The sequence below is a fragment of the Mesorhizobium sp. M7A.F.Ce.TU.012.03.2.1 genome, assembly GCF_004006095.1.
GTDB lineage: Bacteria > Pseudomonadota > Alphaproteobacteria > Rhizobiales > Rhizobiaceae > Mesorhizobium.
The window spans coordinates 717315-774052 of record NZ_CP034779.1; the positions used below are offsets into that span (position 1 = coordinate 717315).

At 63.3% G+C, this 56738-nt stretch carries 52 protein-coding genes (2 of these 52 cut by a window edge); 29 read left to right on the forward strand and 23 right to left on the reverse strand.

Features of this window, described 5'->3' with window-relative positions; translation table 11 throughout:
* From EJ079_RS03465 to EJ079_RS03490, 6 genes are all read right to left on the reverse strand, one after another.
* Positions 1–458, reverse strand: the start of a protein-coding gene (locus tag EJ079_RS03465) for a gamma-aminobutyraldehyde dehydrogenase (protein ID WP_127808092.1). It extends 970 nt beyond the left edge of the window; 458 of the gene's 1428 nt are visible here — the first part of the coding sequence; the start codon lies at positions 456–458; its stop codon lies off the left edge, out of view.
* A gap of 103 nt (positions 459–561) precedes the next feature.
* A complete protein-coding gene (locus EJ079_RS03470) occupies positions 562–1377 on the reverse strand; it encodes an ABC transporter permease (RefSeq protein ID WP_127267883.1) in 816 nt (271 codons plus the stop codon).
* Entirely contained in the window at positions 1367–2317 is a 951-nt protein-coding gene (locus EJ079_RS03475; protein WP_210214668.1) for an ABC transporter permease, read from the reverse strand. Before EJ079_RS03475 ends, EJ079_RS03470 begins: the two co-directional genes overlap by 11 nt.
* 14 nt (positions 2318–2331) lie before the next feature.
* Positions 2332–3342: an ABC transporter ATP-binding protein gene (locus EJ079_RS03480; protein ID WP_127808094.1), complete on the reverse strand. Its 1011-nt coding sequence runs from the start codon at positions 3340–3342 to the stop codon at positions 2332–2334.
* Positions 3343–3544: 202 nt separating this feature from the next.
* Positions 3545–4699 (reverse strand): ABC transporter substrate-binding protein, encoded by a 1155-nt coding sequence (locus tag EJ079_RS03485; RefSeq protein ID WP_127808095.1) that lies wholly within the window; start codon positions 4697–4699, stop codon positions 3545–3547.
* Positions 4700–4917: 218 nt separating this feature from the next.
* Positions 4918–5829 carry a LysR substrate-binding domain-containing protein gene (locus EJ079_RS03490; protein ID WP_127808096.1) on the reverse strand — a complete coding sequence of 304 codons (912 nt, stop codon included), beginning with the start codon at positions 5827–5829 and terminating at the stop codon, positions 4918–4920.
* 88 nt (positions 5830–5917) lie between these two features.
* Here EJ079_RS03490 and EJ079_RS03495 point away from each other — a divergent pair, with 88 nt between their 5' ends.
* Positions 5918–6367 carry an Rrf2 family transcriptional regulator gene (locus EJ079_RS03495; RefSeq protein WP_127330683.1) on the forward strand — a complete coding sequence of 150 codons (450 nt, stop codon included), beginning with the start codon at positions 5918–5920 and terminating at the stop codon, positions 6365–6367.
* Complete coding sequence (locus tag EJ079_RS03500; RefSeq protein ID WP_127808097.1) at positions 6357–7256, forward strand: NAD(P)/FAD-dependent oxidoreductase; 900 nt, start codon at positions 6357–6359, stop codon at positions 7254–7256. The genes EJ079_RS03495 and EJ079_RS03500 overlap by 11 nt, the downstream gene beginning before the upstream one ends.
* On the opposite strand, the gene EJ079_RS03505 is transcribed toward EJ079_RS03500, so the two are convergent.
* The gene (locus tag EJ079_RS03505; protein WP_027039687.1) at positions 7253–8029 is read right to left on the reverse strand and encodes a DeoR/GlpR family DNA-binding transcription regulator; all 777 of its coding nucleotides are present in this window, start codon (positions 8027–8029) and stop codon (positions 7253–7255) included. The genes EJ079_RS03500 and EJ079_RS03505 overlap by 4 nt on opposite strands.
* A 400-nt stretch (positions 8030–8429) precedes the next feature.
* Between EJ079_RS03505 and EJ079_RS03510 the strand changes: the two genes are divergently transcribed.
* Both EJ079_RS03510 and EJ079_RS03515 read left to right on the forward strand, forming a co-directional pair.
* Entirely contained in the window at positions 8430–9317 is an 888-nt protein-coding gene (locus EJ079_RS03510; protein WP_127382604.1) for a phosphotransferase family protein, read from the forward strand.
* A complete protein-coding gene (locus EJ079_RS03515; protein WP_127808098.1) occupies positions 9314–11767 on the forward strand; it encodes an FAD-dependent oxidoreductase in 2454 nt (817 codons plus the stop codon). Before EJ079_RS03510 ends, EJ079_RS03515 begins: the two co-directional genes overlap by 4 nt.
* Before the next feature lies 1 nt (position 11768).
* Here the strand turns inward: EJ079_RS03515 and EJ079_RS03520 are convergent, their stop codons facing one another.
* Positions 11769–12401 carry a class I SAM-dependent methyltransferase gene (locus EJ079_RS03520; RefSeq protein ID WP_164873721.1) on the reverse strand — a complete coding sequence of 211 codons (633 nt, stop codon included), beginning with the start codon at positions 12399–12401 and terminating at the stop codon, positions 11769–11771.
* Between the two features lie 101 nt (positions 12402–12502).
* On the opposite strand from EJ079_RS03520, the gene EJ079_RS03525 reads away from it, so the two are divergent.
* The gene (locus EJ079_RS03525; RefSeq protein ID WP_127267471.1) at positions 12503–13405 is read left to right on the forward strand and encodes a phosphotransferase family protein; all 903 of its coding nucleotides are present in this window, start codon (positions 12503–12505) and stop codon (positions 13403–13405) included.
* A gap of 7 nt (positions 13406–13412) precedes the next feature.
* Here the strand turns inward: EJ079_RS03525 and EJ079_RS03530 are convergent, their stop codons facing one another.
* From EJ079_RS03530 to EJ079_RS03540, 3 genes are all read right to left on the reverse strand, one after another.
* Positions 13413–14336: a DMT family transporter gene (locus EJ079_RS03530; protein ID WP_127808100.1), complete on the reverse strand. Its 924-nt coding sequence runs from the start codon at positions 14334–14336 to the stop codon at positions 13413–13415.
* A gap of 115 nt (positions 14337–14451) precedes the next feature.
* Complete coding sequence (locus EJ079_RS03535; protein ID WP_127267473.1) at positions 14452–14718, reverse strand: hypothetical protein; 267 nt, start codon at positions 14716–14718, stop codon at positions 14452–14454.
* A gap of 87 nt (positions 14719–14805) precedes the next feature.
* Positions 14806–16095: an amidohydrolase family protein gene (locus EJ079_RS03540; RefSeq protein WP_127808101.1), complete on the reverse strand. Its 1290-nt coding sequence runs from the start codon at positions 16093–16095 to the stop codon at positions 14806–14808.
* 169 nt (positions 16096–16264) lie between these two features.
* Between EJ079_RS03540 and EJ079_RS03545 the strand changes: the two genes are divergently transcribed.
* The gene (locus tag EJ079_RS03545; RefSeq protein WP_127808102.1) at positions 16265–18019 is read left to right on the forward strand and encodes an ABC transporter ATP-binding protein; all 1755 of its coding nucleotides are present in this window, start codon (positions 16265–16267) and stop codon (positions 18017–18019) included.
* Between the two features lie 158 nt (positions 18020–18177).
* Here the strand turns inward: EJ079_RS03545 and ilvD are convergent, their stop codons facing one another.
* Positions 18178–20022, reverse strand: a complete 1845-nt coding sequence (ilvD, locus tag EJ079_RS03550; protein ID WP_127808103.1) for a dihydroxy-acid dehydratase — start codon at positions 20020–20022, stop codon at positions 18178–18180.
* A 250-nt stretch (positions 20023–20272) separates the two neighbouring features.
* On the opposite strand from ilvD, the gene EJ079_RS03555 reads away from it, so the two are divergent.
* The gene (locus EJ079_RS03555) at positions 20273–20743 is read left to right on the forward strand and encodes a VOC family protein (protein WP_127808104.1); all 471 of its coding nucleotides are present in this window, start codon (positions 20273–20275) and stop codon (positions 20741–20743) included.
* A 76-nt stretch (positions 20744–20819) separates the two neighbouring features.
* Here the strand turns inward: EJ079_RS03555 and EJ079_RS03560 are convergent, their stop codons facing one another.
* A complete protein-coding gene (locus EJ079_RS03560) occupies positions 20820–22412 on the reverse strand; it encodes a peptide chain release factor 3 (RefSeq protein WP_127808105.1) in 1593 nt (530 codons plus the stop codon).
* Between the two features lie 236 nt (positions 22413–22648).
* Here EJ079_RS03560 and EJ079_RS03565 point away from each other — a divergent pair, with 236 nt between their 5' ends.
* A complete protein-coding gene (locus EJ079_RS03565) occupies positions 22649–23722 on the forward strand; it encodes an FAD-binding oxidoreductase (RefSeq protein ID WP_127808106.1) in 1074 nt (357 codons plus the stop codon).
* On the opposite strand, the gene EJ079_RS03570 is transcribed toward EJ079_RS03565, so the two are convergent.
* The 3 genes from EJ079_RS03570 to EJ079_RS03585 form a co-directional block, all read right to left on the reverse strand.
* A complete protein-coding gene (locus EJ079_RS03570) occupies positions 23716–25089 on the reverse strand; it encodes an amidase (protein ID WP_127396465.1) in 1374 nt (457 codons plus the stop codon). The two genes, EJ079_RS03565 and EJ079_RS03570, sit on opposite strands and share 7 nt — an antisense overlap.
* A gap of 329 nt (positions 25090–25418) precedes the next feature.
* The gene (locus EJ079_RS03580; RefSeq protein ID WP_127266625.1) at positions 25419–26219 is read right to left on the reverse strand and encodes a class II glutamine amidotransferase; all 801 of its coding nucleotides are present in this window, start codon (positions 26217–26219) and stop codon (positions 25419–25421) included.
* Positions 26220–26234: 15 nt separating this feature from the next.
* Positions 26235–26483, reverse strand: coding sequence for a DUF6356 family protein (locus EJ079_RS03585; protein ID WP_127808107.1), 249 nt, complete (start codon positions 26481–26483; stop codon positions 26235–26237).
* A gap of 115 nt (positions 26484–26598) precedes the next feature.
* Here EJ079_RS03585 and EJ079_RS03590 point away from each other — a divergent pair, with 115 nt between their 5' ends.
* From EJ079_RS03590 to EJ079_RS03615, 6 genes are all read left to right on the forward strand, one after another.
* Entirely contained in the window at positions 26599–27069 is a 471-nt protein-coding gene (locus EJ079_RS03590; protein WP_127808108.1) for an Lrp/AsnC family transcriptional regulator, read from the forward strand.
* Between the two features lie 404 nt (positions 27070–27473).
* Positions 27474–27959 carry a dUTP diphosphatase gene (gene dut / locus EJ079_RS03595; RefSeq protein WP_127396467.1) on the forward strand — a complete coding sequence of 162 codons (486 nt, stop codon included), beginning with the start codon at positions 27474–27476 and terminating at the stop codon, positions 27957–27959.
* Positions 27959–28621 (forward strand): HAD family phosphatase, encoded by a 663-nt coding sequence (locus tag EJ079_RS03600; RefSeq protein ID WP_127408497.1) that lies wholly within the window; start codon positions 27959–27961, stop codon positions 28619–28621. Before dut ends, EJ079_RS03600 begins: the two co-directional genes overlap by 1 nt.
* Before the next feature lie 72 nt (positions 28622–28693).
* Positions 28694–29548 (forward strand): hypothetical protein, encoded by an 855-nt coding sequence (locus EJ079_RS03605; RefSeq protein WP_127808109.1) that lies wholly within the window; start codon positions 28694–28696, stop codon positions 29546–29548.
* 80 nt (positions 29549–29628) lie between these two features.
* Positions 29629–30432 (forward strand): oxaloacetate decarboxylase, encoded by an 804-nt coding sequence (locus EJ079_RS03610; protein WP_127808110.1) that lies wholly within the window; start codon positions 29629–29631, stop codon positions 30430–30432.
* A 14-nt stretch (positions 30433–30446) separates the two neighbouring features.
* Positions 30447–31445: a proline racemase family protein gene (locus EJ079_RS03615; protein ID WP_127808111.1), complete on the forward strand. Its 999-nt coding sequence runs from the start codon at positions 30447–30449 to the stop codon at positions 31443–31445.
* Between the two features lie 9 nt (positions 31446–31454).
* Here EJ079_RS03615 and EJ079_RS03620 read toward each other — a convergent pair whose 3' ends face one another.
* The gene (locus tag EJ079_RS03620) at positions 31455–32165 is read right to left on the reverse strand and encodes a sulfate transporter family protein (RefSeq protein WP_127266633.1); all 711 of its coding nucleotides are present in this window, start codon (positions 32163–32165) and stop codon (positions 31455–31457) included.
* Positions 32166–32340: 175 nt separating this feature from the next.
* Positions 32341–33225, reverse strand: a complete 885-nt coding sequence (locus EJ079_RS03625; RefSeq protein ID WP_164761879.1) for an EamA family transporter — start codon at positions 33223–33225, stop codon at positions 32341–32343.
* 352 nt (positions 33226–33577) lie between these two features.
* Here EJ079_RS03625 and EJ079_RS03630 point away from each other — a divergent pair, with 352 nt between their 5' ends.
* Together EJ079_RS03630 and EJ079_RS03640 are read left to right on the forward strand one after the other, a co-directional pair.
* Positions 33578–34675, forward strand: a complete 1098-nt coding sequence (locus EJ079_RS03630; protein WP_164873722.1) for an adenosine kinase — start codon at positions 33578–33580, stop codon at positions 34673–34675.
* A 391-nt stretch (positions 34676–35066) separates the two neighbouring features.
* The gene (locus EJ079_RS03640) at positions 35067–35768 is read left to right on the forward strand and encodes an antitoxin Xre/MbcA/ParS toxin-binding domain-containing protein (protein WP_127808112.1); all 702 of its coding nucleotides are present in this window, start codon (positions 35067–35069) and stop codon (positions 35766–35768) included.
* A 33-nt stretch (positions 35769–35801) separates the two neighbouring features.
* On the opposite strand, the gene EJ079_RS03645 is transcribed toward EJ079_RS03640, so the two are convergent.
* Positions 35802–38081, reverse strand: coding sequence for an NADP-dependent malic enzyme (locus tag EJ079_RS03645; RefSeq protein WP_127266636.1), 2280 nt, complete (start codon positions 38079–38081; stop codon positions 35802–35804).
* A 213-nt stretch (positions 38082–38294) separates the two neighbouring features.
* Here EJ079_RS03645 and mutS point away from each other — a divergent pair, with 213 nt between their 5' ends.
* Positions 38295–41024 (forward strand): DNA mismatch repair protein MutS, encoded by a 2730-nt coding sequence (gene mutS, locus EJ079_RS03650; RefSeq protein ID WP_127808113.1) that lies wholly within the window; start codon positions 38295–38297, stop codon positions 41022–41024.
* Here the strand turns inward: mutS and EJ079_RS03655 are convergent, their stop codons facing one another.
* The 3 genes from EJ079_RS03655 to EJ079_RS03665 all read right to left on the reverse strand — a co-directional run bounded on the left by EJ079_RS03655 (position 41025) and on the right by EJ079_RS03665 (position 44895).
* Positions 41025–41870, reverse strand: coding sequence for an aldo/keto reductase (locus tag EJ079_RS03655; protein WP_127808114.1), 846 nt, complete (start codon positions 41868–41870; stop codon positions 41025–41027).
* Positions 41871–41954: 84 nt separating this feature from the next.
* Positions 41955–42347, reverse strand: a complete 393-nt coding sequence (locus tag EJ079_RS03660) for a DUF305 domain-containing protein (RefSeq protein WP_127321683.1) — start codon at positions 42345–42347, stop codon at positions 41955–41957.
* Positions 42348–42390: 43 nt separating this feature from the next.
* Positions 42391–44895, reverse strand: a complete 2505-nt coding sequence (locus tag EJ079_RS03665; protein WP_127808115.1) for a heavy metal translocating P-type ATPase — start codon at positions 44893–44895, stop codon at positions 42391–42393.
* A 186-nt stretch (positions 44896–45081) separates the two neighbouring features.
* Here EJ079_RS03665 and EJ079_RS03670 point away from each other — a divergent pair, with 186 nt between their 5' ends.
* The 7 genes from EJ079_RS03670 (at position 45082) to EJ079_RS03700 (ending at position 53394) form a co-directional block, all read left to right on the forward strand.
* Entirely contained in the window at positions 45082–45900 is an 819-nt protein-coding gene (locus EJ079_RS03670; protein ID WP_127811272.1) for a glycosyltransferase family 25 protein, read from the forward strand.
* Between the two features lie 78 nt (positions 45901–45978).
* On the forward strand, positions 45979–48780 hold the full coding sequence (locus EJ079_RS03675; RefSeq protein ID WP_127808116.1) for a [protein-PII] uridylyltransferase: 2802 nt from the start codon (positions 45979–45981) through the stop codon (positions 48778–48780).
* A gap of 46 nt (positions 48781–48826) precedes the next feature.
* Positions 48827–50434, forward strand: a complete 1608-nt coding sequence (gene murJ, locus EJ079_RS03680) for a murein biosynthesis integral membrane protein MurJ (RefSeq protein WP_127271141.1) — start codon at positions 48827–48829, stop codon at positions 50432–50434.
* Between the two features lie 172 nt (positions 50435–50606).
* Positions 50607–51674 carry a tryptophan--tRNA ligase gene (trpS, locus tag EJ079_RS03685; protein WP_127256391.1) on the forward strand — a complete coding sequence of 356 codons (1068 nt, stop codon included), beginning with the start codon at positions 50607–50609 and terminating at the stop codon, positions 51672–51674.
* 93 nt (positions 51675–51767) lie between these two features.
* Positions 51768–52259, forward strand: a complete 492-nt coding sequence (locus EJ079_RS03690; RefSeq protein WP_013528063.1) for a universal stress protein — start codon at positions 51768–51770, stop codon at positions 52257–52259.
* Positions 52260–52415: 156 nt separating this feature from the next.
* Positions 52416–52985 (forward strand): NifU family protein, encoded by a 570-nt coding sequence (locus tag EJ079_RS03695; RefSeq protein WP_023811631.1) that lies wholly within the window; start codon positions 52416–52418, stop codon positions 52983–52985.
* An 82-nt stretch (positions 52986–53067) separates the two neighbouring features.
* Positions 53068–53394, forward strand: a complete 327-nt coding sequence (locus tag EJ079_RS03700) for an NIPSNAP family protein (protein ID WP_127269475.1) — start codon at positions 53068–53070, stop codon at positions 53392–53394.
* A gap of 111 nt (positions 53395–53505) precedes the next feature.
* Here the strand turns inward: EJ079_RS03700 and EJ079_RS03705 are convergent, their stop codons facing one another.
* Positions 53506–54123 carry a L,D-transpeptidase gene (locus EJ079_RS03705; RefSeq protein WP_127397760.1) on the reverse strand — a complete coding sequence of 206 codons (618 nt, stop codon included), beginning with the start codon at positions 54121–54123 and terminating at the stop codon, positions 53506–53508.
* A gap of 226 nt (positions 54124–54349) precedes the next feature.
* Between EJ079_RS03705 and cueR the strand changes: the two genes are divergently transcribed.
* The 5 genes from cueR to EJ079_RS03730 form a co-directional block, all read left to right on the forward strand.
* Entirely contained in the window at positions 54350–54772 is a 423-nt protein-coding gene (gene cueR / locus EJ079_RS03710; RefSeq protein ID WP_127382668.1) for a Cu(I)-responsive transcriptional regulator, read from the forward strand.
* Between the two features lie 58 nt (positions 54773–54830).
* Positions 54831–55145: an OsmC family protein gene (locus tag EJ079_RS03715; protein ID WP_127808117.1), complete on the forward strand. Its 315-nt coding sequence runs from the start codon at positions 54831–54833 to the stop codon at positions 55143–55145.
* 370 nt (positions 55146–55515) lie between these two features.
* Entirely contained in the window at positions 55516–55812 is a 297-nt protein-coding gene (locus EJ079_RS33175; RefSeq protein ID WP_164873723.1) for a hypothetical protein, read from the forward strand.
* A 273-nt stretch (positions 55813–56085) separates the two neighbouring features.
* Positions 56086–56346 (forward strand): hypothetical protein, encoded by a 261-nt coding sequence (locus EJ079_RS03725; protein ID WP_127808119.1) that lies wholly within the window; start codon positions 56086–56088, stop codon positions 56344–56346.
* A 110-nt stretch (positions 56347–56456) separates the two neighbouring features.
* On the forward strand, positions 56457–56738 hold the 5' end (the start) of the coding sequence (locus tag EJ079_RS03730) for an IS1595 family transposase (protein ID WP_127808120.1). It continues 672 nt past the right edge of the window; 282 of the gene's 954 nt are visible here — the first part of the coding sequence; it begins with the start codon at positions 56457–56459; its stop codon lies off the right edge, out of view.

Sequence of the window (56738 nt, forward strand, 5' to 3'; positions counted from 1 at the left end):
ATCAGCGGGTAGTTCCACGGCGCGATGGAGGCGACGATGCCGATGGCATCGCGGCGGACCATCGAAGTATGGCCGGGAATGTATTCGCCGGCCACGACGCCCGGCATCGAACGGACGGCGCCGGCGAAGAAGCGGTAGCAGTCGACGATCGCCGGGATTTCGTCATTGAGCACAGCGTTGATCGGCTTGCCGCAATTGAGCGCCTCGAGCGTGGCGAACTCCTTCGCGTCTGTTTCGATGCGGTCGGCGATCTTCAGCAAATAGCCGGAGCGCTGCGCCGGCGTGGTGCGCGACCACAAGACGAACGCCTGTTCGGCGGCGGTGACCGCCGCCTCGATCTGCGCCTGGCTGGCCTCGGGCAGGCTGAGGATGGTCGCCCCGGTCTTTGGATTGAGGATCGGCTCCTCGGTCTCGGTGCCCTTCTCGAATTTCGAGCCGATCAGCATCTGGGTGTCCATTGGATTCTCCCTTAACAGGAGCGAGTAGCGAGTAGCTGAAAGCGAGCAGGGTTGACCGTCGATGATCCCTACTCGCTGTTCGCTACTCCCTATTCGCCGTTTTTCATTTCCCACTTCCGGCGATCTGGTCGCCGTCACGGGTGAGGTAATAGGCGGCAAGGATCGGCAGCAGCGTCACCAGCACCACGACCATGGCGACGACATTGGTGACCGGGCGCTGGCGCGGACGGATCAGCTCTTCCAGCATCCAGATCGGCAGCGTCTGCTGCTGGCCGGCTGTGAAGGTGGTGACGATGACCTCGTCGAAGGACAAAGCGAAAGCCAGCATGCCGCCGGCAAGCAGTGCCGTGGCGATGTTGGGCAGCACGACATGGCGAAAAGTCTGAAAACCGTCGGCGCCGAGATCCATCGAGGCCTCGATCATCGATCCGGAGGTGCGGCGGAAGCGGGCGACGGCATTGTTGTAGACGACCACCACGCAGAAGGTGGCGTGGCCGAGCACGATCGTCCAGAACGAGAACGGGATATCGGCGAGCGAAAAGGCCGAGCGCAGCGCGATGCCGGTGATGATGCCGGGCAGCGCGATCGGCAGGATGACCAGCAGCGAGATGGTTTCGCGGCCGAAGAATTTTGTCCGCGACACCGCCGCCGAACAGAGCGTCCCGAGGACCAAAGCAATCGCAGTCGAGATGGAGGCAACCCTGACCGATAGCGACAGCGCCTGCCAGACATCCGGCCGGTTCCAGGTCACGGCGAACCATTGCGTGGTCAGCCCTGGCGGCGGCCAGACGAAGCTCTTCTCCTCGGTGGTGAAGGCGTAGACGAAGATCAGCAGGATGGGCAGATGCAGGAACAGCAGGCCGCAGGCGGCGGCTATCTTCAGGCCGAGCGGAGCCGACTGGGAACCATCAGAGCGCATCGAAGGCCCCCATGCGCTTGGCGCCCCAGAGGTAGAAGCCCATGATGACGATCGGCACCACGGTGAAGGCGGCGGCGAGCGGGATGTTGCCGGCGGTGCCTTGCTGCGAATAGACCGCCTGGCCGATGAACAGCCGCGAGGTGCCGATGATCTGCGGGATGATATAGTCGCCGAGCGTCAGCGAGAAGGTGAAGATCGACCCGGCGACGATGCCCGGCAGGGCCAGCGGGAACAGCACGTTGCGGAAAGTCTGCCCCGGAGAGGCGCCGAGGTCGGACGAGGCCTCGACCAGATTGCCCGGCACGCGCTCGATCGCCGCCTGTACCGGCAGGATCATGAACGGCAGCCAGACATAGACGAAGACGATGAAGGTGCCGGTGAACGATACCGACAGCGAATTGCCGCCGACGATCGGCAGCGACAGCCAGGCGTCGAGAACCCACAACAAATGCAGCTTGGCGAGGAGCCAGGTGAGGATGCCCTCCTTGGCCAGGATCAGCTTCCAGGCGTAGATCTTGACCAGATAGCTCGACCACAGCGGCAGCATGATGCCGAGATAGAACAAGGCCTTCCAGCGGCCGCGCGCATAACGTGCCGCGTAATAGGCGATGGGGAAAGCGATGACGGCCGAGGCCAGCGTGACCAAGGCCGCCATCGTCACCGTGCGCAGGATGATGTCGAGATTGGCGGCCTGGAACAGGTCGCCATAGGTCTTGAGCGTGAACTCACGGTTGATAAGGCCGGAAAACTCGTCGATGGAGAAAAAGCTCTGCGCCAGGAGCGCAAACAGCGAGCCAATATAGACGATACCCAGCCACAGAACCGGAGGCAGCAGCATGAGCAGCAGCAGGACCTTCGGCTTGCGCCAGAAAAGGTCCGATAGCGCGCCGCGCAAGCCGCCGCTGCCGGGCAGGATGGCGGGCGCTGTTGCACGCATCATGGCGGCGTCGAGGCTCATGCCGGCTCGTCCATCAGATGCAGGTGCTCGCGGTTGAAGGTGAGCACCACCGCCTCGCCTTCCCCAGGCAAGGCCGTGCCGGCGGGCACGATGGCGTGCAGCCGCAGCCCGTCGGCGTCGAGCGCCAGCTTCGTCGTGGCGCCGAGATAGTTGGTCGAGACGAGGCGGGCGGATACGCCTTCGCCACTTGTGCCCGCGCTGGCCGCGCGGCCGACACGAATGGATTCAGGGCGCAGGCTGCCCCAGCGATGCTGGCCGGAATAGCGCTGGACGAAATCCGGCGGCAGCACGTTGGAGGAGCCGACGAAATCGGCGACGAAGCGCGTCTTCGGTCGCTGGTAGATATCCTCCGGCGTGCCGATCTGCATGATCTTGCCGTCGTTGAAGACAGCGACGCGATCGGCCATCGACAGCGCTTCGCCCTGGTCGTGGGTGACGAAGACGAAGGTGATGCCAAGTGCCTTCTGCAGCGACTTCAGCTCCTCTTGCATGTTCTCGCGCAATTTGAGGTCGAGGGCGCCGAGCGGCTCGTCGAGCAACAGCACCTTGGGCTGGTTGACCAGCGCACGGGCGAGCGCCACGCGTTGGCGCTGGCCGCCGGAAAGCTGGCCGGGCCGGCGGGCGCCGTAGCCGGGCAGCCGCACCAGTGACAACGCCTCTTCCGCCGCCTTGTGCCTGCCAGGCTTGCCGACGCCCTTGACCATCAATCCGTAGGCGACGTTGTCGAGCACGTTCAGATGCGGGAACAGCGCATAGTCCTGAAACACGGTGTTGACGTTGCGGCGATAGGGCGGCACGCCTTCGGCGCGTTCGCCGAAGATCGAGATCGAGCCCGAAGTCGGCTGCTCGAAGCCAGCGATGAGGCGCAGGCAGGTGGTCTTGCCTGAACCGGACGGCCCGAGCATGGCGAAGAATTCGCCGGGCACAATGTCGAGATCGACAGCGTCGACAGCGCGCACGCTGCCGAAATGGCGCGAGGCTTTCTGGAAGGAGACGGCGGAGGTCATGGGCTGTCCTGATCTGTCAGGCAAATCAATTCGGGCTGCGGTGCAGCGTTCTTCTAGCTCAGGCGTTTGCGCTGCCCCTCATCCGCCTGCCGGCACCTTCTCCCCGTATAGTGACGGGGAGAAGGGAAGCGCTCCAGCGCTGACGCCCCCCTCTCCCCGTTCTTCACGGGGACGGGTAAGGGTGAGGGGCAGCGCTATGCTCTTACCGCCCGCCGATGACGCCGATATAGTCAGACACCCAGCGGTAGTAGGGCACGCACTGGTCGTTCTGAGTGGTGCATTTCGACACCGGCGTTTTCCAGAACTTGATCTTGTCGAAATTCTCGTAGCCGTTCGTCTTGCAGCCTTCGTCGGTCAAAAGCTCATTGCCCTTGCAGGCGGCGGGCACGACCGGCAGCGAACCGAACCAGGCAGAGACATCGCCCTGCACCTTAGGCGACAGCGAATGTTCCATCCACATATAGGCACAGTTGGGGTTGGCCGAGTCGGCTTCCATCATGGTGGTGTCGGCCCAACCGGTGGCGCCCTCCTCCGGGATGGTGGAAGCGACCGGCTTCTTGGCGGCAACCAGCGTGTTGACCTGATACGGCCACGAACCGGAAGCGACGACGCCTTCGTTCTGGAAATCGTCGACCTGGATGGCGGCGTCATGCCAGTAGCGGCCGACCAGCGTGCGCTGGACGCGCAGCAATTCAAGTGCAGCCTTGTACTGGTCCTCGTTCAGTTCGTAGGGATCCTTTATGCCGAGTTCCGGCTTGTGGAACATCAGATAGTTGGCCGCATCCGCAATGTGGATCGGTCCGTCATAGGCCTGGACGCGGCCCTTGTTGGACTTGCCGTCCGGCAGCTTCATTTCCTCGAAGACGATGTTCCAGCTCTTGGGAGCCTCCTTGAACACCTCGGTGTTGTACATCAGGACGTTGGGACCCCACTGGTAGGGAACGCCGTAGTGGGCGCCGCCGACGGTGAACCACGGCGCGTCCTTGAGGCGCTCGTCGACCGTCTTCCAGCTCGGGATGAGATCGGTGTTGATCGGCTGTACGCGCTTGCCGGCAACGAGGCGCAGCGAGGCATCACCCGAAGCGGTGACGAGGTCGAAGCCACCCTCATTCATCAGCGAGACCATCTCGTCGGAGGTGTTGGCCGTCTTGACGTTGACTTTGCAGCCGGTCTCCTTCTCGAAGGAGGTCACCCAGTCATAGCCCTTGTCGGTTTCGCCGCGCTCGATATAGCCCGGCCAGGCAACGATGTTGACCTGGCCTTCGCCCTTGCCAAGTTCCTTGACCTGGGCGACGGCTTGACCGGAGAAGGTCAGCGCGACCGTCAGAGCAGTGCATGACTTCAGGAATGAATTCATTGTCGATCTCCCATTTAGGCGCCTGGCCCCGAAGGCCGGTTTCGGTCTTCGCTAGGGGTCACGCGCGGACTGAAAACTGTCAGTTCGTCCGTTGGGCTTGATGCCGCTCTGATGGCGGCTTTGGTCCCTGAACCGAAAGTGCTTTGAAAATTCCGGTTTCGCAAATTCATTTATCAGAAGGGCGATATCGGTTTTTCCGATAGGTTGCAGCCGATCTCTCAGGGACGCTGGCGAACCGTCCGCTGCGACTGGGCAAGGCCGATGAAATCGCGCGCGGCCTGCGGCAGACCGGAGCCGCGCCGCCAGACCATGCCGACCTGGACCACCGGCAAGGAGCCGGAAATATCGCGCGATTCGATGCGGTCGCCTTCCAGCGACCAGGGCCGGTAGACGAGGTCGGGCAGCAGCGCCACGCCGGCGCCGGTGGCGACGAGACTGCGCACGGCTTCCACGGAACGGGTGCGGAAGGCGACATGCGGCTTGGCGCCGATTGCCGTCAGCAGCTTGCCGGTATTCTCCTCGATCTCGTCGACGGTCAGCATGATCAGCGTTTCGGAGGCAATGTCGCCAATGCTGATGATGTCGGCGCCGACGAGCGGATGACCGAGCGGCAGCCACAGCCGATAGGCCGAGACTTCGAGGATTTCCGACTGCAACGCGGTGCGGTCGCGCAAATTGGAGGTGACCATGACGGCAATGTCGAGCTTGCCGCCAATCAGGAGGTGTTCGAGATAATCGCCATTGTCCTCGATGGCAGAGACCTCGACGCCGGGATAGGCGCGACGGTAGCGGGCGAGCAGATCCGACAGCACATAACCGGCAACCAGGGAGGTGACGCCGAGCTGCAGCCGGCCGGCCGCCACCGTCTGCTCGCCGGAGAAAGAGCGGCGCGCGTCGGAAACGTCCGCGAGGATCTTCGTCGCGTGGCGCAGGAACTGGTGGCCCTTGTGGGTGATGTTGAGGCCACGCGGATGGCGTTCGAACAGTTCGACGCCGAGATCGCTTTCGAGCTCCTTGATCGCTTCGGTGACCGACGACTGCGAGATTGACAGGTTCTGCGCGGCGCCCGAAACCGTGCCTTGCTCGGCGACGGCGATGAAGAACTGCAACTGGCGGATGGTGAAAGCCATGGCCGGACTAAACACGGCGGACGCGATGCTGGGAAGTGGCAACCGGCGAACACTTGACGGCTTCGCCAATCGTAACTAACTAAGTTACATGAAACGCAACAGCCGACTGTCCTCGACCTTGCACATTCTCGTCCACATGGCCGAGAAGCCCGAACAGGCGCTGACCTCCGAGCAGCTTGCCACCTTCATTCACACCAATCCGGTCGTGGTCCGCCGCACCATCGCAGGCTTGCGCGATGCCGGCATCGTCACCTCGTCGCGCGGGCACGGTGGCGGCTGGCTGCTCGGGCGGGCGCCCGAGAAAATATCCCTGGCCGAGATCAGCGTCGCCCTTGGCGAGACGCTGCTGCCGTTCAGCACCGAGCCGGAAAGCCCCGGCTGCCTCGTCGAGCAGGCGGTGATCGCCGTGCTCGACGATTTTCGCATCGCCGCCGAAAGGCTGCTGGCGGAGAAGCTGAGCAGCATCACGCTGGCCGACCTGACCGCCGATTTCCGCCGCCGTTTTGATCTCATTGGAGTCTCCAGCCATGCAGTATGATCTTGCCGTCGTCGGCGGCAGCTTTGCCGGCCTGTCCGCCGCCATCCAGGTGGCGCGGGCAGGACGCAAAGTGCTGGTGATCGACGCCGGCCAGCCGCGCAACCGCTTTGCCGAGCATTCGCACGGCTTCCTCGGACAGGACGGGCGCGCGCCCGGCGCAATCCTGGCTGACGCAAGGCGGCAGCTGCTGGCCTATCCGACAGTTAGGGTTGTCGACAGGCGTGCCGACAAGGCCGTTGCTGCCGGCAGCAGCGATTTCGAAATCACCACCGATGGCGACGAGACATTCGGTGCCGCACGATTGGTTCTGGCCACCGGGGTACGCGATATCCTGCCGGAGGTTGCCGGGCTTGCCGAGCTCTGGGGCAGGAGCGTGCTGCACTGCCCCTATTGCCACGGCTACGAGGTTTCCGGCGGGCCGCTCGGCGTGCTCGCAACCGGCCCGATGTCCCTGCATCAGGCACAGCTGATCGCCGATTGGGGCGATGTCACACTGTTCGGCAATTGCCTGTTCGAGCCTGACACAGAGCAGATGCGCGCGCTGGAGAGCCGAAAGGTGCGGTTTGAGCCCACCAGCGTTGCCGAGCTAAGGGAAGACGGCTCCGGCGGGTTGATCGTCCGCCTCGACGACGGCAGAAAGGCCGGCGTCAGGGCGATGTTCACCGCTCCGCGCAACATCATGGCCAGCCCGCTGGCCGAACAGCTCGGCTGCGGCTTCTCCGAAGGCCTCCTCGGCCCGGTGATATCAGTCGATGACAGGCAGCAGACGACCGTGCCCGGCGTCTACGCCGCCGGCGACGCGGCACGTTCGATGCACAATATTGCCTTTGCGGTATCGGGTGGCGCCTTTGCGGGCGTCTGCGCCCACCAGTCGCTGGTGTTCGGCTAGAACCCGGCTTCCTCGCCGGCGATGCTGAGCCGCGCGCCGGCCTGGGCCAGGGCGGCAGCCAAGTCGTGCGGCGGCGAGCGGTCGGTGGCGAGTTCGGAAAAGCTGTCGAAGCCGCAGACCTGGACCAGACCAAGACGGCCGAATTTCGAGTGATCGGTGATGACCAGGGATCGCTGACCGCGCGACAGCACCATGCGGGCGAACTCGGCCTCATCCAGATCAAAATCCATGACGCCCATCACCGCGTCGACGCCGCCGGTGGAAATGATGGCGTGGCTGACCGAGAAGCGACTGACAAAATCGATTGCCGAGGCACCGAAAGCAGCACCGGAATCGCTGCGCAGCTCGCCGCCGGCCATATAGACCTTGTTGCCGTTGATGGTGGCCAGCGTGCGGGCGATGTCCGATGAGTTGGTGACGACCGTCAGGCGCCGGTGGCCAAGCAGTTCACGCGCAAGGAACGAGGTTGTCGTTCCGGTGTCGAGCATGATCGATTCCCCGTCGCGGATGGTGGCGGCGACCATGCGGGCAATGACGCGCTTGGCATCGGCGTTCTCACGCATGCGCCGCTCGAAGGGCGCTTCGCCGATCATCGACGGCAGGCCGATGGCGCCATGCATCTTGAGGACAGAGCCGTCACCAGTCAGTGGCTTGACGTCGCGGCGCACCGTCTCCAGCGACACGCCCAGCCGGTCGGCCAAACTGGCGATGGTGACGGTGCCCTCTTCCTGCAGGAGACGCAGGATCTCGCCGTGTCGTTTGGACTGGGCCATCTGGTTTCCCGAACTGATGCTCCTGACCGATTTTAAGGTAATTCAAGTGCTTTTAAAGGAACTACCTTATGCTTTCAGGCAAAATACCCAAAAAAAGTCACACCTTTTTATTGACAAGCGGGCAGCCCTGGCGTGAAATCGAAGACATCAACAGGCTTCAGATCTGCGGCTGGGGCAGAGCCGCAACTCAGCGATCAGGCCGTTTGGAACGTGCCTGTTCAAGGAATTTTCAGGTCCGCGGGGGCGGATGCCGGGCTCAAAAACCTGGCCAAGGGGCTCGTCGGTGCGGTGCGGGATACCGATCCTGGCGTCCCGCACCGACGAGATTATTTACGTTTTTCCCGCCATCGTTGCGCTGTTCACGGCGCCTTGTCGAAGCCCAGCAAACCAGGGATGTTCCGTGACCGCCGAAGATCGCATCCGCGCCCTGCCCTGCTGGACCGGTGGCATCGAGATCGCACCGCTGCCCGGCGGCCTGAGCAACGCGAATTATGTGGTCACGGACGCGGCCGGACGACATGTCGTGCGCTTCGGCAAGGACTATCCGTTCCACCATGTCTTTCGCGAGCGCGAGGTTATGACCGCGCGGGCGGCGCATGCCGCCGGTTTCGCGCCAGCCGTCCGCCATGCCGAACCGGGCATCCTGGTGACGGAATTTCTCGGTGCGAAAACCTATCTGGCGGAAGACGTGCGCGCCAATCTCGGCCGGGTCGCGGCCCTGATGCGCGCCTTCCACCGGGAGATGCCCAATCACGTCTCGGGCGCCGGCTTCATGTTCTGGGTGTTCCATGTCATTCGCGACTATGCGCGCACGCTTGAAGAAGGCGGCAGCCGCAAGCGCAGCGACTTGCCGCGCCTTTTGACACTGGCCGACGAACTGGAGCGCGCGCAGAAACTGCTGCCGATCGTCTTTGGCCATAATGACCTGTTGCCGGCCAATATTCTCGACGACGGCAACAGACTATGGCTGATCGACTTCGAATATGCCGGCTTCAACACGGCGATGTTCGACCTCGCAGGCGCCGCCTCCAACGCCGGCATGAGCGACGAGGAATCCTTTGCCTTCCTGACCGCCTACTTCATGAAGGAACCGGACGAGGCGATCCGCCGTTCGCACGCGGCCATGCAATGCGCCTCGCTGCTGCGCGAGGCGATGTGGAGCATGGTCTCCGAGCTCTATCTCGACGCGCCGGGCATCGACTACGTCGCCTACACCGAGGAAAACCTCGCCCGGCTCGACGCGGCACTGGAAAACTACCGGACAAAATACGGGATACAGAAATCATGACATTGCCGAGCCAGGCCGCCATCGTCGTCATCGGCGGCGGCATCATCGGCTGTTCGACGGCCTATCATCTGGCGCGCGACCACAAGGCTGACGTGGTGCTGCTGGAGCAGGGCAAGCTGACCTCGGGTTCGACCTGGCATGCCGCCGGCCTTGTCGGGCAATTGCGCTCGTCGGCGTCTATCACCCGCGTGCTGAAATACTCCGTCGACCTCTACAAGGGACTGGAGGCCGAGACCGGTCTCGCCACCGGCTGGAAGATGACCGGTTGCCTCAGGCTCGCCACCAACGCCGACCGCTGGACCGAGTACAAAAGGCTGGCGACGACAGCAAAAAGCTTCGGCATGGACATGCAATTGCTGTCGCCGGACGAGGTGAAAAGGATGTGGCCGCTGCTGGAGACCGGCGATCTCGTCGGCGCCTCCTGGCTGCCGACCGACGGCCAGGCGAGCCCCTCCGACATCACGCAGTCGCTGGCCAAGGGCGCGCGCATGCATGGCGCCAAACTGCTCGAGGATGTTCGCGTCACCGGCTTCGAGATGAAGGACGGCCGCATCACGGCGGTGAAGACCAGCAAGGGCGACATCGCCTGCGACAAGGTGGTCAACTGTGCGGGCCAATGGGCGCGGCAAGTGGGGGCCATGGCCGGCATCAACGTGCCGCTTCAGCCGGTGAAGCACCAGTACATCATCACCGAGAAGATCGACGGTCTGGCGACCGACGCGCCGACCATCCGCGACCCTGACCGACGCACCTATTTCAAGGAGGAAGTCGGCGGGCTGGTGATGGGCGGCTATGAGCCTAACCCGCAGGCCTGGGCGACTGGTCTCCCCGGCGACGACGTTCCCAATGATTGGGAATTCAGGCTGTTCGACGACGACTACGACCATTTCGAGCAGCACATGAGCCAAGCGATCGCGCGTGTGCCGGCGCTGGAAACCGTCGGCGTCAAGCAGATGATCAACGGGCCGGAGAGTTTTACGCCGGACGGCAATTTCATTCTCGGCACAGCGCCCGAATGCGCCAACATGTTCGTCGGCGCCGGCTTCAACGCCTTCGGCATCGCCTCGGGCGGCGGCGCTGGCTGGGTGCTGGCGCAGTGGGTGGTCGATGGCGAAGCACCGCTCGACCTGTGGGTGGTCGACATCAGGCGCTTTTCCAACCTGCACCGCGACCGTCAGTGGGTCTGCGACCGCACGCTGGAGGCCTATAGCAAACACTATACGATCGGCTTTCCGCATGAAGAGTACGCCAGCGGGAGGCCGCGCATCGTCTCGCCGCTGTACGAGCGGCTGAAACAGCAGCGCGCCGTGTTCGGCTCGAAGCTCGGCTGGGAGCGGCCGAACTGGTTCGCGCCCGAAGGCGTCGAGCCGCAGGACATCTATTCGATGGGCCGGCAGAACTGGTTCGCGGCGGTCGGCGACGAACACCGGCATGTGCGTGAAAAGGTCGGCATTTTCGATCAATCGTCTTTCGCCAAATACGAGCTGAGCGGGCCTGATGCGCTGAAGGCGCTGGACTGGATCTGTGCCAACGACGTCAGCAAGCCGGTCGGCCGGCTGACCTATACGCAGCTTCTCAACACGCGCGGCGGTATCGAAGCTGATCTCACTGTGGCGAGGCTGGCCGAGGAGAAATTCTATATCGTCACCGGCACCGGTTTCCGCACGCATGATTCCTCATGGATCAGCGATCATATCGGCGAAGGGCTCGATGCCAGGCTTGTCGACGTCACCGAGGATTTCGGCACGCTGTCGCTGATGGGTCCTCGGGCGCGCGACGTGCTCTCGGCGGCGACCGGAGCCGACGTGTCGAGTGCCGGCTTCCCGTTCGGCCATGTGCGCGAGATTACCATCGCCGGCCGCACGGTTCGGGCACTACGCGTCACCTATGTCGGCGAACTCGGCTGGGAACTGCATGTGCCGATCGCGGCCACCGGCGAAGTCTTCGACGCACTGATGGCGGCAGGCGAGAAGCATGACATCCGACCGGTCGGCTATCGGGCGCTGGAATCGCTAAGGCTGGAAAAAGGCTATCGCGCCTGGGGCTCTGACATCACCCCCAACGATACGCCGCAGGAAGCCGGGCTCGGTTGGGCGGTCAAGCTGCGCAAGAACACCGATTTCGTTGGACGGCGCGCGCTGGAGAAGACCAGCGGCGCGGCACTGAAGAAACGCTTTGCCGGCTTCACGGTCGACGACCCCGAGATCGTGCTGCTCGGCCGCGAAACCATCCTGCGCAATGGCGAACCGGTCGGTTATCTCAGCAGCGGCGGTTACGGCTACACGCTGGGCAGGAACATCGGCTACGGCTATGTGCGCAACGCCGACGGGGTGAGCGATGATTTTCTCGCTTCCGGCGACTATGAACTGGTGGTTGCGATGGAGAGGACAGCGGCCAATATCCACCTCGAGCCGATGTATGATCCGGCAGGCGCCAGGGTCAAAGCGTAGGTCAAATAACGCGCAAAGCGAGGCCGCGGCTTGGTACCGTGTCGGCCTCGCCGGGCATCGAGACGTAAGGACGCGTTTCCTCGACGCGGGTGACGAGGCCTTGCGCCTCGATCTCGCCGACACGCGTGGCAAAGCCGGCATCCCACAGCGTGTTCTTGACCGTCAGCACGATCACGCCGCCCGGCCGGCAGATGCGGATTAGCTCGTCCAGCCCTTCGACGCCGACATGACCCGATGTGAAGACGCCGGCCGAGATTATCCCGGCATAGGCATCATCGGCAAAGGGCAGATGACCGCCGAGCGCAAGGCAGTGGAGCGCGGAATAGACGCCCTTGCGGGCCGCCTGATCCAGCATGCCTTGTGAAATATCGAGTGCCTCGACCAGGGGATAACCAGCAATATCAAGCCATTCGCCGATGAGCCCGGTGCCGGCCCCGGCATCGAGCAGCGGTGCTGAACCGCGCGGCAGATGGCGGGCCAGCAACGCAAGGCAGATCGTCGGATGGCGATAGCCAGCGGCCGACATGTCGGCGTCATAGGTTTCCGACCAGCGGTCATAGAGTGCAGCCACCTCTTCGGGCCGTTTTGCCGCGTAGGCCGCGCCGAGCGCGCCCTGATGTTTGCTGTCCGCCACTTTTATCCAGTCCGCCAATTTTTGATCTCGCAGTGATGATAGCCAAAGCGCGAAAATTGTGGAACCGTCGCTGCGACAAATAACAGCGTGGGGGCGCAGGCATGGTGACAGACGAGGCGCGTGCGGCACTGGACGCCATTCCCATGCTGGCCGGCTACAGCGGGCCGCTGGAACGGCTGGGCGGCCTCACCAATCTCGTCTTCAAGGCCGGCGACTTCTGCCTGCGCATTCCCGGCAAGGGCACCGAGGAATACATCAACCGGGCCAACGAAGCGGTGGCCGCGCGCGAAGCTGCAAAAGCGGGGGTCAGTCCCGAGGTGCTGCATGTCGACCCCGGTACCGGGGTGATGGTGACACGCTACATCGCCGGCGCCGAAACGATGTCGCCGGAGAAATTCCGGACACGTCCGGGCAGTCCGGCACGCGCCGGCGAAGCCTTTCGCAAGCTGCACGATTCAGGCGCGGTGTTTCCCTTCCGCTTCGAATTGTTCGCGATGATCGACGATTACCTCAAGGTGCTGTCCACCAAGGAGGTCGCCCTGCCCGCCGGTTATCATGACGTGGTGCGAGACGCCGAGAGCGTCCGCTCGGCGCTGGCCGCCCATCCGCTGCCGATCGTCGCCTGCCACTGCGATCCGCTGTGCGAGAACTTTCTCGATACTGGCGAGCGGATGTGGATCGTCGACTGGGAATATTCGGGCATGAACGATCCGCTCTGGGACCTTGGCGACCTCAGCGTGGAGGGCAAGTTCGACGCCGCCCAGGACGAAGAGATGATACGCGCTTATTTCGGCGGCGAGGCGAGGCCGGCGGAGCGCGGCCGCATCGTCATCTACAAGGCAATGTGCGACCTGTTGTGGACCTTGTGGGGGCTGATCCAGCTCGCCAACAACAACCCGGTCGATGATTTTCGCGCTTATGCGGATGGCCGTTTCGCTCGCTGCAAGGCGCTGATGGAGACGCCGGAGTTTTCGCGGCATCTGGCAGCAATACACCGGGACTGAGCCTGGACTAACTCACGCCCTTCGGCACGTTTTCGGGCGGCACAGTGATCTCGACCACTTTCTGGCGATGGAAGATGAACAGGCCGGCGAGAACAACGATGGCCGAGCCGATCAGGATGCGCGGACCGGGAACGTCGCCGAAGAACACCAGGCCGAACACCACCGCCCACAGCAGCAGTGTGTAGTGCAGCGGCGCCAATGTCGAAGCCGGCGCCAGCTTGAGCGCCCTGGTGATCATCAGGTGGGCGCCGCAGGAGACGATACCGAGCAGCAGCATGGCGCCGAGATCGAGTGCCGACGGCGTCTGCCAGGCGCCGATGGTCAGCACACCGCCGACCAGCAGCGTGCCGATGGTTTGCCATGTCACCAGATTGGTGTCGCTGGTGCCACGCAGGCGGCGGTTGAGGATGATGGCGAAGGCGAAGGAGATGCTGCCTACCAGCGCAAAACCCGATGACAGCGAGAACGCCGCCGAGGACGGTTTCAGCATGATCAAAACGCCGCAGAAGCCGAGCAGGATCGCCATCCAGCGGCGCCAGCCGACCTTTTCGCCAAGCAAGAGGTGCGAGAGTGCCGCAACGTAGATCGGCCCGGCCATGTAGAAACTCATCACATCGGCAAGCGGCAGATAGACCACGGCGGCATAGAAGAGCGCGGTGTCGAGCGTGGTCATCACCACCCGCAGCAGCTGCAGCTCCAGACGTTCCATGCGAAACAGCTTGGCCGGGCCCTGATTGGCGATCATCGGGCCGAGCACGAAGAAGGCGCCGATAGAGCGGATCAGCACCACCTGACCGACGGAGAAGCTGGCCACCAGCCACTTGCCCATGGCGTCGTTCAGCGCAAACAGGAAGTCGCCGGCCAGCATCAGCAGAATGCCGGCCAGAAGCACATTCCTGATCGTCGAACTCTGCGCCACGGGCTGCGTCATGCCGATCCCGATTCCTCCCTAGTAAGCCGCGTCGTAGACGGAAGCGGCGGCTTTGACGAGGAGAAAACCGGAAATCGGCAAGGCCAGCCTCGGGAATCGGCTGGGTCTGCGCGATTCAGTTCCCTTTTGGCTGCGGCCTGAGAATAATGGGCCGATAGATCACCGGCCTGTCCCAGGGGTCGAAAGCCGGGGTGCGTCTGAGCTCCGCACGCCGCTCCAGATCGATGCGCTGCAGACACTCGGCAAAGGCGTCATTCTTCTTGACGAAGCCGTAGGACCGGCATTTCGCTTCGTCGGCGGCGCGGCGGTCCTCTGCCGTCACCGTCGTGCAGCCGGTGCAAAGCACCGTCAACGCCACCGCCATCACAGTCTTGCGCCACATGGAATCCTCCTCGAATAAAAGTGGAGCCTTTATGTGGACTTATTTCCGGACGGGCGAAGCTCAGACCCTTGATGCAGATGCGGTGTCCTATTGGTCCTGATGCGAATGGTGCCGTCGGTTCACAAGTACCGGCCTTCCGTCGATGGACAGCCTGGTTTCCTGCTTCGTCCGCTCCGCCACCACCTTGCCCCTGGCGATGACGCACAGGCGTTCGGCGCGCAGGCGCAGGGCCTCCACCGGATTGCCGGCATCGAGGACGACCAGGCTGGCGCGCTTGCCGACCGCCAGGCCGAGATGATCGAGGCCCATGATCGCGGCATTGACGTTGGTGACCATGTCGAAGCAGCGCGCCATCTCGGCCGGGCTCGACATCTGAGCGACGTGCAGGCCCATGAAGGCGACATCGAGCATGTCGGCGGTGCCTAGCGAATACCAGGGATCGAGCACGCAATCCTGGCCCCAGCCGACGCGAATGCCGAGCGCCAGCATTTCCTTGACCCGAGTCAGGCCCCGGCGCTTCGGGAAGGTGTCGTGGCGGCCCTGCAGCATGATGTTGATCAGCGGATTGGGAATGACCGAGACGCCGGCCTCGGCGATCAGCGGCAGCAGCTTCGAGACATAGTAATTGTCCATCGAATGCATCGAGGTGAGGTGCGAACCGGCGACCTTGCCCTGCAGACCAAGGCGCTGCGTCTCATACGCAAGCTGTTCGATGTGACGCGACAGTGGATCATCAGTCTCGTCGCAATGCAGGTCGACCATCAGGCCGCGCCTGGCCGCGATCTCGCACAACTCCGTTACCGAACGCGTGCCGTCGGCCATGGTGCGCTCAAAATGCGGGATGCCGCCGACGATGTCGACGCCCATGTCCAAGGCGCGGATGGTGTTCTCCCGAGCCGTTGGCGAGCGATAAAACCCGTCCTGCGGGAAGGCGACCAGTTGCAGGTCGATATAGGGGGCGACCGTCTTCTTGACCTCGAGCAGCGCCTCGACCGCCAGCAGCCTGTCATCGCAGACATCGACATGGGTACGGATTGCGAGCAGGCCCATCGACACCGCCCAGTCGCAATAGGCCAATGCGCGATCACGCACCGCCTCATGCGTCAAAAGCGGCTTCAACTCGCCCCATAGCGAAATGCCTTCGAGCAGCGTACCCGACGCGTTGATGCGCGGAATGCCGTAGGAGAGCGTCGCGTCCATGTGGAAATGCGGATCGACGAAGGGTGGCGAGACCAGATTGCCGCGGGCGTCGACCTCGGTCCGCGCAGGACCCTGCAGGGTGGGCTCGATCGCCGTGATCGTCTCACCGTTGATGCCGATGTCGGCAACCCTGCCATCAGGCAGTGTGCCGCCGCGAACGATAAGGTCGAAAGCCATCTGTCGTCATCCCGTCAAAAGAATCATCTGATAGTGCCGAGGCTGAAAATCGCATCCCGTCGATGCCGCTTGCAACAGCGGTTTGTCCGCGGCGGCCGCGGATGGTTCCATCCGGCCGCAACTCCCTCTATAAGCCGCCTTCGTTGTCCCGGTTTCAAGGATCCGCCGTTTGTTTCGTTTCTTCCGCTCGACGGAAAACCAGCGCCTCGTTGCGAGGTTGATCCGGGAATCCTTTTATCAGCACAGGTTTGGCTACGGCGCCGCGATCTTGTCGATGCTTGTGGTGGCCGCCACGACCGGCGCCAGCGCCTGGATTCTCAAAGAGATCACCGACGAATTCGTGGTCTTCAAGCGGATTGACCGCGTCAACCTGATTGCGGCGGGGGTCGCCACGATCTTCATTCTCAAGGGTCTCGCCAACTTCATCCAGGCCTATTTCATGAGCCGGGTCGGCAACGCCATCATCGCCGACCGCCAGCGCAAGATCTACGACCGCATCCTGGCGCAAGGCATCGAATTCTACCATTCGACCTCGTCGTCCGACCTGATCACACGCATGACCAACAATGCGCAGGCGGCGCGCAACGTGCTCGACCTCGTTGTCACGTCCTATGTGCGCGATCTGTTGTCGCTGGTTGTCCTGGTAGGAGTCATGGTCTGGCAGCAGCCAGCCTTGTCTATAATCTGCTTCGTCGTCGGCCCCTTGGCTATCTACGGGGTCAACCGCATCCTCAAACGTGTTCGCAAGTTCGCCGCGATGGAGTTTCGCTCGGTCGGCCAGATCGTGCAGGTGATGCAGGAAACGGCAATCGGCGTCCGCGTTGTCAAATCCTTCAACCTCGAAGGCGCAATGCGCAACCGCATGTACAAGGCCGTGTCGGACGTCGAGAACCGCGCCAACAACATCGCGACGCTGGAGGCTGCGACAAGCCCGGTGATGGAGACGCTAGCCGGGCTGGCAATTGCCGGGGCCATCTTCGTCAGCGGCTTCCTGGTCTTGCAGGGCGGCCAGATGCCGGGAAACATCATGGCCTTTATCGGGGCGCTCCTGTTTGCCTATGAGCCGGCAAAGCGCCTTGCGCGCGTGCGCATATCGCTGGAAAGCGGTATTGTCGGCGTGCGCATGATGTTCGAGCTCGCCGACCAGCCGCTGACTCTGGTCGAGAAGCCCGACGCGAAGCCGCTTCTGGCCGGACCGGGCGAGATCCGGTTCGACGCCGTCGACTTCGCTTATCAGAACGGGCCGCCGGTGCTGGACAGGTTCGATCTGACGCTTGCGCCCGGCAAGATGACGGCGCTGGTCGGGCCTTCCGGTGGCGGCAAGTCGACCGTCCTGAACCTGATCATGCGCATGTACGACCCGAAGAGCGGCAAGGTGCTGCTCGACGGCCAGGATATTTCCCATGCGACGCTCGCATCGCTGCGGGAAAAGATCGCCTATGTCAGCCAGGACACGTTCCTGTTTGCCGGCACCATCATGCACAACATCCGGCTTGGGCGCGAGGGTGCGACCGACGAAGAGGTGATCGCCGCCGCCAAGGCGGCCAACGCCCATGACTTCATCAGCGCACAGGCGAAAGGCTACGAGACGGATGTCGGCGAGAATGGCGGCCTGCTATCGGGCGGCCAACGCCAACGGATCTCGATCGCACGCGCCATGCTGCGCAATGCCGAGATCCTGCTGCTGGACGAAGCTACCAGCGCGCTTGATGCCGAATCGGAAGCGCTGTTCCGCGACGCGCTGCAGCAATTGACGGAAGGCCGCACGACGATCGTCATCGCGCACCGTCTGTCGACGGTGCACCAGGCAGACACGATCGTGGTGCTCGAAGCCGGCAAGGTGGTGGAAAGCGGCCCGCACAAGACCTTGCTCAAGCAGGGTGGGCTCTACCAGAAGCTTTATGAGTATCAGTTGATGCCGTGATGGTGTTCCGGATGTTGGAGCCAGCCCCCTCATCCGGCCCTTCGGGCCACCTTCCCCCCGAGGGGAGAAGAGATCGTCAGCGCCGGCGCCAGCCTCTTGTCCCCAGCGGGGAGAAGGTGGCCGCGTAGCGGCCGGATGAGGGGGCCTGGGCGCAAACCTTATTCCGGCACAAACCTCACCGCGCCCTTGGCCGCGCTGGTCGCCATGGCGGCATAGGCGCGCAAGGCGGTCGTCACCTTGCGCTTGCGCTTTTCCTCGGGCTTCCAGGCCAGGGCGCCCTTGGCCTCCATCGCCGCCCGGCGGGCAGCGAGTTCCGCCTCATCGACAGCCAGGCGGATGCTGCGGTTCGGGATGTCGATCTCGATCGTATCGCCCTCCTGCACCAGCCCGATCAGCCCGCCTTCGGCGGCTTCCGGCGACGCATGGCCGATCGACAGGCCCGACGTGCCTCCCGAGAAGCGGCCGTCGGTGACCAGGGCGCAGGCCTTGCCGAGCCCTTTCGACTTCAGATAGCTGGTTGGATAAAGCATTTCCTGCATGCCTGGGCCGCCGCGCGGCCCTTCATAGCGGATGACGACCACATCGCCGGCCTTGATCTCGTTGGACAGGATCGCCTTGACGCTCGAATCCTGGCTTTCGAAGACGCGGGCCGGGCCGGTGAACTTCAGGATCGATTCATCGACGCCGGCGGTCTTCACGATACAGCCGTCGAGAGCCAGATTGCCTTTCAGCACGGCGAGGCCGCCATCCCTGGAAAAGGGATGTTCGGTCGAGCGGATGACGCCTTTCTCGCGGTCGAGATCGAGTTCGTCCCAGCGGCGGTCCTGGCTGAAAGCGACCTGTGTCGGCACGCCACCAGGGGCGGCGAGGAAGAAATCGCGCACACTCTGGCTGGTCGTGCGGGAAATATCCCAATGGTCGAGCGCTTCGCCCAGCGTTCGCGTGTGCACCGTCGGCAGGTCGCGGTTGAGCAGGCCGGCATTGTCGAGCTGGCCGAGGATGGCCATGATACCGCCGGCGCGGTGCACGTCTTCCATGTGCACGTCGGACTTGGCCGGAGCAACCTTGCACAGCACCGGCACCTTGCGCGACAGCGCGTCGATGTCGTCCTGATCGAAATCGATCTCGCCTTCATGCGCGGCAGCCAGGATGTGCAGCACGGTGTTGGTCGAGCCGCCCATGGCGATGTCGAGGGTCATGGCGTTCTCGAAGGCGCCCTTCGAGGCGATGTTGCGCGGCAGAGCCGTCTCGTCATCCTGTTCGTAGTAACGCTGAGCGAGATCGACGATCAGGTGGCCGGCCTCGACGAACAGCCGCTTGCGGTCGGCATGGGTGGCCAATGTCGAGCCGTTGCCGGGCAGCGACAGGCCAAGCGCCTCGGTCAAACAATTCATCGAATTGGCGGTGAACATGCCCGAGCAGGAGCCGCAGGTCGGGCAAGCCGAGCGCTCGATGACCTTGACGTCCTCGTCGGAGACCCTGTCGTCGGCGGCCGCCACCATGGCATCGACCAGGTCGAGAGCCTGCGTCTTGCCGGCGAGCACCACCTTGCCGGCTTCCATCGGACCGCCGGAAACGAAGACGGTCGGGATGTTGAGGCGCAACGATGCCATCAGCATGCCGGGCGTGATCTTGTCGCAATTGGAGATGCAGACCATGGCGTCGGCACAGTGAGCATTGACCATGTATTCGACGGAATCGGCGATCAGCTCGCGCGACGGCAGCGAATAGAGCATGCCGTCATGGCCCATGGCGATGCCGTCGTCGACGGCGATGGTGTTGAATTCCTTGGCGACGCCGCCGGCCTTCTCGATCTCGCGCGCGACCAACTGGCCGAGATCCTTCAGATGGACATGGCCCGGCACGAACTGGGTGAAGGAGTTGACCACCGCGATGATCGGCTTGCCGAAATCGCTGTCCTTCATGCCGGTGGCGCGCCAGAGGCCGCGAGCGCCGGCCATGTTGCGGCCATGGGTGGTGGTGCGGGAGCGATAGGCAGGCATGTTTTTTCCTTGGTGGCTGGCCACAGCCATGCATGGCGCGGCGGAGCTGAATTCGGACCGCAGGCGTTATAGACGCGCAAGCCCGGTCTGGCCACAATTTTGCAATGCGCCAGATTCTCTCAAAAAAATGCGTAGCACTGTCGGATGGCGCACTGCATGCCCGTCCTTAGGCAGACGACATGGAAATGGCACCACGTTCGGAGTCAGCCGTTTCGCCGTAACGCAACCAAAACAACCCGAGGAGCACGACATGCAAAAGATCACCACCTGCCTGTGGTTCGACGGCCTGGCCGAAGAGGCCATGAATTTCTACGTCTCCATCTTCAAGAATTCGAAGGTGCTGAGCGTAATGCGCTGGCCCGAAGGCCACGCCGATGAAGGCAAGGTGCTGGTGACCACGTTCGAACTCGACGGGGTGCAATTCCAGGCGCTCAATGGTGGACCGCAGTTCAAGCACACCGAGGCGATGTCGCAGTCGATCGACTGCAAGACGCAGGAAGAGGTGGATTACTTCTGGGACAAGCTCATCGAAGGTGGCGGCCAACCGTCGCAATGCAGCTGGCTGAAGGATAAATTCGGCGTCTCCTGGCAGGTTGTGCCGGAGCAGCTGCCGCGCCTGCTGCTGGATCCGGACCGGGCCAAGGCCGGCCGCGTGATGTCGGCGATGATGCAGATGAGCAAGATCGACATCGCCAGGATCGAGGAAGCGGCGAGAGGATAGTCGAGGGTTGGCGCTGCCCCTCATCCGCCCTTCGGGCACCTTCTCCCCGTGAACGGGGAGAAGGGAAAACTGGCGCCTACGCCGCCTTGTCGCGGACCTGATAGTCCTTGATCGTGGCAAACTTGATCGCCTTCCAGCGTTCCGCTTCGTAGTTCAGCGAGAAAGCGTGCTGGGCGAGGAACACCGGATCATTGTCGAGGTCGCGGGCGATGTCACCGCGATGCGCCTCGATGAAGCGAAGCGTCTCGGCTTTGTCGTCGGCCGATATCCAGCGGCAGACTGAAAACCGCGACATCTCGAATTCGACCGGCAGCGTGTATTCGAAGTTCAGCCGTTCCTTCAGCACGTCGAGCTGCAGCGCGCCGACGACGCCGACGATGGCCGGCGAGCCATCCTCCGGCGAAAACAGCTGCACGACGCCCTCCTCTGCCATCTGGTGCAGCGCTTCCTTGAGTTTTTTCGCCTTCATCGCGTCGCCGAGGCGCACACGACGCAGGATTTCCGGGGCGAAATTCGGAACGCCGCGGAACAGTATCTCCTCGCCTTCGGTCAGCGTGTCGCCGATGCGCAGCGTGCCATGGTTGGGGATGCCGACGACGTCACCGGCAAAAGCCTCGTCAGCGGTAACGCGGGTCCGGGCAAAGAAGAACTGCGGCGCCGACAGCGACATCGGTTTTCCCGTGCGCACCAGCTTGGCCTTCATGCCGCGCTCGAGCTTGCCCGAACAGACACGGACGAAGGCGATGCGGTCGCGGTGATTGGGATCCATGTTGGCCTGAATCTTGAAGACGAAGGACGTCATCTTCTCTTCGGTCGCCTCGACCTTGCGGGTGTCGGCCTCCTGCGCGCGCGGCGGCGGTCCAAAAGCGCCGAGTGCCTCGATCAGGTCGCGCACGCCATAGTTGCGTAGCGCCGAACCGAAATAGACCGGCGTCAGATGGCCCTCGCGGAAGGCCTCAATATCAAGGGGTCTGCACGCTTCTCGCGCGAGTTCCAGTTCCTCGATGAAGGCTTCGCGCTCGTTTTCGGGCAGCAGCCCGGCGACGCGGTTGGAATCGGGGCCGTTGACCGGCGTGCGTTCCTTCTCCGCGTCGCCCCTGCGCACGGCATTCAGCGCCAGATGATAGGTGCCGGCAAAATTCTTGCCGCGGCCGATCGGCCAGGTGACGGGGGCAGTATCCAGCGCCAGCTTCTGTTCGATCTCGTCCAAAATCTCGAACGGATCGCGGCTTTCGCGGTCCATCTTGTTGATGAAGGTGATGATCGGGATGTCGCGCAGGCGGCAGACTTCGAACAGTTTCAGCGTGCGTGGCTCGATGCCCTTGGCGGCATCGATGACCATGACCGCCGAGTCGACCGCCGACAGCGTGCGGTAGGTGTCGTCGGCGAAATCCTCGTGGCCGGGCGTGTCGAGCAGGTTGAAGACATTGTCCTCATACTCGAAGGTCATCACCGAGGTGACGACCGAGATGCCGCGTTCGCGCTCGATCTTCATCCAGTCGGACCGCGTCTGGATCTTGTCCTTCTTGGCCTTGACCTCGCCGGCGAGCTGGATGGCGCCGCCGAACAGCAGCAGCTTTTCGGTGAGCGTCGTCTTGCCGGCGTCCGGGTGCGCGATGATCGCGAAGGTGCGGCGGCGTGCCACTTCTTCTTCTATTGCTTCGGGCATTCTCTGGGATTTCCGTGTGACAGGCCGGGCTTCTAGCAGCGCAGTGCCGGCCTGTCGACCGGTCCGGCGGCTCGGGCGCTGCTGATCGCCGCCTCACCGTCAGAGCATACAGCTCAGTCGTGCTGTGGCTCCGGCCAGTGCATTGCCGCATATTTTACGCTGCGCGATGTTGGCAAGCGGCTGCCGGGATGGCACTGGATGAACATCCCTCCGGATGACGAGGAAGAGGAGCAAGCATGACTGCGGCGAAACAAGTAATCGTCATCGGCGCCGGCATCATCGGTGCCTCCACCGCCTGGCATCTGAGCAGAGCGGGTGCGCAAGTGACGGTGATTGCCGACAGTGCTGCCGGTGGGGTGGCGACGCCAAATTCGTTCGCCTGGATCAACGCCAGCTGGGGCAATCCGGAGCCCTATTTCCGGCTGCGCACCCGCGCCATGGCCGAATGGTCGCGGCTGGCGCAGGACCTGCCCGACCTGCCGCTTATCTGGTGCGGCGGCCTGTGCTGGGACTTACCGGCGGCCGACATGGAAACCTACGCCACGGAACATTCCGCCTGGGGCTATGGCATCAGCCAAGTCGACCGCGCCGGTGCAGCGCGCATCGAACCTAATCTCACCGAGCTTCCGGATTTTGCCCTGCATGTTGCCGAAGAAGGTGTCGCAGAGCCCGTGGCCGCCGTCCGTGCCCTATTGGCAGACGCGAAGCGACATGGCGCGAAGACCATCTCCAGCACGGTGACGGCCCTGGTCCAGACCGGCGGCAGGATCACCGGTGTCGACACATCGCATGGCCTGATTGCATCGGACGAGGTGGTGGTCGCGGCCGGCGTTGGCTCGCCGGAGATCGCCGCGACCGCCGGGATCAACCTGCCGATCGAAACGCCGCCCGGCCTGATCGTCCATTCGCGACCGCACGAAAAGCTGCTCAACGGGCTGGTGCTGGCCGAGCGGCTGCACATGCGCCAGACGGCGGAAGGCCGCATCATCGCCGGCTCGGATTTTGGCGGAGCCGATCCGGGCATGGATGCCGAAGCCACCGCCCACGCCCTGTTTGCGGCCATGAAGGCCATGCTGCGCGACAGCGATGGGTTGGAACTCGATTTCCACACGGTCGGCTACCGGCCGACGCCGATCGACGGCTTTCCGATCATTGGCCGCGCCGAGGGCTTGGACGGTGTCTATGTCGCCGTCATGCATTCCGGCATCACGTTGGCGCCGGCCATCGGCCTGTTCGCCGCTCGGGAAATCCTCGACGGCGAGCGCGACCCCTTACTTGCCCCTTATGGATTGTCGCGTTTCGCTCAATAGGCGGGCGGACGCCGAAAGCCGCCGGTCAGTGGTTCGATTGCCCTGGCGATGCCGAGCAGCTGTGACTCCGACCAGCGTTTGCCGACCAGTTGCAAGCCGATCGGCAAGCCCTCGCTGCCCTGTCCGCATGGGATGGAAAGCGCCGGATGGCCGCTGTAGTTGAAGACGGCGCCATAGGCCGGCAGCATCCAGTAGCTCTGCTCCTTGCCGTCGACCGTGATCGGCGTGCCCGGCTCGCAATGCGGGAAGGCGGAAGTCATGGCGACCGGGCAGAGCAGCGCGTCATGGTTTTCGAAAAACCGGTCCCAGGCGAGAATGGACCTGTCGCGGCGGGCGAGTGCCTCGAACCAATGCGAGACCGGTGTCGGGTTCTCCGGGGACTCCGGCTGGGCGGCCTCCAGCATCATGCCGATCAGCGCGCCGCCCTGCTCCAGATCGTGGTGCAGATCGAGTTTCGGCAGTTTTGCCTCCTCAACGAGGGCACCGGCCGATTGCAGCTGCCTTGCGAGGTTTTCGACCGCGGCGCTGATGTCGCCGGCCACCGGAAAGCCGGGAAAGGACGGCGCGAAGGCGATGCGCAATGTCCTAGGGTCGAGCTTCGGCATATCCTGGACCGGCACCGGAGCAAGATCGGTGTCGCTTCCATCCGGGCCGGCGATGATTTGATAAATCAGCGCCAAATCTTGCACGCTGCGCGCCAACGGCCCGAGGCAGGACATCAGCCGCACGCTGCGCGCGGCACCGCCGGGATCGGGGAAGGCACCGGCCAGCGAGACACGATGCTCCGTCGGCTTCAAGCCATAAACACCGCAAAAGGCGGCCGGCAGCCGGATCGAATCCTGCATGTCTGTGCCCACGTCGAACGGCGTCATCCCCAAGCAAATTGCCGCTGCCGCGCCTCCGCTGGAGCCTCCCGCCGTGCGCTGGAGATTCCATGGATTGTTGGTGCGGCCGAACAGCGGGTTGTTCGATTGCCAGTCCGAAAGCATGGCCGCGACATTGGTCTTGGCCATCAGCACGCCGCCGGCCGCTTTCAGTCTGATGACGACCGGGCTGTCCTGCTTGGCGACATAGTCGGCAAAGGGCGGGAAGCCGACCGTGGTCCTTATGCCTGACGTTTCGTGCATGTCTTTCAGCGTGAACGGCACGCCATGCAGAGGTCCGGGTGCGGCGCCGCGCGCCTGGGCAGCGTCCGCCTTCTTGGCACGCTCGCGGGCGCCTTCCCTGTCGAGCGAGATGACGGCATTCACCGCATGGTTGTGCGCATCGATTTGCGCCAGATAGGCGTCGAGTGCTTCCACGGCGGAGATTTTGCGCTTGGCGATGGCTGCAGCGAGATCGACGGTTGAGGAGAAGACGATGTCCATGAGGAATGCTCCGGCTTGGCCGCGCGTGCCTGACCAATTGGCGGAACGCGGCGCGATTTCAAGCGGAGTTGAGCATTCGGTATTCGCTAGTGCTTGATCGAAGTTGTGCTGCCGATGTCGGCACTCTACGGCGCCCCCCTCTGGCCTGCCGGCCATCTCCCCCTCAAGTGGGGAGATTGGATAGCGTCACGGCTTTCGCCAATCTTCAACGTTGCAAGAACGCGCGGTCGGCGAAGCTGCCAATCTCCCCACTTGAGGGGGAGATGTCCGGCAGGACAGAGGGGGCGCTGGCCCGCGACTTTGCAGCATTTGCGATCCGGCGAAGAAACTTACCCGACCAGCGCCAGCTTTGCCGCCGCTGGAGCAAACGGGCGAATGCTGATGCCGTCCCGCGTCATCGTGACAAAACTCGATGGCGGGATCGCTTGCCAGTCGCCGCCCTCGCGGTCGAACGGCTCGGACACGATGCAGCGGCCGCCGCCCTTGCGCAAGACGGAGGTGTAGAGCGTCGGCGCGTGGGCGTCGGTGGCATAGCGCACCGCATGCAGCGCCTGTCCATCCGAGAAGGCGGCGGTGAGCTTCAGCGCTGGTTCGAGGCCGGCGCGGCGCGAGGCTTCGAGCACGCGGCTAGTGGCGCGGGACACCGCGCCTTGCGGATCGCCGGCCAACCCTTCGTCGATCATCAGCAGGAAAAAGAGTTCGGAATCGGTGGTGCCTTCGCGCTGGTCGAAGACGGCGTCTGACAGCGAATTCTCCAGCGCGCGGCGGATCTTCTCGAAGCCGCCGATCTGGCCGTTGTGCATGAACGACCAGGCGCCGGAGATGAACGGATGGCAATTCATGCGGCTGGTGGCGCCGCCGGTGGACGCCCGTACATGGGCGAGGAACAGGCCGGATTTGATCTGCCGGCACAGGCTTTTCAGATTGGGATCGGACCAGGCCGGCAGGATATCGCGATAGAGACCCGGCTCTGGGCGGTCGCCATACCAGGCAAGGCCGAAGCCGTCGCCATTGGTCGGCGATTTCGCTTCCTGGGCGCAATGGCTCTGGGCGATCAGCGAGTGACAGGGCGCCGTGAGGATGTCTTCGAGAAAGACCGCTTCACCGAGATAGGCCGCCCACCGGCACATCGCTTCTGTCGTCCTCTAGGCGCGATCCATAAGAGCCGCAGGCTCCTTGATCGCGTGTGTGTCTCTGTTGTGCGTCCGCTCGTAAAGCTCGCGAACGATTCGGCTGGCGGTAGTTTCAAACAGAAATGGCAAGAAAGCATGAACGAGCGCAGCACAAGCCGCCATCAACAGGCGCGACGAAAACCAGGCGGCAAAGCCCATGTGGCTGAAATAGGTTTCGCCGACCTTGGCCGGGTGAGAGGTGAAAATCTTGGCGACCGACATGCTGGTTCCCCTTCAGCGCTTCAAGTTCCTGATATGAGTATCCTGACACGCTTCGCCGGTTCATCGGTCTCAAAATGTCCTTGTATTTCGGTGATCCTTGGGACAAACATCCCACATGACGCTGGAAATTGACGAAATCGACCGGAAATTGCTCGCTGAGCTGCAACGCGACGGCACGCTGTCGGTCGACCAGCTGTCGGAACGGGTGGCGCTGTCGCGCAATGCCTGCTGGCGCCGAGTGAGGCGGCTGGAAGAGGCTGGTGTCATCACCGGCAGGGTGGCGCTGGTCGATGCCGAAAAGCTCGGGCTTGGCCTTTCCGTCTTCATCCTGATCCGCACGTCCAACCACGATCCGGAGTGGCTGCAGAAGTTCCGGGCGGCGGTGACCGGCTTTCCCGAGATCATCGGCGTCTACCGCATGTCCGGCGACCTCGATTATGTCTTGCGCGCCCGCGTCGCCGACGTGAAGGCCTATGACCGGCTCTATCAGCGGCTGATTGCCAAGGTGGCGCTGTCGGACGTTTCCGCGTCGTTCGTGATGGAGGAAATCAAGGAAACGACCGTCGTTCCGATGGAACTGCGTTAGGGGCAGCGCATGTGGGATTGGGTAGTGTCTCGGTATGAACTGGGCGCTTCTGGTCTTTAGGTCCGGTGGGCCTCGTGTAGCCTTAGCAATTCTGACTTGGCATCCACCAAAACCTGTTTCCAATGAGCGATATCGTCCGGCGTCGCTGGTTCTGGCAAAGCGTTTGCTGCATAGGCCTTCAACATGGCCTCAGCGAGACGCTTGCTAGACTCTGCAGTGCTTCTCAATAGGGCTAAGATGTCGGGTTGGTCATCGGCCTGATTATCCATGCGGCCAACATATCGAAATTCGAACAGTTAGGCGACAAACTACCGGACCGGCCATCGTGCCGCCCAAAAGAAAGCCGTTGATAGAATTACAGTCGAGTTGACCGAATCGCCGTTCGCGCCGATAGGATCGATTTTATGCGCGCAGCCCTTCAAACTTCCTCCGTCATCGGTCCGACCGTCGGCTTCGTCAGGTTGCCGCATGCTGAAGGACTTCCCCTTCCCGCCTATGAAAGCACTGGTGCCGCCGGCATGGATCTGCGCGCCGCTGTGCCGGACGACCGGCCGCTGCTGATCCTTCCGGGAAAGCGCGCTCTGGTGCCGACCGGGCTGATCCTGGAAATTCCGGAAGGCATGGAGGGCCAGGTGCGGCCCCGCTCCGGACTTGCTTTCAAGCACGGCCTGACCGTCCTCAACACGCCCGGCACCATCGATAGCGACTATCGCGGCGAGGTGAAGGTGCTGCTGATCAATCTCGGCGATGAAGACTTTGCCGTGACGCGCGGCATGCGCGTCGCCCAGATCATCTTCGCTGCGGTGGCCCAGGCGACCGTGGAAGAGCGCAGTCTGGCCGGTGGTACGGCGCGTGGCGCGGGCGGGTTCGGATCGACCGGCACCGCCTGATGCCTGAACTGCCTAAGCTTGTCATCTTCGACTGCGACGGGATCCTGGTCGATACAGAGAATTTGGCCAATCGGCGTCTCGCCGAATGGCTGACCGCTGCCGGCTATCCGACAAGCTTCGAATATTGCCGCAAGAATTTCTCCGGCCGCAGCATGGCGTCGGTGCAGAAAGAGATCGAAGAAGAGACCAGCGTCAGGCTCGGCGCCGGTTTCGTCGATCGCTGGAACGCCGGCCTGCCGGACCTGTTTGCCCACGGCGTCGAAGCGATCCCCTACGTCCGCGAGTTCGTCGAAGCCGTGCGTTCAGCCGGTATCGCCTATTGCGTCGCCACCTCGGCCCGGGTGTCGAAGATGCACATCACGCTTGGCCAGACCGGGCTGCTGCCGCTGTTCGAACACGCGATGTTTTCCTCGACCATGGTCAGCCGTGGCAAGCCGTTCCCGGACCTGTTCCTGCATGCGGCCAAGACCATGGGCTTCGCGCCTGCCGACTGCATCGTCATCGAGGACAGCGTCGCCGGCACGCAGGCCGGGATCGCCGCCGGCATGCGGGTGTTTTCCTACCATGCCGATCCCTATTCCGACCGCGCCGGCCTGATCCAGGCCGGCGGCATCCTGTTCGACGACATGCGCGAGCTGGCCGGGCTGGTGCCGATCCACTGACCTGATCTTCAGCCTGCAGCTGTACGCCTCGATTGTCCGTGCTAGCTTGGCGCCGCCAACTCGAGGCCACGCATGAACCCCAGCCTGCTCCGCCTCATCCTCGCCTTGATGCTGGCGCCGTTTCTATGGACCGCGGCCGGCGCGCAAGCCATCAGCTTTCCGGAGCTCGGCAGCGCTCTGCCCGGCCGCACGGATGTCACCTATCTCGACCTCGCGAGGATGGTCATTCCGGATCTCGCTGCGGACAAGGACGGCTTCTATAGGGGTGGGTTGCCGATCGAGATGCGTCATATCGAGGGACCGGACAGCGGCGGTTCGCCGCCCGAGACTTCGGGCTTTTCCAATGCCGCGGTGCTCGCCATCAAGGCCGGCGGCAAGGATCGGCTGACCATGCTGTTCGACCTTGGCGATTCTCCCGACAGCGCCGAAGGCTATGCGGTGCTGGCGCTCTACGACATCACGGCCAAGCCAAAGCTGCTCGACGCCGTCAATGTCGCGCTCGACCGCGGCACCTATTTCCACGAGCCGGGCAGACTTTCGGTCAGCGCCAACGATGACGTCCTCATCACCATGAGCGCGCATTTCAATTCGAGCCAGAACTATGTGATCACGCCGCTGATCATGATCCGCGACGACAAGTTCGAACCGATCGACATGATCTATACGTTCGACGAAAACCTGTGCGCCTACAGCCGCAAGCAGGACGTGACTTTGCAGACCGTAGGCGACGGCCAGCCTTATGCCGCCATCAAGGTGACCGTGACCGACTCTACTGTGCTGAACGGCGAAAGCTGTGACGACACTCCGCCCAGACCAGAGTCCCACGAGATTTCCGTCACCTATCACTGGGACAAGAAGACATCGCGCTACACCAAGGATTCCGACGCGCTGGACAAATTGGCAGGAGAGAACGCCAATCGCTTCTGAACCAACCGCATTCGTTTGCCCGGTCAAATCGGGCAGGATAAAATCCGCTTAGCCACACCGCACATGATGGGGGAACTACCATGGACAAGGGCAAGATCTTTCGCGACCTGCATGCCTCGACCTTCGTCATGCCCAATCCCTGGGATATTGGCACGACGAAGCTGCTGACCTCGTTCGGTTTCACGGCGCTGGCGACGACCAGCGCCGGCTTTGCTTTTTCACGCGGCCTGCCGGATGGCGCCGTAACCTTCGACCAGATGATCCACCATTGCCGCGAGGTGACGGCGGCGACCAGCCTGCCTGTCTCCGCCGACCTCGAGAAGGGCAAGGGCGACAGCGCCGAGCAGGCCGCCGAAACCATCTTCGCGGCGGAAGCGGCCGGTCTTGCCGGCTGCTCGATCGAGGACCACACCGGCGATCCCGACAAGCCGATCTATGATTTCGCGCATGCCGTCGAGCGCATTGCGGCGGCGGTGGAGGCGGCGCGGGCGCTGAAGCGCGATTTCGTCTTCACGGCGCGGGCTGAGAATTTCCTGTGGGGCAAGTCCGACCTCGACGACACCATCAAGCGGCTGCAGGCCTTCGAGAAGGCCGGCGCCGACGTGCTCTATGCGCCCGGCATCGGCGACGTCGAGATGATCCGCACGCTCTGCTCGGCGGTCAGCAAGCCGGTCAATGTCATGGCAAAGCCTGGCTTCACCATCGCCGACCTCGCCATGGCCGGCGTCAAGCGCATCTCGCTCGGGCCGTGGCTGACCAATTTCGCCTATGGCATGCTGGAAACGGCGGCGCGCGAGATCCAGCAGGACGGCACCTTCGGCTTCACCCGCGCCGCCATGCCGTTCGGCAAATTGCAAGCCCTCTTCGGCAAGTCTTCAGCTTGAACGGGGCCCATCGCATGACGCTTACCGTCGTCGATATGCATACCGGCGGCGAGCCGCTCAGGATCGTCACCGGCGGCTATCCCAGTGTCCCCAGGGGCACGATCCTGGAAAAGCGCGCCTATGTGCGGGACCATCTCGATCATCTCAGGAAGATCCTGATGTTCGAGCCGCGCGGCCATTACGACATGTATGGCGCCTTGCTGGTCGAACCCGACCTGCCCGGCGCCGACCTCGCCGTGCTGTTCATGCACAATGAGGGCTATTCGACGATGTGCGGCCACGCCATCGTCGCGCTCGGCCGCTACGCCGTAGATGAAGGATTGGTGGCGAAACAGGAACCAATCACGACAGTGAATATCGAGGCGCCGTGCGGGCTGGTCGTCGCCTCGGTCGAGGTCAGGGACGGCAAGGCCGGTGCGGTGTCGTTCGAAAGCGTGCCGGCGTTTCTGTTCGCCGGCGGGCAGACGATAGAGCTGGCGGGCCACGGCACGATCGGCTTCGACGTCGCCTATGGCGGCGCTTTCTACGCGCTGGCCGATTGTCACCAATTCGGGCTCGAATTCGGCAAAAGCCGGGTGCGCGATTTCGTCGATGCGGCAACCGCGCTGACGGACAGGCTCAAGGCCGAATTTCCGATGTCGCATCCCGACCATGCCGACCTTGCCTTCCTCTACGGCACCATCCTGACCGATGGCCGCGATGCCTTTTCCGATGAGGTGACCAAGAACATCTGCGTCTTCGCCGAGGCGGAGGTCGACCGCTCGCCGACCGGCTCCGGCGTCACCGCAAGGCTGGCGGCCATGCATGCCAAGGGCGAGATCGCGATCGGACAGACGCGCACATTCGAAAGCATTGCCGGCTCGCGGTTTTCGGGAGCCGTGGTGCGGACTGCGAAGGCTGGCCCGCACGGGGCGATCATCGCCCGCGTCGGCGGCCGCGCCTATTATAGTGGCAGGACGGAGTTTATCGTCGAAGCGGACGACGAGCTCGGACGCGGATTCCTGTTGCGCTGAAGAAAATGCTCAGCGGCGCGAGGAGCGAGCCACTTCCCGCACCGAGATCGCCTTGTGCAGATGCACCATCACGGCGGCGGCGAAGAGCGGCGTCAGCAGGTTGAGCAACGGCACGGCGAGGAAAGCCGCGATGAGCAGCCCGGCGAGAAACACCGTGCCGGCATAGTGCCTGCGCAAGGCCCTGGCCTCTTCTTCCCCGCGAAAGCGCATGGCAGCGAATTCGAAGAACTCGCGCCCGAGCAGATAGCCGTTGACGATAAAGAAGGCGGCTATGTTGACGCCCGGCACCAGCAGAAGCAGCAGGGCGACGATGTTGCCGAGAATGACGACGCCGAGGAATCGCGCCGACAGCACCAGCGAGCGCAGCGCCGGCATGGCGCGACCGGTCGGATCGCCGGGATAGTCGGTGCGCTCGACCACTTCGGCGATATCGTCGAGGAACAGGCCGGCGACAACAGCCGTCACCGGCGCGATGAGCAATGCCATGCCGAAGGCAAGCGCTATCGCGGCGATGATGCCACCCAGCCAGCCGGCCCAGGACGGTATGCCGGGCAACAGCGTCTGCAGCCACGGCAGGGCGAGCCACTCGACGAGGCTGGTCAGGCCGAACCACAAGGCGACAAGCGCCAGCAGCGTCAGACCCAATGTCTTGAGGAACACGGCCCGAAAGGGAGGCGAGAGCAGCTCGAGGGCCGCAGTGCGGGCAGCGTCGAAAATCACCGTGCTTTACCCCCAGGTCACACCAGACACCGTCGAAAAGGCGGATGCTTCCGAGATAAGCAGAGCACGGCATGAGCGCAAGCAGGCCGGTTCTTTTGCTTTGGCGCAATCCCCAAGGGGAGAGCGCTATGCGCTTTTCCTTGGAAAACCGCTTCACACTTGTCCTGGAATTGCTCTACCGCGCAAATGCTGGCTTTCGAACCGGAATGGTCATGGCGGCGACCCCAGCCACGACAAAACCCATGCCCAGCCATGCCGTCGAGCCTAGGCTTTCGCCGAGGAAAAGGGCGCCGATGCCGACGCCGATCGGCACCCGCAGATAGGCCTGCGAGGTGGTGCCGACCGAACCCAGCGTGTGGATGAGGCGGAAATAGATGACGAAGGCCAATGCGGTGGAAAACACCGACAGGCCGAGCAGGGCCAGAATCGATGCGGCCGAAGGCGCCAGCGTCCACGGCTGGTCGAACACCAGACTGAGGGGCACGAGGATGACGGCGCCGCACAGCATCGAACCCGCGGCAGGCAGCATCGGATCGAGACCCTTGAAGCCGCGGCCGAAAATGGCGGCCCCGGCATAGCAGATTGTTGCCGCTACGATGGCCAACTGCGCCCACAACTCGTGACCGAGACCACCCAGTGCCTGCGTGCCTATGATGAGACAGATGCCGGCAATGCCGGCGCCGACGCCAATCAGCTTGCGCACCGTGACCGGCTCGTGGCGGGTGATGAGCGCTGTCAAGAGGAAGGTGAAGATCGGCGAGGTCGCGTTCAGGATGGTGGCGAGGCCGGCATCGACCGAACGTTCCGCCGCGGCGATCAGGGTGAACGGGATGACGCTGTTGAGGCAGGCCTGGAAGGCGAAGCGGCGCCAGCTTGCCGCATCGCCCGGCATGGCGAGCCCGCGCCAGCGGAGGATGGCAAACAAGATACCACCGGCAATCAGGGTGCGGGCGGCGATGAAGGTGACCGGCGGGATGGTTTCGACGCCGATCTTGATGAAGGTGTAGGAGGCGCCCCAGAGCACCGCCAGCACGACGAGCAGCGCAAGGTCGGTGGTCATGTCGTTCTTTGCAGGCTCGTTCTTTGTCGGCATGGCTCGCCTTCAAACGGGATCGGGTGAGCCATGCTTGTAGGCGGCCCGGCGATGAAATGCTTCGGCCACGGTCGAATTGTCATAGCGCCTCGCGGCTGATGCGCCTTTTGCCTGTTCCGCCAAAGTTGCGTGTCACGCCCTAGGCAAACCGGTTTCAAATCGCTAGACCCGCGCCGGACCGGCGTGGCAAGAAGCCGGCTCGGGTTTTGGCGGAGATTTTGATGCCGGATTATGACGTGCTTTGCATCGGCAATGCCATTGTCGACATCATCGCCCAGTGCGACGAGNGAAGCCGGCTCGGGTTTTGGCGGAGATTTTGATGCCGGATTATGACGTGCTTTGCATCGGCAATGCCATTGTCGACATCATCGCCCAGTGCGACGAGGAATTCCTCGAGACCAACGGCATCATCAAGGGCGCGATGAACCTCATCGACACACAGCGCGCCGAACTGCTCTACAGCCGCATGGGGCCGGCGATCGAGGCGTCCGGCGGCAGCGCCGGCAACACGGCGGCCGGCGTCGCCAGCTTCGGCGGCCGCGCCGCCTTCTTCGGCAAGGTCTCCAACGATGCGCTGGGCGAAATTTACGCCCACGACATCCATGCGCAGGGCGTCGCCTTCGACACCATACCGCTCAAGGGTGAGCCGCCGACGGCGCGCTCGATGATCTTCGTCACGCCCGACGGCGAGCGCTCGATGAACACCTATCTCGGCGCCTGCGTCGAGCTTGGCCCTGAGGATGTCGAAGCCGACAAGGCATCTGGCGCCAAGGTCACCTATTTCGAAGGCTATCTGTGGGACCCGCCGCGCGCCAAGGAGGCAATCCGCCAGACGGCGAAGCTGGCGCACGCAGCAGGCCGAGAAGTGTCGATGACACTGTCGGATTCGTTCTGCGTCGACCGCTACCGCGACGAATTCCTTGAGCTGATGCGTTCGGGCACGGTCGACATCGTCTTTGCCAACAGCCACGAGATCAAGTCGCTCTACCAGACGTCGTCGTTCGACGAGGCGCTGGCCCAGATCCGCAAGGATTGCCGGATCGCCGCCGTGACCCGCTCGGAAAAAGGCTCGGTGATCGTGCGCGGCGACGAGACCGTGGTCATCAAGGCGACCGCCATCAAGGAACTGGTCGACACGACGGGCGCCGGCGATCTCTATGCCGCCGGCTTCCTGCATGGCTACACGCAAGGCCGCGACCTGCAGACNATCAAGGCGACCGCCATCAAGGAACTGGTCGACACGACGGGCGCCGGCGATCTCTATGCCGCCGGCTTCCTGCATGGCTACACGCAAGGCCGCGACCTGCAGACCTGCGGCGATCTTGGCTCACTGGCGGCCGGCTTGGTGATCCAGCAGATCGGCCCCAGGCCACGGCAGAATCTGCGCCGCGAGGCTGAGCAGGCGGGGTTGCTGTAGGGAAAGCTCTTCCCTTCTCCCCCTGTGGGAGAAGGTGTCGCCGAAGGCGACGGATGAGGGGTGCTCCAGCTTGGCACTGACGGTACTCCGTCCTACACCCCTCAACCGTCTTGGCGCTGCGCGCCAATCCACCTTCTCCCACAGGGGGAGAAGGGAAGGCCGCCTCCGCTTCTCACCGTCGCGCGGCTGTCATACATCGCACCTACACGCAATCCGGGCGTCCCGCGACTGACATTTCGGTGCGCCCTCAGTTAGTTGGGGGTCAAGAAATGCTAGACAGCATGCTGTCGGGCCGCAGCATCTGTTGCCGTCGCGATTTCCGCTTTACGCTCTAGAGATTCAAAAGCCGGCCGCAGCTGTGGGAGGGGAGCGCGGCCCAGAAGACAGATGTATGAACAGATTTCAGATCCAAGGCCTCAAGCAGGACGACTTCGCCGAGATGGTCGCCGAAGACGTCGAACGCGCGCTTGCCCGCTATGACGAGACTATCAACAAGCCCACCATGGTCTCGGTCGGCAAAATCGCCGGCAGCATAGCGTCCGCCGTCACCTTGCTGTCACCGAAGCACCAGCGCGCTATCGACGCCATCCATGCCGACCTGCCCGGCCTGGCCTCGAAATTCGTGCGCGCGCTGGCGGCGGAAGCCGCGCGCCGCAGCGAAGCCGGTATAGCCGGCGTGATCAATCCGCCGACGACCCCGTTGGCCGATGTCGAGCCTCCTTCGCTGCCAAAATCCGACGATCTCGAATCGATGCTGATCGAGGACTGGGCGGGCCGCGTCGCCGGCTCGACCTATCTGGAAGAGAATTTGCGTATCGCCCGCTCGACCCTGCACCGCTGGCAGCGGCGGGGCGAGGTCATCGCCTTGCGCAAGGGCGGCCGCAAACATGTCTTCCCGCTGGCGCAGTTCGTCGACGGCCGGCCGGTAGCGGGCATTCGCGACGTGCTGTCGCTGATCAGCAATCCCAGACTGGCGTGGCTGTGGCTGACTCGCCCCTCGGCGCAGCTCGACGGCCGCGTCCCGATCGACTTGCTGCGGCAGGATCAGGTGGACGAGGTCGTCGAGGCCGCGCGCGTGTTCGCGCCGGGCTGAACGCCTCCCGGACTCACCGCTAAGGCTCGCCGCTCAAGTCCCCGCCGTATACGCCGCGATCGCCGCCATGTTGACGATGTCCGAGTCCTTGGCGTTCAGCGACACGATCTGAACCGGCTTGTTCAGCCCCACCAGCAGCGGGCCGATCACGGTCGAGCCGCCGAGTTCCTGCAGCATCTTGGTCGAGATCGAGGCCGAGTGGAACGCCGGCATGATCAGCACATTGGCCGGGCCGGTCAGCCTTATGAACGGATATTGCGCCATGGCCCGCGCATTGAGCGCCACGTCGGCGGCCATTTCGCCGTCATACTCGAAATCGACGCGGCGCTTGTCCAAGATGCGCACCGCCTCCTGGACACGCTCAGAGCGTTCGCCCTGCGGATGGCCGAAGGTCGAATAGGCGAGCATGGCAAGCCGTGGCTCGTAGCCCATGCGGCGGGCAAAGCCTGCGGCCTCCTCGGCGATGTCGGCGATCTGCTCGGCATTCGGCATATCGTGCACGGCGGTGTCGGCGACCAGCACGGTCTTGCCTCGCGCCAGCACGATCGAGACGCCGATGACGCGGTGGCCGGGCTTGGCGTCGATGACGCGGCGGATGTCGTCGAGCGCGGTCGAATAGTTGCGGGTGACACCGGTGACGATGCCGTCGGCATCACCCAGCGCCACCATGCAGGCGGCAAAATGGTTGCGGTCGTTGTTGATCAGGCGCTGGCAGTCGCGGAACAGGAAGCCTTTGCGCTGCATGCGCTCGTAGAGATAGTCGGTGTAGATGCCGTTGCGGCGCGACAGCCTTGCATTGATGATCTCGATGCCTTGCTTGTTGAGGTCGATGCCGGCGTGCTTGGCGTTCTCCTTGATGACGTCGTCGCGTCCGAGCAGGATGGCGGTGCCGAGCCGCTGGTTCACATAGGAGACGGCGGCACGCATGACCTGCTCCTCCTCGCCCTCGGCGAAGACGATGCGCTTGGGCTGGCGGCGCACGCGGTCGTAGATGCGCTGCAGGGTCGAGGCGATCGGGTCGCGGCGGGCCGACAGCTCCTGCGCGTAACGGTCGAGATCGAGGATCGGCTTGCGGGCGACGCCGGAATCCATCGCCGCCTTGGCGACCGCGATCGGGATGGCCGAGATCAGGCGCGGGTCGAACGGCACCGGGATGATGTAGTTGGGGCCGAATTTCGGCCGGTTGCCCTGATAGGCGGCGGCGACATCGTCGGGCACATCCTGGCGCGCCAATGCCGCCAGCGCCTGCGCGGCGGCGATCTTCATGTCGTCATTGATGGTGGTTGCCCTGACATCCAGCGCGCCGCGGAAGATGTAGGGAAAGCCGAGCACATTGTTGACCTGGTTGGGATAATCAGAACGCCCGGTGGCCATGATGGCGTCGGTGCGGATTTCGGCGACCTCCTCCGGCGTGATTTCCGGGTCGGGATTGGCCATGGCGAAGATGATCGGGTTCTTGGCCATCGACTGCACCATGGCGGTGGTCAGCGCGCCCTTGGCGGAGAGGCCGAGGAAGACGTCGGCGCCATCGAGCGCCTCGGCGAGGCTGCGCGCCTCGGTCTTGACCGCATGCGCCGATTTCCACTGGTTCATGCCTTCGGTGCGGCCCTGGAAGACGACGCCCTTGGTGTCGCACAGGATGATGTTTTCCGGCGCAAAGCCCATCGCCTTCATCAGCTCGATGCAGGCGATGCCAGCGGCGCCAGCGCCGTTGCAGACCATTTTCGTGGTCTTCATGTCGCGACCGGTGATCTCCAGCGCGTTGATCAGGCCGGCGGCCGAGATGATCGCGGTGCCGTGCTGGTCGTCGTGAAAGACGGGAATGTCCATCAATTCGCGCAGGCGCTGCTCGATGATGAAGCACTCCGGCGCTTTGATGTCCTCGAGATTGATGCCGCCGAAGGAGGGGCCGAGAAAACGCACGCAGTTGATGAACTCGTCGGCGTCCTCGGTATCGACCTCGAGATCGATGGAATCGACATCGGCGAAGCGCTTGAACAGCACCGCCTTGCCCTCCATCACCGGCTTGGAGGCCAGCGCGCCGAGATTGCCAAGGCCGAGAATGGCGGTGCCGTTGGAGATGACGGCGACCATGTTGCCGCGCGTCGTGTAGTCGAAGGCGCGCGAGGGGTCTTCGGCGATGGCCAGAACCGGAACCGCGACACCAGGCGAATAGGCGAGGCTGAGGTCGCGTTGCGTCGCCATCGGCTTGGTGGCGACGACCTCCAGCTTGCCCGGCCGACCCATGGCGTGGAATTCGAGCGCTTCCTGCGCACTGACGGACGGACCGCTGTTCTCGGTTTTCCTGGCCATGATGTTCTTGATTTCCTCGCCGGTGCAGCACCTCGTTGAAGCGGGTGCTTTGTGTCGGCCCGAATTAAGACCACGCGCCGCCGCGTGTAAACCGCCAGTGCGCCGGAATCGCCGTCCGCATCGGCAATTGCGGACAAGCTGCCGTCCCGTCGTCCCCTGTTTTTCGAGGCGCCGGCATTAAACCGCATCATCACATCTGCTAGCGTGCCGCGCATGAACATGCACAGCCCGAACGAGCCAGACGCCCCCGAGGCGATGACGCCGGCGCCGACCGTCCATGCCGGTGCCACGCCGATGATCGAGCAATTTATCGAGATCAAGGCGGCGAACCCCGATTCGCTGCTGTTCTATCGCATGGGCGATTTCTACGAGCTGTTCTTCGACGATGCCGAGAAGGCGAGCCGGGCGCTCGGCATCGTGCTGACCAAACGGGGGAAGTATCAAGGGCTCGACATTCCGATGTGCGGCGTGCCGGTGCATGCTGCCGACGACTATCTGCAAAAGCTGATCGGCCAGGGCTTCCGCGTTGCCGTCTGCGAACAGATCGAGGATCCGGCCGAAGCCAAGAAACGCGGCGGCAAATCGGTGGTGCGCCGCGACGTGGTGCGGCTGGTGACACCGGGCACCATCACCGAGGACAAATTGCTGGCGCCCTCGGAATCGAGTTTCCTGATGGCGCTGGGGCGGGTGAAGGGCGGAGCGGACCACTCCTTTGCGCTGGCCTGGATCGATATCTCGACCGGCGCCTTCCGCGTCACCGACACCACCGCCGACCGGCTGCTGGCCGATATCTTCCGTGTCGATCCGCGCGAGCTGATCGTCGCCGAGCCGGTGTTCCACGATCCGGAGTTGAAGCCGGTGTTCGACGTGCTCGGCCGCGTCGCCAGCCCGCAGCCGCCGTCGCTGTTTGATTCGGCATCGGCCACGGGACGCATCGCCCGCTTCTTCGATGTGGCGACACCGGATAGTTTTGGCGCCTTTTCGCGCGCCGAACTGTCGGCGATCTCCGGCGCCATCGCCTATGTCGAGAAGACGCAGAAGGCCGAGCGCCCGCCGCTGTCGCGGCCCGAGCGCGAAGAGCAGGGCTCGACCCTGTTCATCGACCCGGCAACACGCGGCAATCTCGAACTCTTACGCACGCTGTCGGGCAGCCGCGAAGGCTCGCTGTTCAAGGCGATCGACCGTACGGTCACCGGCGGCGGCGCAAGGCTGCTCGCCGACCGGCTGATGGCGCCGCTGACCGACCCGGCTGCGATCGGCGCCAGGCTGGATTCGGTGTCGTTCTTCCGTTCCCAAACGCGGCTCTGCCAAGCGGTGCGGTCGAGCCTGAGGAGCGTCGCCGACATGCCGCGCGCGCTATCCAGGCTGGCGCTCAACCGGGGCGGGCCGCGCGACCTCGGCGCGCTGCGCGCCGGCTTCGAGGCGGCAGGCGCGATCGCCGAAATCTTTGCCGCGACCGCCCTGCCACAGGAATTGACGGCCGCACTCGCCGCCATCCAAGCGCTGCCCCAGGCGCTGGCCCAGCATCTGACGCAGGCGCTGGGCGACGAACTGCCGCTGCTCAAGCGCGATGGCGGCTTTGTTCGCGGCGGCTATCATGCCGATCTCGACGAGATGCGGGCGCTGCGCGACGAATCGCGAAAGGTGATCGCCGGGCTGGAGCGCTCGCTGATCGACGAGACCGGCATCCGCTCGCTGAAAATCCGGCACAACAATGTGCTTGGCTACTATATCGAGGTGACCGCCAACCATCATGCGGTGATGACCGGCAGCGATGGCGCCAAGGCGCGCTTCATCCACCGCCAGACCATGGCCAACGCCATGCGCTTCACCACGACCGAGCTCGCCGAACTCGAGACCAAGATCGCCAATGCCGCAGACCGGGCGCTCAGCATCGAGCTTGCCGCCTTCGACGCGCTGACGATGGAAGCGGTTGGCGAAGCGGAGAAGATCCGCGCCGGTGCCGATGCGCTGGCCGTGCTCGATGTCTCGGCGGCGCTCGCGCTTTTATCGGAAAGCGAAGCCTGGTGCCGGCCGGTGGTTGATTCGAGCCTTGCCTTCGAAATTACGGGCGGGCGGCATCCGGTGGTCGAACAGGCCTTGCGCCGTTCGGGCGAAGGCCCGTTCGTTGCCAATGATTGCGACCTGTCGCCGGAGGGTAGCGCCAGGAACGGCGCGATCTGGCTTTTGACCGGCCCCAACATGGGCGGTAAATCGACGTTCCTGCGGCAGAACGCACTGATCGCCATCCTGGCCCAGACCGGCTCCTTCGTGCCGGCGACATCCGCCCATATCGGCGTCGTCGACCGGCTGTTCTCGCGGGTCGGCGCCTCGGACGATCTGGCGCGCGGCCGCTCGACCTTCATGGTCGAGATGGTCGAGACGGCGGCGATCCTCAACCAGGCCGGCGAGCGCGCACTGGTTATCCTCGACGAGATCGGCCGCGGCACCGCCACTTTCGACGGCCTGTCGATCGCGTGGGCGGCAGTCGAGTATCTGCATGAGAAGAACCGCTGCCGGGCGATCTTCGCTACTCACTTTCACGAAATGACCTCGCTGGCCGGCAAGCTGGCGCGGCTCTCCAACGTGACCATGCGGGTCAAGGAATGGGAAAACGACGTCGTCTTCCTGCACGAGGTCGGCAAGGGGGCCGCCGACCGCTCCTACGGCGTGCAGGTGGCACGGCTGGCCGGCCTGCCGGAAGCGGTGGTCGACCGGGCCAAGGAAGTGCTGCACCAGCTTGAGGAAGGTGAGGTTTCGGGCAAGACGAACCGGCTGGTGGACGATTTGCCTCTGTTTTCGGTGGCGGTGAAGCGGGAAGCACTGAGGCCGCCCAAAAGCGATGCGCTGGGTATGGCGCTCGGCGAGATCAATCCCGACGAGATGACGCCGCGCGAGGCGCTGGAAGCGCTCTACCGGCTGAAGGGGCTGGCGGGGATATAGTCAGATCATCTCCAACCCGCGCTTGCGCGCTGGTGGCGGGAAGGCGCGGTCGAGATCGGCGATGTCCTGCGGCGTCAGCTTGATGTCGAGCGCCGCGACGTTCTGGCGGACGTGCTCCTGGCTGCTGGCCTTCGGGATGGCGATGACGCCCTCCTGATGCACCACCCAGGCCAGGGCGATCTGCGCGGAGGTCGCATCGTGGCGAGCGGCGACGGCGTCGAGCCTGGCATTGCGCGCCAACGCGCCCTGCTCAACCGGCGAATAGGCCATTAGCGGAATGCCGCACTGCCGGCTCCAGGGTGCCAGGTCGAAATCGAGGCCGCGCCGGACCAGATTGTAGAGCACCTGGTTGGTCTGGACATTGCCGCCATCGGGAAGGTCGATCAGCTCTTCCATCTCGTCGGTGTCGAAATTGCTGACGCCCCAGTGGCGGATCTTGCCGGCCTTTTTCAGGGTCTCGAAAGCCGCGACCGTTTCGGTCAGAGGCACGCTGCCGGGCCAATGCAACAGATAGAGGTCGATGCGGTCGGTGCGCAGGCGCTTCAGGCTGTTTTCGCAGGCGCGCTGCACGCCCACGCGCGAAGCGTTCGACGGTAGAACTTTCGAGACCAGGAAGGTCTCGTCGCGGCGCCCGGCAATGGCTTCGGCCACCACCTCCTCGGCGCCGCCGCTGGCATACATTTCGGCGGTGTCGATCAGCGTGATGCCGAGGTCGAGGCCGAGCTTCAGAGCATTCACCTCATCGGCGCGGCGACTGATATCTTCGCCCATCTTCCATGTGCCCTGGCCAAGCACCTGAACGGCTTCGCCTGAGGGCAGTTTGGTGGTTCTGATGGTCGACGGCATTGCGGGCTCCATTTGGGCCGATCGCATCACAGGCTGGACGAGAAATCCAGAGGCGTTCTCGCCGCGCTGACGATGGCTGAAGACTTACTTCACCGGATGGGCGGCGAGCCAGGCCTGCATCTGCTTGATCTCGGCTTCCTGCGCGGCGATGACGCCTTCGGCCAGCTTGCGAATTTCCGGGTCCTTGCCATTGGCAAGTTCGACCTTGGCCATGTCGATCGCACCCTGATGGTGCGGGATCATGCCTCTGACGAAATCGACGTCGGCATTGCCGGTATAGTCGGACGCCATCATGTCGGCATGCATCTTGTCCATCGCCGCCTTGTAGCCTTCCGTCGAAGGGCTGGTCGCATCCGCCGCCATGGCGCCCATGTCGTGTTTCATCTCTTCGCTTTGCGCCGGAACGCTTTCGAGGAAGACGGCAACCAGCATTCCGGCTGCCATCAGCAGCAGCACGAGTTTTTTGGCGAAGGTCATTCATGGTCTCCTGTTGGATGGGTTTCGTATTTGGGGGCTTGGATCAGAGTTTCAATGTTCTCAGCCGCAACGCGTTTGCGATCACCGACACCGAAGACAGGCTCATCGCCGCCGCCGCCAGCATCGGCGACAGAAGCGTGCCGGTGAGCGGATAGAGCACGCCGGCGGCGACCGGCACGCCAAGCACATTGTAGAGGAAGGCAAAGAACAGGTTCTGGCGGATGTTGCGGATTGTCGCCTGGGCAAGCGTGCGGGCGCGGACAATACCATTGAGGTCGCCCTTGACCAGAGTGATACCGGCGCTTTCGACAGCGACATCGGCGCCAGTGCCCATGGCAATGCCGACATCGGCGGCTGCAAGCGCTGGTGCATCGTTGACGCCGTCGCCGGCCATGGCAACACCGGCGCCTTTTGCGCGCAGTTCCTCGACAAGGGCTGCCTTCTGTTCCGGCAGCAGGCCGGCGCGGACCTCGTCGATGCCGAGGCTTCTGGCGATCGCGTTGGCCGTGCGTTCATTGTCGCCGGTCGCCATGATGATGCGCAAGCCGCTTTCATGCAGCGCCTTGATCGCCTCGGCCGTCGTTGCCTTGATAGGGTCGGCGACGGCGACGATGCCGGCCAGCTTCTTGTCGACAGCGACGAACATCGCCGTCTTGCCTTCGAGTTGCAACGCCTCGGCCTTGGCAGAGATGGCTGCGATGTCGACGCCAAGGTCCGCCATCATCGCGGCATTGCCGAGCGCGACCGTCTTTCCCGAGACCGAACCGGACACGCCCTTCCCGGTGACCGCCTCGAAGGCGCTGGCCTCGGCAACGGTCACGCCGCGCGTAGCAGCGCCGTCGACGATGGCTTCAGCCAGAGGATGCTCCGACCCCTTCTCCAGACCGGCGGCAAGCGCCAGCAATTCCTCCTCGGAGAAGCCGTTTGCCGTGACGACATCGGTCAGTTTCGGCCGGCCTTCGGTCAGCGTACCCGTTTTGTCGACGATCAGCGTGTCGACGGAAGCGAAGCGTTCGAGTGCTGCGGCCTCCTTGATCAGCACACCGGCATGCGCTCCGCGCCCGGTGGCGGTCATGATCGACATCGGCGTGGCGAGGCCGAGCGCACAGGGGCAAGCGATGATCAGCACCGACACCGCCGAGACGATGGCAAAGATCAGGCTGGGCTCGGGTCCAAACACGGCCCAGGCGATGAAAGCGACAATCGCGACAAGGACGACGGCCGGGACAAAGTAGAAAGAAACGCGATCGGCCAACCCTTGAATCGGGGCGCGCGAGCGCTGCGCCTTGGCGACGAGATCGACGATGCGCGCCAGCGTCGTCTCGGCGCCGACCTTCTCAGCGCGCATGATCAGCGCACCATTCTTGTTGAGCGTGCCGCCGGTCAGCGCATCGCCCTCGACCTTCTCGACCGGCAACGGCTCGCCCGTGATCATCGATTCGTCGATCGAGGATCGCCCTTCGAGCACCGTGCCATCGACCGGCACGGCGTCACCGGGGCGTATGCGCAGGCGATCGCCGGCTTTGACCGCATCGAGCGGCACATCGCTTTCGGAACCGTCGGCGGCGATCAGCCGCGCGGTCTTCGGCGCGAGATCAAGCAAGGCGCGGATTGCCGAGCCGGTCTTTTCACGGGCGCGCAGCTCCAGCACCTGGCCAAGGAAGACCAGCGCAACGATGACGGCAGCAGCCTCGAAATAGACCGGTACCGCACCGCCATGGCCGCGGAACTGATGCGGAAAGATATCCGGAAACAGTGTGGCGACGACGCTGTAGAGATAGGCAGCACCAACGCCGAGCGAGATCAGCGTCCACATGTTGGGGCTGCGGTTGACGAGCGAGTCCCAGCCGCGGTGGAAGAAGGGGAAGGCGGCCCAAAGCACCACCGGACTTGCCAGGACCAGTTCGATCCAGACTTTCGCCCGGTCCTCGACCAGACCTTCAAACGTCAGGCCGATCATGGGTGCCATGGCGATGATCAGAAGGGGGACCGACAGGGCAGCGCTCACCCAGAACCGCCTGGTGAAATCGACCAGCTCGGGATTTGGCCCTTCATCGCCCGTTGGTACGCCCATCGGCTCCAGCGCCATGCCACAGATCGGGCAGGATCCTGGCTTGTCGCGGATGATTTCGGGATGCATCGGGCAGGTGTATTGCGTGCCTTTGGGCATCGGCTGCGGTGCCGGCCTGTCGCCGAGATATTTTTGCGGCTCCGCCTCGAATTTCGCCTGGCAGGCGGCCGAGCAGAAGTAAAAGCCCTGGCCTTCGTGGCGGGCAAAGTGCCTGGCTGTCGCGCGGTCGACGCTCATACCGCAGACCGGATCGGTGGCCGTCAGGAATTTTTCCGGCTCGGCGACGAATTTCGCGCGGCAGCCCTGGCTGCAGAAATGATAGGGATGGCCATTATGCTCGGTCGTCGGCTTGCCGGCGACCGGATCGACAGTCATGCCGCAGACCGGGTCGCGGACGACGTTCTTCGTGGTGGGCACCGCGCCTTTTGTCGAGCAGCAGCTACCATGCGCGTGATGATCGTGATCGGAATGCGTCATTCGAAAATGCCTCGATGGATCGGTGTGTGACGTGGAGATAGGGCTTCCAGTAACTGGAAGGTCAAGGGCTGTTTCGGTTTTTCTTCTCCGGTCCACCGCGCGTCCATCCACCCCAAAAAAAGTCTCACGCGGCAACACCACGCCTGCTAGAGAGCGAGCGTCCCGGGGGTGAGATTTTCTTTGGCAATGAAGCGTCTGGTCATCAATCTCGATCGGTCTCCCGATCGCCTTGCCCGTGTGACGGCGGAGTTTGCCCGCATCGGCGTCCCATTCGAACGCGTTCAGGCCATCGACGCACGGGATCGGCCGGACCTGGACCAGCTGCCGCAAAATGTCGGATATCGGAACAGGCTGCCATTGACTGACGGCGAGATCGCCTGCCTGCTCAGTCACCGGGCCTGCTGGGCCGCCATCGCGCAAGGCGACGCTCGCTACGGGGCAATCTTCGAGGACGACATCGTCTTTGCCGCGAAAGCCGGCGCATTGCTTCGCGACAGCGACTGGATCCCAGCCGATGCCGAAGTCGTCAAGCTCGAAAGCTATTTTTGCAAGACCGTGATCCGACGCAAGCGCATTGCCATCGGTCACGGCTTTTCCACATCCAAACTCGACGCCGGACATATAGGAACCGCCGGCTACATCATCTCCAGGCAAATCGCGCTCGACCTGATCAAGGCCACAGAGGAGATCGGCATCGCTGTCGACGACCTTGTCTTCAACCCCGAGTTTTCGGTTTTGCGAGGCGAGACGATCTATCAGCTTGTTCCTGCGCTCTGCGCACAAGATCAGTTCCTTGGCGACAGGGCGCTCCAATTGCCAAGCCTGCTCAGGGAAAAGCGCGATATCCAGTGCGCCGTCGGGACCGGGAGACGCAGAAAGACAGCCATAGCGACGGTAAAAGCCGAGGCTCGGCGAATAGGCAAGCGCATTGCCGATTTCTGTCGACTGAAGCGGAGAATGGTCATTCCATTTACTTATCCGAGCCAGAGATCAGCCGGGTCTTGAACCGGCTTTCAACGCCCCATACCCAGCGTCGCGAAAACGCGCTATAGACGCCGCCGAACGGCAAGGCCGGCTGGGTATATGGCAAGAATCTCCCTGAAGCTCGACGAATTGATCGACGGCGAAGCCTTGCGCCGCGAGATGACCGCGCTGACCGCGGCCACGGCGGGCGACGGCTCCGGGCAGGTCGCGCGCAATGGCGTGCTCCAACTGCTCAAGGGACGACTGGCGGAAGGGCGCGCCATCGCCGAACGCATGCTGATGGACGATGGCGGCGGCAGCGCCTGCGCGGCGCGGCTGTCGCACCTCATGGACGAGATCATCCGGGCGCTTTACGATTTCGCCGTCACCCACGTCTACCGGGTCAAGAATCCGTCTTCGGCGGAGCGCATGGCCGTCGTCGCTGTCGGCGGCTACGGCCGTGGAACGCTGGCGCCAGGGTCCGACATCGACCTTCTGTTCCTGCTGCCTTACAAGCAGACGCCGTGGGGCGAACAGACAGTCGAATACATGCTCTACATGCTGTGGGACCTGGGGCTGAAGGTCGGCCACGCCACCCGTAACATCGACGAATGCCTGCGCCTGTCGCGCACCGATGTCACCATTCGCACCTCGATCCTCGAAGCACGTTTCCTGTGGGGCGAGGAAAAGCTCTATGATGAACTGATGCTGCGGTTCGACCATGAGGTGGTGCGCACGACCGGCCCCGAATATGTTCAGGCCAAGCTTGCCGAACGCGATGACCGCCATGCCAAGGCCGGCGAAAGCCGCTATCTGGTCGAGCCCAACGTCAAGGACGGCAAGGGCGGCCTGCGCGACCTGCAGACGCTGTTCTGGATCGGCAAATATTTCTATCGAGTGCGCACCGGCGAGGAACTGGTCGACAAGGGCGTCTTCACCGAGGGCGAATACCGCGAGTTCCAGAAGGCCGAGGATTTCCTGTGGGCGGTACGCTGCCACATGCATTTCCTCACCGGCAAGGCCGAAGAGCGCTTGCATTTCGACATCCAGCGCGAGATCGCCGAACGGCTCGGCTACACCACGCACCCCGGCCTGTCGGCGGTCGAGCGCTTCATGAAGCACTACTTCCTCGTTGCCAAGGACGTTGGCGACCTGACCCGCATCTTCTGCGCTGCGCTCGAGGAGGAGCAAGCCAAGCACGTTCCTGGCTTCAACCGCATCTTCCTGACTTTCTCCAGGCGCAAGCGCAAGCTGGCCGGCACCTCCGATTTCATTGTCGACAACCACCGCATCAACATCGCCGACGACCTGGTGTTCGAGCGCGATCCGGTCAATCTGCTCAGGCTGTTCTGGTTCGCCGACAAGCACGGTCTGGAATTCCACCCTGACGCGCTGAAGCTGCTGACCCGTTCGCTCGGCCTGGTCAACAAGTCGCTGCGGCGCGACGAGGAGGCCAACCGGCTGTTCCTCGACATATTGACCTCGGATCGCAATGCCGAACTCAATCTGCGTCGCATGAACGAAGCCGGGCTGCTCGGCAGGCTGATCCCGGATTTCGGCAAGATCGTCGCCATGATGCAGTTCTCGATGTACCACCATTACACGGTGGACGAGCATCTGATCCGCTGCATCGGCGTGCTGGCCGAGATCGAGCGCGGCGACGGCGAAAAGGTCCACCCCTTGTCGCACACGCTGATGCCGGGCCTGAAGAAGAGCCGCGAGGCGCTCTATGTCGCCGTACTGCTGCACGACATCGCCAAAGGCAGGCCGGAGGACCATTCCGAGGCCGGGGCCAGGATCGCCCGTCGCATCTGCCCGCATATGGGGCTGTCGCCTGCCGATACCGAAACCGTGGCCTGGCTGGTCGAGAACCACCTCGTGATGTCGATGACGGCGCAGACCCGCGACCTCAACGACCGCAAGACCATCGAGGATTTTGCCGCGATCGTGCAGTCGGTCGAGCGGCTGAAGCTGCTTTTGATCCTCACCGTCTGCGACATCAGGGGCGTCGGACCCGGTGTCTGGAACGGCTGGAAGGGCCAGCTGCTGCGCACGCTCTACTACGAGACCGAATTGCTGCTGACCGGCGGGTTTTCGGAAGTGTCGCGCGCGCAGCGCACGGCGGCGGCGCGCGAGCGCCTGGCCGAGGCGCTTGCCGACTGGCCGGACAAGGCCCGCAAGCGCTATGTCGGCCAACACTACGAGAATTACCTTTTGACCGTCGATCTCGCAGACCAGTTGCGCCATGCCGAGTTCATCCGCGAAGCCGACGTGTCAGGCAACAAGCTTGCCACCATGGTCAAGACCCACCAGTTCGAGGCGGTGACCGAAATCACCGTGCTGGCGCAGGACCACCCCCGTCTGCTCTCGGTCATCGCCGGGGCTTGCGCCGGAGCCGGCGGCAACATCGTCGACGCGCAGATCTTCACGACGTCGGATGGCCGCGCCCTCGACACGATCCTGATCAGCAGAGAATTCGATCGCGACGAGGACGAGCGCCGGCGTGCCGAGCGTGTCGGCCGGCTGATCGAGGACGTGCTGTCGGGCAAGAGCTGGCTGCCGGAAATGATCGAGAAGCGCACCAAGCCGCGGCGCGGCTCCAAGGTGTTCAAGATCCCGCCGCGCGCCGAAATCCGCAACACGCTGTCGAACCGTTTTTCGGTCATCGAGGTCGAGGGCCTCGACCGGCCGGGACTGCTGTCGGAGATCACCGGAACGCTTTCCGACCTGTCGCTCGACATCGCATCGGCCCACATCACCACCTTCGGCGAAAAGGTCATCGACACTTTCTATGTCACCGATCTCACTGGCCAGAAGATAGATAGCCCGGCCCGCATCGCCACCATCCGCAATCGGCTGATGGCAACGCTCGAAGGCATCGTGCCCGAACGCGGCGGCAAGTCCAGGGCGGCGGCCGAGTGACAACGACCATCACTTTGTCCCAATTTCGCAGGCAGTTCCCAAAAGCATGAGCCTCGTCAAGAAATTCGCAACGGTCGCTTCCGGCACGCTGATGAGCCGCGCGCTCGGTTTCGGCCGCGAGATGCTGATGGCCGCCGCACTCGGCACCGGACCGGTCGCCGATGCCTTCAACGCCGCTTTCCAGTTTCCCAACACCTTTCGCCGGCTGTTTGCCGAAGGCGCCTTCAACGCCGCCTTCGTGCCGCTGTTCGCCAAGGAGATCGAAACCCACGGAACCGAAGGCGCCAAGCGCTTTTCCGAGGAAGTGTTCGGCGTGCTGTTCACGGCGCTGCTGGCGCTGACGATCATCATGGAACTGTCGATGCCGCTGATCGTGCGCTATCTGGTGGCGCCGGGTTTTGCCGGCACGCCGGGGAAGTTCGACACCACGGTGACGCTGGCGACGATCATGTTTCCCTATCTGATCTGCATGTCGCTGGGCGCGATGATGGCGGGCATGCTGAATTCGCTGCGCCGCTATTTCGCCGCCGCGGTGGCACCGGTGTTCCTCAACATCATCCTGATCGGCGTGCTCGCCTATGCCTGGTACAAGGGCTCGGATGCCCTCACCGTCGGCTACGGGCTGTCCTGGGGCGTGCTTGCCGCCGGACTGGTGCAACTGGCGATCGTCTGGGTGGCGGTGCGCCACGCCGGCATCTCGATCGGCTTCCGCCGGCCGAAAATGACGCCCGCCGTCAAGCGGCTGCTGATCCTGGCGCTGCCGGCGGCCATCACCGGCGGCATCACCCAGATCAACCAGCTGATCGGCACGGCGATCGCCTCGGCGCAGAACAGCGCGGTGTCCTCGCTCGCCTATGCCGACCGCATCTACCAGTTGCCGCTCGGCGTGGTCGGTGTTGCGGTGGCGATCGTGCTGTTGCCCGAACTGTCGCGGGCGCTGAAGTCGGGCAATCTGATCGAGGCGGCCAATCTGCAGAACCGCTCGGTCGAGTTCACGCTGTTCCTGACGCTGCCGGCAGCCGCGGCACTCTGGGTGATGTCGGAGCCGATCGTGCGGCTGGTCTATGAGCGCGGCGCGTTCGCCGCCAACGGCTCGACGCCGACAGTGGCGGCGATCCTGGCGATCTTCGGCCTCGGCCTGCCGGCTTTCGTGCTGATCAAGGCGTTCACCCCAGGCTATTTCGCCCGCGAGGACACGCGCACGCCGATGATCTTTGCCGCCATCTCGGTGGCGGTGAACGTCACTACGGCGCTGACGCTGTTTCCACGGATGGGCGCGCCCGGCATCGCGGTGGCCTCGGCCGTCGCCGGCTGGGTCAACGCGGTGATGCTGCTCGGCGTCTTGATCCGGCGCGGCCATTGGGGGCGCGACGTGCCGCTGATGAAGCGCATTCCACGGCTGGTGCTGTCGGCGGCCGTAATGGGGGCCGCACTCTATTTTGCCGAGCACTGGTTCGCCGTCAGGCTAGGGCCGGGCTCGCCGCTGGTGGTCAAGGCGACGACGCTGCTGTCGCTGGTTGCCGGCGGAGCGCTGCTTTATTTCATCACCGCCTTCGCCACAGGCGGTGCCGATTTCGGCATGATCCGACGCAACGTCAAGCGGGGATCGGGCAAGTCGGCGCCACCGGTCGCAAAGACCGACCTGGACGAGTAGAGCGCCCGACACGCCCGCAGCGCCGTCTTGATCGCAGCGCCGTCTTCGTCCATAAGCGCGCCGTCGCAAGACTTTCGCCGCGCGCGGTTTCCAGCCGCGCGATTGGCTCCGAAAAGTCTGCAACTTTTCGGAATCACGCTTATACGGCCCTCCACAAGCCATGAGGACAATCATGACCGCCTTCAAGCCACTCGTCTTTTCCGGTGTCCAGCCGACCGGCAATCTGCACCTCGGCAACTATCTCGGCGCCATCAAGAAATTCGTTGCCCTGCAGGACACCTCCGATTGCATCTATTGCGTCGTCGACCTGCATTCGCTGACAGCCCAACTCGTTTATGAAGACCTGGCCGATCAGACGCGGTCGATCACCGCTGCGTTCCTGGCCTCGGGCATCGACCCGAAGAAGCACATCGTCTTCAACCAGTCGCGGGTCATGCAGCACGCCGAGCTCGCCTGGATCTTCAATTGCGTGGCGCGCATCGGCTGGATGAACCGTATGACGCAGTTCAAGGACAAGGCCGGCAAGGATCGCGAGAACGCCTCGCTCGGCCTGCTTGCCTATCCTTCGCTGATGGCTGCCGACATCCTGCTCTACCGTGCCACCCACGTGCCGGTGGGCGAGGACCAGAAGCAGCATCTGGAACTCACCCGCGACATCGCGCAGAAATTCAACAACGACTTCTCCGACCGCATCGCGGCCCTTGGCGTCGGCGTCGAGATGCAGGTCGGCGAAGAGACCGTCAACGGTTATTTCCCGCTGACCGAGCCGGTCATCGGCGGGCCGGCGGCGCGCATCATGTCGCTGCGCGACGGCTCCAAGAAAATGTCCAAATCGGACCCGTCGGATTTGTCGCGCATCAACCTGACTGACGATGCCGACGACATCTCGAAGAAGATCCGCAAGGCCAAGACCGACCCGGAAGCGTTGCCGAGCGAGCTGGACGGCCTGGCCGGCCGGCCCGAGGCGGAGAACCTGGTCGGCATCTATGCGGGTCTCGCCGAGATATCGAAGGCGGATGTACTCAAGGAATTCGCCGGTCAGCAGTTTTCCGTGTTCAAGCCGGCCTTGGCCGATCTTGCAGTGGAAAAACTGGCGCCGATCGCCAGCGAGATGCGCCGCATTTCGGATGACCGCGCCTATGTCGACGCTGTGCTCAAGGACGGCGGCGAGCGCGCCGGCGTGCTGGCCGAAGCGACGATGAAGACGGTGCGCGACATTATCGGCCTGCTGCAGGGCTGATCGCGACATCGGGTGCACTGGCACAAGGCCGGCGACTTGCCGCCGGTCCCCCGCAGTGGCAGATTGCGGCCGCACGACACCGAGTAGATAGACATGGTCTCCAAACGCCTCAGCCGCGAAGCCGGCCATCGCAGGAAATTCCTGACGATCATCGACGACACGCCGGAATGCGAGCGTGCCGTCGCCTATGCCTCGAAACGGGCGCAGAGCACCAGCGGCACGCTGGTGCTGCTCTATGTCATCGTGCCGGACGATTTCCAGCATTGGCTGGGTGTCGAGAAGATCATGCGCGAGGAAGCCAACGCCACCGCGCGCGCCGCGCTCGACAGCTATGCCAACAAGGTGCGCCAGAAGCTCGGCATCGAGCCCGAGATGGTGGTGCGCGAAGGCAAGCCGACGGAAGAGATCCACAAATTGATCGAGGAAGACCAGGACATCGCCATCCTGGTGCTGGCCGCCGGTGCGGGCAAGGAAGGGCCGGGGCCGCTGGTCGGCGCCGTGGCCGGCAAGGGTGCCGCCTTCCCGATCCCGGTGACTGTCGTGCCGCAGAACCTGTCGGACGAGGAAATCGACAGCCTGGCCTGAGATTCTGCTCTTCAGGTGATGCCGGTCCGATGATGGGCGCGAAAAAACATTCCGCCAGCCAGCTGTTCCGGCGATGCGTTTCGCTTGAATGTCCAGCCAATTGAGCCTATTTAGAATTGTTCCAAACTAGATGCCCAAACGGGCACGGAGACGGCCATGTTCATCCAGACCGAATCGACGCCAAACCCGGCGACGCTGAAATTCCTGCCCGGCAAGGAAGTGCTTCTGGAAGGCACCGCCGATTTCCGCGATGCCGACAGCGCCGCCGTCGCCTCGCCGCTGGCCGGCCGGCTGTTCGAAATTCCTGGCGTCACCGGCGTTTTCTTCGGCTATGACTTCATCACCGTGACCAAGGATGGCCCCGACTGGCAGCATTTGAAGCCGGCGATCCTCGGCGCCATCATGGAGCATTTCATGTCCGGCGCGCCCGTCATGGCCAAGGCCGGCCCGGCCGCCGAGACCAGCCAGACCGGTGAGTTCTACGACAAGGCCGACGAGGAGTTGGTCATCACCATCAAGGAACTGCTCGACACGCGGGTGCGCCCGGCGGTCGCCCAGGATGGCGGCGACATCACCTTCCGCGGCTTCGAGAATGGCACGGTGTTCCTGCACATGAAGGGCGCCTGCGCCGGCTGCCCATCCTCGACGGCGACGCTGAAGCACGGCATTCAGAATCTGCTGCGCCATTTCGTGCCGGAAGTGCAACAGGTCGAGCAGGTCTCCTGACGCCCCCTTTTAAAATTCTACCCTGCTGACCATCTGGTCCGATTTCTTCGCTTCCGGCGCCTCGGCCAGAAGGAACTCCAAAATGATCTACGAACTTCGGGTTTACCGGGCTTTGCCGGGGCGCTTGCCGGCGCTTCTTGATCGTTTCGACAAGATCACCCTCAAATTGTGGGAAAAGCACGGTATCCGCCAAGCGGGTTTCTTTACCACGCTGATCGGTGCTTCGAACAACGACCTGACCTACATGCTGGCATGGGAATCGCTGGCCGAACGCGAAGAGCGCTGGACGGCGTTCGTGAAGGACCCGGCCTGGACACAGGCGCGGGAAGATTCCGAGCGTGACGGCCAGATCACCGAGACAATCACCAACCAAATTTTGGCTCCCACCTCGTTCTCGGCGGTGTCCTGACCACCGAGCAGGCGTCGCATCGCGCAAACAACAAAAAACCGGGCCGAACTGCCCGGTTTTCTGCTTGGGACGTCCGTTGTTGCCTGGACGGTCCGCGTACGAAAACTGCCTCTAGAGAACGATGACCTTGGCGCCGACCGAGGCGCGGTCATAGAGGTCGATAATGTCCTGATTCATCAGGCGGATGCAGCCAGACGACATCGCCTTGCCGATCGAATTCCACTCCGGGCTGCCATGCAGGCGATAGCCTGAATCACCGCCCTTGTTGAACAGGTACATGGCGCGCGCGCCGAGCGGGTTCTTCAGGCCCGGCTCCATGCCGCCGGCAAACTTTTCCAATTCCGGCTGGCGCTGGATCATCTGCCTCGGCGGCGTCCAGGTCGGCCATTCGCGCTTGAGCGCAATGTGGGCGGTGCCATGCCACTCGAAGCCCTCGCGGCCGACGCCGATGCCGTAGCGAATGGCCCTTCCGTCGCCCTCGATGAAGTAGAGGAACTTGTTCTGCGTATCGACGATGATCGTGCCCGGCTTTTCCGGGCTGTCGTAGTTCACTTCCTGCCGATGGTACTTCATCGGCACTTTCTCGATCGGGATGCGCGGCAGCTGATAACCTGCGTCGGTGACCGCGCCGTAGTTGTTGGAGAATATCTGCGAGCCGATGGTGCTGCAACCGGCGATAGCAGTGGAGAGCGCCAGTGCGGCGATGATTGCAAACGACTTCATGCGCATCAGGTGATCCGGTGCCCCGCCCAACTTCGGCGGCACGAGTCGGCCGCTCTCTCATCATCATTCATGCTGGCATTTGCTTTGCTTGCCAAGCGTGCGATGCCTATATGCCTGCCTTGACGTACCGGTAAGCGTATCACTATGGCATTTTGGCAACAGTGCCCACAGGATTGTGAAGCAAATTCAAGGGGCCCGCTCCGTGGGCTCCTGGAAATCGAGGAGAACCGTCATGAATGTCGGTGACGCCGCCCACCGCTCCGGCCTGCCGGCCAAGACCATCCGCTACTATGAAGAGATCGGCCTGATCGCCCCGGCGCGCGCCGCCAACGGCTACCGCGATTATTCCGGAGACGACATCCATCGGCTGGCCTTCCTGCGCCGCGCGCGCAATCTCGGCTTTTCCATCGACGATTGCCGCCAGTTGATGGCGCTTTACCAGGATCGCAGCCGCGCCAGCCAGAACGTGCGCGAAATCGCCGCCGCCCATGTCACGGCGATCGAGGAGAAAGTGCGCGAGTTGCAGTCGATGCGCTCGACGCTGCAGAAACTGATCCATGCCTGCCACGGCGACGAAAGGCCGGATTGTCCGATCCTTGATGACATGGCGGGGGCGGCGTTGCCCAGCGACAAGGCCGCCTCTGCGCCTGCATAATGACTCTACGTCGACGAGGCCCGACGCCTGGTCGACTCCTGCCGGGAGGACATCAGCAATGGTCTCGATGACCGTCGAACTGCGCAATGTGGAGGACACGCAAGCCGCCATGGGCTGGGCCGGCGGCCACACGATCATCGTCGACCGGCCCGAAGGCAAGGCCGGCGGCATGGGCCTGGGCTTCAATGGCGGCCAACTGCTCGCCCTGGCGATCGGCGGCTGCTTCTGCAACGACCTTCGCTACGTCGCCGAGGAAATGGGTGTAACGCTCAACAAGATCGCGGCGATTTCCACGGTCAGCAACTCCCTGCGCCAGGGCGTGCCGGTGAGCATTGAAACGGACGCAACGGCGACCGGCTTGTCGGAGGAATGATCCCTGGGAACAGGCGCATTTGGCCGCGTGGATTGTCGGAGACCGCTAAAAAGATCCGCCGCCGGCACGGCAGGGGGATTGACCCAATTTTCTTCGGCATCTGGGCGCGTCAATCTGCCGCTCTATGTCTTCCCTTGTCGCAATGATCAACGATGGAGGTTGGCATGGATCGGCGATTGTTTCTGACTGGAATGCTTGGGCTTGCAGGGGCTGCGACCGTCGTCGCAATCGCGCGTCCTGCCACCGCCCTGGCCGGCATCCCTGATACGGGGCCCGGCATTCTCGATGAACTCGACAAATCATCCGACGACATTCTCGGCCCGGATGGTCCCGATGTTCAGGACGGCGTCGAGTTCGTGCGGCACCGCAGATGGCACCGCCGCCGTCGCCGACGCGGGTGGAGGCGGGTTTGCCGTCGCTATTGGCGCAATGGCTATTGGCGCCGGCGATGCTTCCGCAGATCCTTCTGGATCCACTTCTGACGGGATCACCAAACGCGAAGGCTCCGGCATCCGCCGGAGCCTTCGCTATCGCTGCGGGCTTGAATCCAATCGGCAAAAAAGGCCCGCCGCCCCTCGGCAGCGGGCAGGTCCTGGAGTGCCGGGGGATCAACCCGGCATGGGTCAACGAGCGGATCACCGGTTGGTTGCAGGGATCGGCCCGGTAGCCTTCCTTTGGGTGGACCGCCACCGGGCCTGACCGGAGCGGGGTGTATTGGGGGAGCCCCGGCTGCTTCTAAAATATCACCTTTCACTTAAATTAGCTTTAGCTAATTTACAGAAAGCCATGCGCCACCCGCAGATGGGTTGCGCACTTCACGGAAGTGTCGAAGCGACGTCTCCCTGCTTATGCCATTCGACATTCGCGGAACTAAAGCGGTTGCATCTGACTTTGGTTGGTAACGCGCAAAGATTTTTTTCTGCTATCTTAAGGTTACTAAGTGGAAATTGATCGGCGCGGCATATCAAGTCGATTCGCGCTGACGATCTCTTTGTTTTTCGAGGAACTGCTTGGCGTGTTCCGCCCAATCAGCCGCCGTGACTTTATGCTCCCGAACGGACTTTCTGAAAGCCTTGCGCAGAGCGTCAAGGTCAAAGGCCCATACTTGTTGGCCTTCCTTAGTGTTCGATTTTGCGTCACCCGTCCCCATGGAAGCGACGGTATGCACCGCAAACCCAATCTTTCAAGGATCAATGCCTGACTTCTTTTGGGTATATCCGGGTATATCGAATATACAATCGCCTTCATAAAGGCGATTATCCGGTTGACAAACCCAACCGCTTACGTAGGGTAAGGACATAGGAGATTTCCATGTCCGTTCTGTCCCGCCCCGAGTTCCACGACGAAGCCAAGGCTTTCGAGCATGTGGAAGGCATTCTGTGGCCGCAGGGTCCGGTTTGCCCCAAGTGCGGCTCTATGGATCGCCACTATGCTTTGAAGGGCGTTCGCACGAAGGCCTCGAAAAAGAACCCCCACGGCGTCGAGCGTCATGGCTTGTACAAGTGCAGCGCTTGCCGTTCGCAGTTCACCGTCCGTATGGGTTCGATCTTCGAGGAAAGTCATCTGCCGCTAACCAAGTGGCTTCAGGCTATC

What these genes read in the sequence shown, in the direction of transcription:
- EJ079_RS03470 (WP_127267883.1), bottom strand. Translation starts at nt 1,377, where the DNA reads ATGCGCTCTGATGGTTCCCAGTCGGCTCCGCTCGGCCTGAAGATAGCC.
- EJ079_RS03475 (WP_210214668.1), bottom strand. Translation starts at nt 2,317, where the DNA reads ATGATGCGTGCAACAGCGCCCGCCATCCTGCCCGGCAGCGGCGGCTTG.
- EJ079_RS03480 (WP_127808094.1), bottom strand. Translation starts at nt 3,342, where the DNA reads ATGACCTCCGCCGTCTCCTTCCAGAAAGCCTCGCGCCATTTCGGCAGC.
- EJ079_RS03485 (WP_127808095.1), bottom strand. Translation starts at nt 4,699, where the DNA reads ATGAATTCATTCCTGAAGTCATGCACTGCTCTGACGGTCGCGCTGACC.
- EJ079_RS03490 (WP_127808096.1), bottom strand. Translation starts at nt 5,829, where the DNA reads ATGGCTTTCACCATCCGCCAGTTGCAGTTCTTCATCGCCGTCGCCGAG.
- EJ079_RS03495 (WP_127330683.1), top strand. Translation starts at nt 5,918, where the DNA reads ATGAAACGCAACAGCCGACTGTCCTCGACCTTGCACATTCTCGTCCAC.
- EJ079_RS03500 (WP_127808097.1), top strand. Translation starts at nt 6,357, where the DNA reads ATGCAGTATGATCTTGCCGTCGTCGGCGGCAGCTTTGCCGGCCTGTCC.
- EJ079_RS03505 (WP_027039687.1), bottom strand. Translation starts at nt 8,029, where the DNA reads ATGGCCCAGTCCAAACGACACGGCGAGATCCTGCGTCTCCTGCAGGAA.
- EJ079_RS03515 (WP_127808098.1), top strand. Translation starts at nt 9,314, where the DNA reads ATGACATTGCCGAGCCAGGCCGCCATCGTCGTCATCGGCGGCGGCATC.
- EJ079_RS03525 (WP_127267471.1), top strand. Translation starts at nt 12,503, where the DNA reads ATGGTGACAGACGAGGCGCGTGCGGCACTGGACGCCATTCCCATGCTG.
- EJ079_RS03530 (WP_127808100.1), bottom strand. Translation starts at nt 14,336, where the DNA reads ATGACGCAGCCCGTGGCGCAGAGTTCGACGATCAGGAATGTGCTTCTG.
- EJ079_RS03535 (WP_127267473.1), bottom strand. Translation starts at nt 14,718, where the DNA reads ATGTGGCGCAAGACTGTGATGGCGGTGGCGTTGACGGTGCTTTGCACC.
- EJ079_RS03540 (WP_127808101.1), bottom strand. Translation starts at nt 16,095, where the DNA reads ATGGCTTTCGACCTTATCGTTCGCGGCGGCACACTGCCTGATGGCAGG.
- ilvD (WP_127808103.1), bottom strand. Translation starts at nt 20,022, where the DNA reads ATGCCTGCCTATCGCTCCCGCACCACCACCCATGGCCGCAACATGGCC.
- EJ079_RS03555 (WP_127808104.1), top strand. Translation starts at nt 20,273, where the DNA reads ATGCAAAAGATCACCACCTGCCTGTGGTTCGACGGCCTGGCCGAAGAG.
- EJ079_RS03560 (WP_127808105.1), bottom strand. Translation starts at nt 22,412, where the DNA reads ATGCCCGAAGCAATAGAAGAAGAAGTGGCACGCCGCCGCACCTTCGCG.
- EJ079_RS03565 (WP_127808106.1), top strand. Translation starts at nt 22,649, where the DNA reads ATGACTGCGGCGAAACAAGTAATCGTCATCGGCGCCGGCATCATCGGT.
- EJ079_RS03570 (WP_127396465.1), bottom strand. Translation starts at nt 25,089, where the DNA reads ATGGACATCGTCTTCTCCTCAACCGTCGATCTCGCTGCAGCCATCGCC.
- EJ079_RS03580 (WP_127266625.1), bottom strand. Translation starts at nt 26,219, where the DNA reads ATGTGCCGGTGGGCGGCCTATCTCGGTGAAGCGGTCTTTCTCGAAGAC.
- EJ079_RS03585 (WP_127808107.1), bottom strand. Translation starts at nt 26,483, where the DNA reads ATGTCGGTCGCCAAGATTTTCACCTCTCACCCGGCCAAGGTCGGCGAA.
- EJ079_RS03590 (WP_127808108.1), top strand. Translation starts at nt 26,599, where the DNA reads ATGACGCTGGAAATTGACGAAATCGACCGGAAATTGCTCGCTGAGCTG.
- dut (WP_127396467.1), top strand. Translation starts at nt 27,474, where the DNA reads ATGCGCGCAGCCCTTCAAACTTCCTCCGTCATCGGTCCGACCGTCGGC.
- EJ079_RS03600 (WP_127408497.1), top strand. Translation starts at nt 27,959, where the DNA reads ATGCCTGAACTGCCTAAGCTTGTCATCTTCGACTGCGACGGGATCCTG.
- EJ079_RS03605 (WP_127808109.1), top strand. Translation starts at nt 28,694, where the DNA reads ATGAACCCCAGCCTGCTCCGCCTCATCCTCGCCTTGATGCTGGCGCCG.
- EJ079_RS03610 (WP_127808110.1), top strand. Translation starts at nt 29,629, where the DNA reads ATGGACAAGGGCAAGATCTTTCGCGACCTGCATGCCTCGACCTTCGTC.
- EJ079_RS03615 (WP_127808111.1), top strand. Translation starts at nt 30,447, where the DNA reads ATGACGCTTACCGTCGTCGATATGCATACCGGCGGCGAGCCGCTCAGG.
- EJ079_RS03625 (WP_164761879.1), bottom strand. Translation starts at nt 33,225, where the DNA reads ATGACCACCGACCTTGCGCTGCTCGTCGTGCTGGCGGTGCTCTGGGGC.
- EJ079_RS03640 (WP_127808112.1), top strand. Translation starts at nt 35,067, where the DNA reads ATGAACAGATTTCAGATCCAAGGCCTCAAGCAGGACGACTTCGCCGAG.
- EJ079_RS03645 (WP_127266636.1), bottom strand. Translation starts at nt 38,081, where the DNA reads ATGGCCAGGAAAACCGAGAACAGCGGTCCGTCCGTCAGTGCGCAGGAA.
- mutS (WP_127808113.1), top strand. Translation starts at nt 38,295, where the DNA reads ATGAACATGCACAGCCCGAACGAGCCAGACGCCCCCGAGGCGATGACG.
- EJ079_RS03655 (WP_127808114.1), bottom strand. Translation starts at nt 41,870, where the DNA reads ATGCCGTCGACCATCAGAACCACCAAACTGCCCTCAGGCGAAGCCGTT.
- EJ079_RS03660 (WP_127321683.1), bottom strand. Translation starts at nt 42,347, where the DNA reads ATGACCTTCGCCAAAAAACTCGTGCTGCTGCTGATGGCAGCCGGAATG.
- EJ079_RS03665 (WP_127808115.1), bottom strand. Translation starts at nt 44,895, where the DNA reads ATGACGCATTCCGATCACGATCATCACGCGCATGGTAGCTGCTGCTCG.
- EJ079_RS03670 (WP_127811272.1), top strand. Translation starts at nt 45,082, where the DNA reads ATGAAGCGTCTGGTCATCAATCTCGATCGGTCTCCCGATCGCCTTGCC.
- EJ079_RS03675 (WP_127808116.1), top strand. Translation starts at nt 45,979, where the DNA reads ATGGCAAGAATCTCCCTGAAGCTCGACGAATTGATCGACGGCGAAGCC.
- murJ (WP_127271141.1), top strand. Translation starts at nt 48,827, where the DNA reads ATGAGCCTCGTCAAGAAATTCGCAACGGTCGCTTCCGGCACGCTGATG.
- trpS (WP_127256391.1), top strand. Translation starts at nt 50,607, where the DNA reads ATGACCGCCTTCAAGCCACTCGTCTTTTCCGGTGTCCAGCCGACCGGC.
- EJ079_RS03690 (WP_013528063.1), top strand. Translation starts at nt 51,768, where the DNA reads ATGGTCTCCAAACGCCTCAGCCGCGAAGCCGGCCATCGCAGGAAATTC.
- EJ079_RS03695 (WP_023811631.1), top strand. Translation starts at nt 52,416, where the DNA reads ATGTTCATCCAGACCGAATCGACGCCAAACCCGGCGACGCTGAAATTC.
- EJ079_RS03700 (WP_127269475.1), top strand. Translation starts at nt 53,068, where the DNA reads ATGATCTACGAACTTCGGGTTTACCGGGCTTTGCCGGGGCGCTTGCCG.
- EJ079_RS03705 (WP_127397760.1), bottom strand. Translation starts at nt 54,123, where the DNA reads ATGCGCATGAAGTCGTTTGCAATCATCGCCGCACTGGCGCTCTCCACT.
- cueR (WP_127382668.1), top strand. Translation starts at nt 54,350, where the DNA reads ATGAATGTCGGTGACGCCGCCCACCGCTCCGGCCTGCCGGCCAAGACC.
- EJ079_RS03715 (WP_127808117.1), top strand. Translation starts at nt 54,831, where the DNA reads ATGGTCTCGATGACCGTCGAACTGCGCAATGTGGAGGACACGCAAGCC.
- EJ079_RS33175 (WP_164873723.1), top strand. Translation starts at nt 55,516, where the DNA reads ATGGCACCGCCGCCGTCGCCGACGCGGGTGGAGGCGGGTTTGCCGTCG.